Genomic DNA, 57671 nt, shown 5'->3' with positions numbered 1-57671 from the left:
CCGCCGTCCGGCCTATGAGCTCATTGCCAAGTCCAAGCTGTACACGCTGTTCGTTCTGCTGGCACGTACATTTATGCCCACACCGTTCACGGAGAAGTCGGCCGAGCCGTATTTTGCGAATCGGGATCGTTATAAAAAACTCATTCAGCACATCGAGAGCAACATCGGTGAGAAATTGTCGGTAGAGACCGCCGCTGCAGAGGTCGGTTTGAATCCGTTTCATTTTTGTAAAATGTTCAAGCGTTTAACGGGCCGCACGTTCGTGGATTACGTCAACCTGACCCGGATTAATGAAGCGGAGAAGCTGCTCCGTGAACGGTCGTTGACCATCACGGAGATTGCCGGCATCGTCGGCTGCAGCAACCCGAATTATTTTACCAAGCTGTACAAACAGTACAAGAGCATGACGCCTTCTCAGGCTAGGCAGTTATAGATCCGGGTTCCAGAACACTCCTCAGCGAACGATCTGCGGCCATGACCTGTACGAAAACGCCAGCTGAATCATAAGCATGGTGACGAATATGCAAAAAAAGACTCCACATACAGCAGCTTTCGCTGAAGTTGAGTCTTTTTGTGAATTCTGGATCGAATCAGCGCCTCTAAGACCTAATATGCCTTAGGCACTTCGACCTTTCTTGTGTTCCCGTCTTCATTGGTGAAATAGATATGAACCCCATGGTCCTGATCGTCCAGAAAATACGAGACGTATTTACTCTCATGTGCCTTCATGGGAACCAGGAGGGTCGCGATGCGATGGCTTGTGGCTGATTTCGTTTCAGCATGCAGATGCCACTGGTTATCCAGCCCTTCAATCTCTTCGGGATCGACGTCAGTGAATTGATTATGCTGATTCAGCGATAGATCGCCTGATGAGCAGTACACGAATCGCCCTTCCATTTCCGCTTTGCTGCCCATCACCCGAAACGTCTGCCCGGACAGCTTCATCCGGTTCAGGGTATGAAACAGCCACTCGATGCTGGCTGGCTTGGCAAGATCCACCGTATCCACGATGACAAAATAAGATTCGTCAAAAAAATAGATCTCGCGCACATACCGCTCCAGATAAGGGACATTCTCCCGATAGGCCTGCGTAGCGTTCATACGGGCGTACCCATAACCCGATGACGCAGCTGCTTGCTCGACCTTTCCGCTGGCTTGGATGCAAAGCACCTTATCTTTTCCCGCATACTGACCATGGCCATCAATGAGAATATTGTTCGTGGAACGCGTCTGCCTGCGCCAATTCATATGCATCGTGCTCCCAAAAGCGATGTAATATCCACTTTCAATTGCGAGAGGTTCACCATACGCGTGCAGCAGGAATCCGTTCTGGTCACCGTGACTGTGGCTCATGGAGCCGTAACGGCTGCTCTTTGCAAGCAGCATAATGTGCTCATCCGGATCATCCATGCGGTGATGCATCGCCACCCAGTCAATATCGCGGAACCATTTGACGGATTGGATGGTTCCATCCTTTGGTTCCGAGACGTTATCTAAAGAAAACGGAACGGTAAGTGAAGGAGAAACAGCTTCCACCTGAGGGTAATCATGCCGATACAGCATATCGTCAAAACGGAAATCCCACCAGCCGTAATTGTAGAACTTGGAGTCGGCGTCCGTATCCGCCTTGGCTACTTGTTCATAATACCACTGATATAATCCATTCCCTGTAATGCCTGCAAACTGGCGAATATTAAAAGCCGTCTTCAGACTGACGGGTTCGCCGAGATAGGACTGGTCCCCGAAGCTGGCCCGGATCGTATCCGGACTGCTGCAGTAGAGTGGGAAATCGCCCGTGCGCCCAAAGAACGGCCGTCGAAAGAAATCGATGGCTACGTAGTTGCGAATGAGATTGAGCGCATCGATCACAAATGCCATGCCCGTTGTCCAGTAGAGCGGCCCTTCGGCCCAGCCTCCATCTTCTCCGCCCCAAGGCGAATAGAGGCAGGCGTAGTATTCCAAGGTGTAATCCAGCCATGTCTGTGCCTCACCCTCTTCATGAAGCATGGCAATACAGGCCGGAACAAGAACGGAGGACAACGAACGAACAGCATGGCTGTCATAAGGGACATGATGGATTTTCGAGCGCTCCATCACATGGAAGGCCACCTGCTCCGTACGTCGCAGAAGAGCTCCCCTGACGAGATGAATCTCCTCTGCGCTGAGGTAATCGTGGAGCCAGTCATATCCCCATGCAAGTGCACCCACCATCCGAAATGCGGCTTCATCGTTATAATCTCTGGACGTTGTACCTTCCGTATCCCACCGGGCCGCGTGGAGCAGCCACGTCTTCGCTTTGGCTATCAAAACATCATCCTGCAAAATGACCCCTGCCACGCTTAAGTGCCGGATAACATACAGCGTTTCTTGGCAATCCATGTACATTTTTCTCCACAGCTTGGCGACACGCTTATTGCCAGGATAACGTTCCGGTTCCGGAATTAACGGCTTATCCAGCCACGGAAGGACCGATTTCTCGTAAAAAGCGCGCCAGCCGCAGTAATCATCATCCTTTCGGAGACATTCCCGGAACGCTTCAATTCCCTCTTCGTCCAGCCATAACCGCGGATGACCGGTATGCGTGCTTTCGTACCGCTCCCCTCTGCCAGGCAGGGGAGTTTCGGGCAGCCCCTCCGGGACATGAAACATCCGGGATTGGCTCCATGAAGAACGGTTATGGTCCAAGTCTGGCGTATCCTCCACTGGCTCCCCGGTCAGCAAGGCATATCGCCAATAATAAGTACCCGGCTCCAGCGGTTGCTCCGGCGTGTATAAGTTATAGGGAATCGGCGATATCGTCGTTGTCGCTTCCGTTTCATACGAGGGCGAGGTCGAAATTTGCAGCATATAACGATCGTTCTCCAGCTGTCCCGGCATCCAGGTGAAACGGGGAGGATTCTCAAGCAGCTTACTCTCTTCATCCGGTTGATATGGCACGGACAACAATCCGCTTTTCGGTTCAAACAAGGTTTTCATCGAGTACCCCTCTCCTTCAACCCGTTGTTGGTCATCGTGAAGCTTCTCGCGGTCCTTCCATCGGACAGGCTGAGCCAATCCCCATCCTCTGAGCACGTCCATCCCATGGTGATCGGCTCATCGCCGGCACGATAGACGGCAATGAAGCGGGCTTTCGAATCTAATCGGTGAAGCCGGATTCCTTCCATGAGGTGGCTGGGATCGTCAGCAAGCCCAGGTGACTCTACCTGTGAGCATTCCATCCCCTCGAAGGCGATAAATGAGATTACCGCCAGCGGCCCTAATGCATTGGCAATGTGGAGATTGAATTGCAAGCCATCCTGGGACAAGACGCAGGTGCACCTCTCTTTTACATATGCGTATCCGTCTTCGTTTCCAAGATCCGTTTTAACGTGGCCTTGATCAGTATTTGGAAGTCCGCTCAGCTGCCCCATGCCAACGTAATGGAACCACCAATCCACGGCTTCCGGTTCATCCAATTCCACTTCAAACCAATCCAGCAGCCAATCTTCCGTCAATATCAAATGCCGGTCCAGATTGGCTTGATCGTAGGCCTCATCGGCCCGAACCCAAATATAGGAACGGTTTGAAGCGGATTCATACCGCATGCATTTGCCTTCTGCCGGATTCTGGGAACGGCCTCCTACCGAGACGGTATTGTGGCAGGCTGTATGGGGATACCACTCCTTCTTCAGGATCGAACCGTACGGTACGGTTCCACGGTCTGGTGAAAGAGGCTGGTTCCCGACATGAATCATCAAATTCATTTTATCGAAGTGACCATGTGATCCTCCATGAGGGCCAAAATCGACCAACGCATGAAGCCCATTCGAATGGTACGACTTTAACAGGGCGAATCCACTGTGAGGAAGAAAGACGGAAGGACTACACAGTTCGGGCAAGTCGTTCTCGTTTCTGCCTTCGATGTGCCATGCTTCATTACCATCATGTTCATAACCTGCTTGTTTTGCATGTTCTGCATCGCCTGCTGCCTGGACTTCTCGTGTAATTCGGACTTCGATGATGTCCCCTACTTCCCATACTCCTCCCGCTGTCTCCCTATGAGAACCTTTCGACTTAGAAGAAGCCACTCCGGATCTTCCATCCCAATGGCCCGTTCCGTATAACAGAGCTTCCAGCATGCCAACGCGGCCGGCTTCTCCATTCAGTTCACGATACACATTGTCTAGCAGTCGTTGATAGCTCTTGTTCCCATATACAGATAAACCGATTTCCGCTATTTCGGCAATTTCTCGCGCATACGGAGCCCTGCAATAAGGACCGTCGTGAAGTGCAGGCAGAAATCCGTTCTGGTCTGACAATCGAACCAGTACCTCCAGCATTCCCTGCATGGATTGGCCTTGCTCTCCTCTCAGGGAAAAAAGCTCTTCACCAACTCTGGCCCCCATTTCCGCAGCAATCAGGTAAGCACGGAGTACAAATACGTGGTAATACACGCTGCCTTCAAATTCAAGCTGATCCGGCCTGATGGCAATGCTGAGATGATGCCGCAGGCCGCCTTCCTTCACGACCAGCTGCCGCAGCTTCACCGTTTCGCCTTGTACCGCATAGATGCTGAACAGCGCGGCAATCAGCCAGGCGGTATAGTTGTTCTCTGGATTTCCACGCTCCCGGGTCAAAATATGATGATACTCCGTCATGCTGCTCTCCAGCATATACAGAAATTGATGAATCTTCCGGCGGTCAGCCTCGTCGAACGACACTTGCGCATCCTCCAGCAGCAGGTAGCCGCGAAGCAATGTCGTTGCCCAGATGGCCTCGGTCAAAGCCTGATGGAATGCGCGACCTTTCAGCATCCAGGGCTGGGCATCGGGATGTACAGGGTATAGCGGAAATTGCTCCGCATAGCGGACGATCAGCCTTTTTCCAAGATCGGCGTAGGCCTCCTCCCCCGTGCCTGCATAGACGGCGGCAGATTGCAGAACATATCGGGCCATGGCCTGATGCTTGAAAACCAGCCATGCTCCCCGATACGGTTCTCCTTCCCATTCGCAGCCATGCGGACAACGAAAGCGGCTGCAGTCAACTTCCAGCGGATCAAACACCAGTTCCGTATGATGTTCGGGACACACATATTGGTGCCACCAGCCGCCTGGGTCAACTGGAACATCCAGCCGCCGGTCGATGACTTGATCAAGCTCGGCCTTCAGGATATCGATTGTGCGTTCGCTCCAAGGATAGAATTTCGACTTCGCGTTGACCTTCATCCAATCCCTCATCGCATGAACATACCACCGTTAATTTCGATCGTCTCCCCCGTTAGATAAGAAGACAGCTCCGAGACGAGGAACAGAACGGAGCCAGCGACATCGTCCGGGGTACCCTCTCGGCCGAGCGGAATGCCCTTGATCGTTGCTTTTCGCGCGTCATCCGGGGTAAAGGTGGCGTGAAACGCTGTTTGTCCGATAAAGCCTGGCGATACGGCGTTCACATTAATACCGCTTGCAGCAAGCTCCTTCGCCAGCCCCTTGGTAAAGCTCAGGACGGCAGCTTTGCTGGCTGCATAAATGCTTGCGCCCGGTCCGCCGCCGTTATGTGCCGCTACGGAGGTCATATTGACAATGCGACCTTGACCTGCGGCTTTCATACCCGGAATGACGGCTTTGCTCACGAATACCGTGCTTTTCATATTTACATCCATAACCTTGTTGTATAGCTCCTCGGTCATTTCCGCATTCGCCAGACGCTCAACCAAATGCCCAGCATTATTAACCAGAATCGTAACCGGGCCGCCGAATGCCTTCTCTACTTCGGCTGCGAGTGCCTCTGCCTGCTCCACATGCGTGACGTCTGCTTGAAATGCATAAGCCTCGCCGCCTAAACTTCGAATCTCCGCTACGGCTTCTTCGGCAGCTTCCCTGCTGTTTAGATAGTTCAGGGCAACCTTGGCCCCGCTTCTTGCCAGCCTCAATGCTACCGCACGACCGATCCCTCCACTCGAACCTGTGACTAAAGCGATGTTACCCGATAAGTTAATATGCATGTTGATCCCTCCTGATTAGGTTTGCAGCTGTTTCAGTCTGCTTTCTTGTTCACGCACTCTTTCCATTCGCGGCATCGTCATGACGATGCTTGTGCCTTGATCCGGCGAACTATGAACCGTTATCCCGTACTCTTCGCCGTAAACCATCTGAATTCGCCGATGGACATTCACGATGCCGATGCCACCCCTGCGCCGCGCATGCATCCCCTCTTCATCATCGACCAGGCGGTTTTCCTCGAGCCTTTTGCGCAGTTTATAAAGCTTATGGTCCGCTATGCCTGCCCCGTTGTCCTCGACGATAACCAGCAAGTTGTCTTGTTCGATTCTCGTGTCGATCCGAATGTAATGCCATGCTTCGATCCCTTCCGGAAAAGCATGCTGAAAAATATTTTCGACAATCGGCTGTAAGGAGAGCCTGACCATCTTCTCCAATAGGAGCTCGGGCGGCGTCGCCACCTCGATCTCGAAATCGCGCCCGATCCGATGCTTTAAGATCATCATGTAATGCCGCACATGGTTCAGCTCGTTGGCAATGGTGATTTCCTCCAGGTTGGTCTGAATGGAATATCGAAGCATGAAAGCCATGGCCTCCACCATGTCCGAGATCTCGTCGGAATCCTGAACGATCGCGTAACAATTGATCGTTTCCAGCGTGTTGTACAGAAAATGCGGATTGATCTGTAATTGGAGCGCCTGGAACTCTGCCCGCTGGCGCTCCAGCTGGATGTCCTGCAGCTCCAGCTGCGTTTTCTGATTGTGGAGCTCCGTGTCGTACACCTGCTCGATCATATCGGACAAGCGGCTGACCATGAGATTGTAGCTATGGATCAATCCGCCGATCTCGTCCTCCCGCGGCTTCACATCGGTGATATGCGTCCAGTTTCCCTTCTCCGTCTGCCTCATCCCGTTCTTCAGATTGCGGATCGGGTTCACGATCGATTTGCCGAATCTATAGGCAAGAATGAGCGCTATGATCAGCGTAACGAAGCCTACGATAATGGTGGTGGACCGAATCCCCGAAATCGGTGCCCGAAGCTCATCCAGCGGCATCATAATGACGAGGCTCCAGCCTGAATACTCGGACTGGCGCGAGATGATCATCGCTTTCTCGCCTAACACCGGTTCAATGAAGCGATGATCGCCTTTGGCGATAATGCGCTCCGGCAGGTCGGTTGAACTAATTCCGTCCATATCCACGTGCTCAGGGGCATAGACCACTTCACCTTCGCGATCCAGGATGAAGAAGAAGCCCTGCTCCCCGAGATCGACGCCATTCCATAAACCCGACAGCTGATCTTCATTGAACTCAACCGCAAGCACGCCTTTCACGTCGTACGAGTTCATTCCCCGGATTTTGCGGGCAACCGTAATGACGTTGTCCCGATCCTGTTCCAGCAGGCTGGTCTTCAAAATGACAATCTCCCCGTTCCCCGGCGTCTTCTCCCTCAGTTCACGAAGACGGTCCGACGGATCGATCGACATGGCGGAGAAATTCTGATTCTGATCAAAAATCGACCGGCCATGAAACCCAAGAATGTACATCATATGGGTCTGGGTAGGGTATTGAATGAAGATCTTCTGAAAGACATCCTTTCGGATGAGATTGGTGAACCGGTAATGCTCATAGCTGTCGCTTGGGTCCATATCCAAAAATCGCTTCACCGAATCCTGGAGCAAAATCGTATTGCTGATTCGCTCAAACATCTTCAGCTGATTATCCGTTTGCCTTGCGGCGTTCGTGATGACGGTGGTCATATACTTCTCGACCTGTTCATCAATCGCTTCGGATGATTTGAGATAGAAGAATACGCCGACCGTAGATAGCGAGAACAATATGACGATAAAGAAGTACAAAAAGATTTGACGAGACAGGCTCTTGCGCATCATTCGATCCCCAGCAGCTCCCGGTATTCGGAAGGGGTATAGCCGGTGACCTTCTTAAAGGTTTTGGTAAAATGGGGATGATCCGCATACCCCACTTCGAACGAAATATCCGTTATTTTATAATGCGGAATGGCAAGGAGCTTCTTTGCCTTCTCCATTCGTTTCTTGATCCGATAATGGACAAAGGTCTCGTCCGTCATCTGTTTGAACAACTGACTGAAATACGACGGGTTGAGTCCGAGCATATCCGCAACCTCATCCAGCGAGAGATCGCGGGACAAGTTGCGCTCGATATAGGCTTTCGCTTCCTCTACAGGCTCCTTCGCATTTCCTTTTCTCTTCTCGCGTATGAGCTTTACCGTCTGATCCACGGCTTGACGAAATCTCTCGAAATAATGATGGTTTCCTCCGGGTTCCGACCCCGAAATGCCTGTCATACGCTCAAATGAATACACATCCCGACCGTTTAACTGCTTGATCAGTTTCGCGTACAGCTCATCCAGCAATTCCTGAAGCTGAATCGATTCGAGCCTGCGCTCGTTGCAGTAATCCTCGATTTCTTGCAGCTTGTTCTGGATATCGTTCATTTGTAAATGCCATACGGCCAGTTCCAGCTGCTCGAGCCAATCCTCCAGCTTGGAGAGCGGAAAATAAAACCGCTGCTTCTCCTGCATGGACTTTCGATCCGCCATCAATTTATTCATGGTGTTATGTACCACTGATTTGGTCACAGGCTTGAGCAGATATTCCTTAACCCCATACGACATGCATTTCTGGGCGTATTCGAAATCGCCGTAACCGGAGATGACAACAACCGTGATATCGCCGTATGTTTCATAAAGCTGCTTGCTTAGCTCCAAGCCGTCCATCTTGGGCATTTTAATATCTGTAAAGATGAAATCCGGTCGTGTTGTCTGGATCGCTTCCAATGCTTCCATGCCGTTTCCGGCCGTTGCCGCTTGAATCATAGCCGGATCCGTCTGCGTGATCAGTTTCGCCAAGCCCATCCTTATCATAGGTTCATCATCAACGACCAGAATGCGGTACATCACCCATTCCCCTTTCAAGACAGCGAGAGTAGTTTAGCTTTAGCAAGATACTCCTCTGCCAGACAAGCAGAGGAGTCATTCTTCAACACTATACTAAAACATGCTCCGCTTATTCGAAAGCGTTTTCTTTTTCGTTATATCGTTTCGTAGCTTCCTCAATAATCTCGCTCCCGCCTTTGGACAGATATTCCTCGAGCACCTTGCCGTAGTTATCGATAGGCTCCCTGCCGTATACCATGCGGAGCACATGCTCCAGAATCAGCGGCGGCAGTTCATCCGATTTCGGATTCAGCTCCGGATATTTCACCATCGCCTCCAGACGCGGATCGAATTCAATGCCGCGGCGGCCCTCTTTCGTAAGCATGTTATCAAAAGCATCAATCAGCTCTTTGCCGGAATCGGACAACTCGGATACGCGTTTGTTGTAGGTCGTGTCCTGCACCAGCCACAGCCAGTAGTTCAAATAACGCATCTTATCCGCACCTGCCGTGTCCGTTGGAACCTCGAAGACCGGCTTGCCGTCGGTTACCTGATAATCCTCGCCCTCAATGCCGAAGCTGAAGAACAATTCCGCATCTTCACTGACCATCCAGTTGAAGAACTTCACGATATCCTCCGCTTTATCCTTCGCCTTTGCGTTGATGAAGAAGGAACGCGTGACCGGATTGTAATGGGCATATCCCCCTTTACCGTCTGGTCCTACAGGGGAAGGAATCAGCGCTACTTTCGCGTCCGGCACATTCTCCTTCAGTTGGGTGCCCCAGATCGGAAGCTCATTCGCGTTCATGGACCACATGCCCGCTTTGCCGCTCGTGACAATGGATTTGAAATCCGCGCTTTCAATCGTCGCGAATTCCTTGCTGATCAATCCTTCCTCGTGCATCGTCTTATAGATCTGAATCGCTTGCTTCATGTTTTCTTCATCAAAGAAGGTTGGCTTTACCTTCCCGTCCGGGAATACCTTGAATTGGTTCAGGTAACCCAGCACGTCATAGGCACCGAAGAAGGTATCCGCATATTTGAAATTCTGACGTCCGGCATAAGGCTGCTCCACCCCGGCTTCCTTGAACGCGCGCAGAACATCCATCGTCTCTTCCACCGTTGTCGGGATCTCCTTGCCTACCTTCTCCAGGAGGTCGGTCCGAATCCATGTGGCCCGTCTGGACGGATTGGACAAGATTTCGGGAATTCCGTAGATATTGCCCGTCTTGGAATCCGTCATCCGCTTCCAGGCTTCCTCGGGGATGAACTTGAGCAGATCCTGCCCATGCTCCTGGAGGAGGTCGTTCAGCGGAAGAAAGACTCCGTTCTCTACGGCACCCGCCAGCTCGGGACCGCTGATTCCGCCAGTGCCCTGCACCACATCAGGAATGTCATTCGTTGCGAACATTTGCACCATTTTATCCTGATATTCGTTATGCGGAATCAGACGGATATCCAGGTCCGTATTCGTCATTTTCTCTAGCTCCAGCACGTACTTATCCTTGTTGATATCCGGATTTTTCTCAACGTAGGATACGTTAAGCGTCCGCATCGACATGGAAAATTTCGTGGCTCCCGCTTCATTCCCGCTTTGGCCGTCGCCGCTCGCATTGGCTCCTCCGCCTCCGCCATTGTTACCCGAACAGCCAACAAGCATGGCCAGTACGAGACCTGATGTAAGCGCACGTGTCCAGCTTTTTCTCATGAATACCCCTCATTTCAAGCTAATATAGTCGCTTATAATAGCGCTTTCAAACTTAATATCAGTATAGTGAGCCGTCTGGGCGGGAACAAGGAATGTCTTTGGCTCGGTTTGTCGTTTTTTTAGGGTTATTCTTTGATCGACCCGATCATCATCCCATGAATGAAGAAGCGCTGCAGAAACGGATACAAGAGAATGATGGGCAGCGTGGCTACCAGAATCACCGCCATCTGAATGCCTTGAACGGATTGGGAGCTTGCTTCAAATGCCATGTTGCCCGTATCGGTCAGGCCCTCGTTCACCAGAAGCTCCCTCAATTTTACCTGGAGCGGATACTTGGCCCGATCATTGATATAGTAAAGGGCGTCCATATATTTGTTCCAATTGGTCACGGAGTAGAATATCCCTACCGTCGCCAGCGCCGGTTTCGATAACGGAAGCACGATGCTCCACAGGGTACGAACCTCGCTGCATCCGTCGATTCGGGACGAATCGATCAGTTCGCTCGGAATTTGGGTGAAGAAGGTTCGAAGCACAAACAGATTGAATGCGCTGATCGCGGATGGCAGCATCAAAGACCACAGCGTGTTGACGAGATTCAGCTCGCGCATCAAAATGAATTGCGGAATCAGCGGTGCCGTGAATATCATGGTCATCAGGATGATAATCATGATTGTTTTTCGACCGACGTATTCCGGCCTGGAGAGCGGATACGCCAGCGAAGCGGTTGCCGCCAGATTAATGAAGGTTCCGAATAGCGTAATATAGACGCTGATCCCGAAGGCCCTCCAGATGGAGACATCGTTGAATACATGCTGATAGTAGGCAAAGGTGAACTCCACCGGCCAAAACATCACTTCTCCGCGATCGATAGCGCCCGGGCTGCTGAACGACTGGGCAATGACATTGAGAAAAGGGAGCAGCATGGTGAGGGCAAGAAAGGTAAGGAGGATATAGTTCAATACAAGAAACAGTTTTCTGCCTGCACTGTCATATTTCACGTTGGTTGTCACTCCCCTCTAATACAGCGACTCGCCGGTCGCTTTCTTGCTGATGGTGTTTGCAATGGAAATCAGGAACAAGCCAACAACGGATTTGAACACCCCGATGGCAGTGGCATAGCTGTACTGAAGCTGCTGCAAGCCCGCTTTGTAAATGTACGTGTCCAAGATTTCGCTGGACTGGATGTTAAGCGGGTTCTGAAACACGAATACGCGTTCAAACCCATAATCCATGAAGTCCCCGATCTTGAGCAGGAACAGGATCGTTATTACGGGAAGCAGCGCTGGCAGGGTAATGCTGAGGGTCTGGCGCCATCTTCCCGCTCCATCAATTTCGGAGGCTTCGTAGAGATCCGGATTTATGCCTGCGAGCGCCGCCAGATAGATGATGGTCCCCCATCCGACATCTCTCCATAATCCAGAGCCCACCAATACCGTTCGAATATAGGAATCTTCGCCAAGGAAATAGATCGGCTCTATGCCGAACCAGCCGAGTATCACGTTCACGATCCCCGATGATGGGGACAGGATTCCCACAAAGATACCGCTTACAATAACCCATGACAGAAAATGCGGCGCATAGAATATCGTCTGGACTATTTTCTTGTAAACGACCTGACGAACCTCATTGAGCAATAAAGCCAGAACAATGGGGGCGGTAAAAGCAAACAGAATGTCATATGTACCCAGCAGAAGCGTATTACGCAGAATTTTCAAAAAATCATAGTGCTGGAACATTCGCCCAAAGTGCTCAAGGCCCACCCAGGGACTTCCCGTTACGCCCGCAAACAGATTGTAGTTCTGAAATGCGATCACGGAGCCCATTAATGGAACATATTTGAATAATCCGAAGAACAGCAGTCCCGGCAGCGATATGAAGTACAGCGCCCTGTATTTCCACATGAAGCCAAGTAATCTTCTCCGTTTATCGAGCTTTCCCTCCAGAATCGGGCTTACCCCTGCTTTGCTTGGCTCGGCCATCTGTCATCACCTCTTGTTTCTCAAATTGGCCGGTGCGTTGTCATCTATCGGAATTTCGTCAAACCGGATGCTGATAAATTCAGGCTCCCGGTCAATGATCCGTGACAGCTCCTTTGTAAAAACATCAACGATTTCGTTCTTCTGCTCATCCGTGCGTCCTTCATACATTTTAATCGTAATTTGCGGCATCGGCTTTCGCCTCCTTAGGAAATGGATGTGATGAATATCCTTATCCTATAAGTTTTCATGACCGGGCAGCAATGGAAGAAGATCGGTTCCTTTGTGTTTTTTTTAGGTGGATCGGCGGCTTGTGTTTTTTTAAGATCGGCTTGTTATTTCAATAGTTCTTAAGCGGTATATGTAGAATTTGGCAGCGTTCTATGGAACAATGGATCAAAGCAGTTGCGATAATTAGCCAAACGATGACATCAGTTTTGGGAGGTTAGCGATGAACGGACAACATCAGGAAACGATAATGCCCTATTCGTTATTATGGGGACAATTGGATAAGAAACTGTCGCGCATGACGGGACAGCTCCAAGGCAAAGTTCCTCATGCAACAACGAACGGAATCTATGATTCCACCCGGATCGACTGGTGGACCTCCGGTTTTTGGCCGGGAATGCTCTGGATCATGTATGATATGACCAAGGAGCCGCAGTATAAGGAATGGGCTTGGGAATGGGATGTTCGACTTGAACAAGCCCTTATCGGGGACAGTAATTTTCATCACGATGTCGGCTTTCAATTTCTGCCGACAGCCGTCATCAAATATAAACTGACCGGCGATCCGGATGCCAGGCGGAGAGGATTGTTGGCGGCTACCCTGCTGGCCGGGAGGTATAACCCGGTCGGCAGATTTATTCGTGCTTGGAATCAAGTGAAACCAACCTCATGGAATCATGGGAATGAAGGCTGGTCCATTATCGACTCCACCATGAACCTCTCCCTCCTATTCTGGGCTTCCGAGGAGAGTGGTGACCCGAGATTCGCTCATATCGCCAGAGAGCAAGCCAATACGGTTGCCGAGCATTTCATAAGACCGGACGGCTCCGTTCGGCACATCTGCCGATTTGATCCATTAACGGGAGAATTCATCGAAGCGCTGGGAGGACAAGGCTATGGTCCGGAGTCTGCGTGGAGTCGTGGAGCGGCCTGGGCATTGCATGGCATGGCTAATACCTATCGTTATACCCGCGATATACGGTATCTTGAAGCCGCCAAGCGAGTTGCCCATTTTTTCATAGCTTCCCTTGAGGAGGATTCCATACCCCGCTGGGATTTCCGCGCGGAGCGCAAGGAGATGCGAACATCCGATCGTGAAGAGACGGAATCATCCCCGATCACTTCCGAACCACGGGATACGTCAGCAGCATCCTGCGCTGCTTCCGGTCTGCTTGAAATCGCGGACCTGGTGCCTTTAACCGACAGCCCTCTGTACCGCGAAAGTGCCTTGCGTATCATCGACTCCTTGACGGCCCATTACGCCGAATGGGATGACCCCGCTTATGAAGGCATACTGAAGGAAGCCACGGGGCATCTGCCTGCCGGACAAAATATAAACGTCTCGCTGATCTATGGGGATTACTATTATGTTGAGACCGCTGCCAAGTTAATGGGATGGAAAAACCGGATCTTCTGATCCGGTTTTTTGCATGTCCATTCAACTATTCTTCTTTAGGAATCCGGATATAGAAGCAGCTGCCGCCGGCATGCTTCTCTCCGCTCTCAGCCCATACCTGACCGCCATGTGCAGATACCAGCTGCTTGACGATGGCCAGCCCCATCCCGCTTCCGCCACTTAACCGATTCCTTGACTTATCACCCCGATACAGCCTTTCGAAAATATACGGCAGATCGGAGGAAGAGATCCCCTGCCCTGAATCTTTGATTCGAATTAGGGCGTTTGCCCCTTCGTCCACGAGTTCGGCTTGTACCGTTCCGCCAGCTGGCGTGTAGTGTAAGGCATTACTTAACATATTGATGAGAACCTGGAGCATCCGGTCGGCATCCACCTCGGCTAGGATCGGCGAACCGCTGACATATTGCAGGTCCACCTTTTTTTCATGATACATTGCTGCCGCCAAGGTGATGGCCCTCTCCATGATGTGACCAAGCTCCTGCTTGGATCGGGATAGTTGAAACTCCGGCGATTCCATATCATGCAAATCCTCGAGCTCCGTGACGAGCTGAATCAATCGATCAATCTCTTCCAGGCACGTTTGAAACCGCTCTGCAGTCGGCTCCCATATGCAATCCGCTAGTGCACGGGTGTGACTCTTTAATGTGGTTAACGGCGTTCGCAGTTCATGTGCGATATCTTGGGTCATATTCCTGCGAAGCAACGCCTGCTTCTGTAGCTGCACAGCCAGCTCGTTCAGCGAAGAGCCAAGTCCTGCGATTTCATCGTACCCTTTGGTTGCCACACGAATGTCCCAATTCCCCTGCGCCATCATTTCAGCCGCTCGTTTCATCTGGACGAGGGGAGTCGATATTCTCCTTGCAACATACATGCCTATTACGGAAGCAATCGCAATGGATAGGAGACATGTCAAAATGATGGATTGCATCTGCGCCTGCTCCAAATGATAATTCAGCTCAGCCATTCCATGATGTACGGATGATTGCTGCTGGAACATGGCTATATGATAATGGTTAGTCACAATATTGATCACGGTAAACATGATCAGAATCCCTGCCGTGATACTGATAATGATGGCGGCAAGCCTCAGGTCCAGCCGATGCTTCAAGGCCCATCACCTCCAAAGCGGTATCCGAATCCGTAAACGGTGATGATATACTGGGGCTGCCTTGGGTCGGGTTCAATCTTTTGCCTAAGATTCTTGATATGCTGATCAATGATTCGGATATCGCCGATAAAGTCATAGCCTAACACACGATCGACCAGTTCTTCGCGCGAGAAATTGCGCTGGGGGTACTTAGCCAATAGAAGCAGCAGTTTGTATTCGCTTGGCGTCAAATTTACGACCTGTCCATGGCAGGTAACTTCGTGTTTCATCGAATGAATGGCCAGCGCGCCTTGGTGATATACAATAACGTCCGCCAGCAGCTTGCTGTCATCTCCCCGCCTCAAGACGGCCTTGACTCTTGCCACAACTTCCCGAGGGTCGAACGGCTTCACGATATAATCATCCGCTCCGATGGCAAACCCGCCAATCCGGCTGCTCTGGGCCACCTTAGCCGTTAACATCATGATAGGCACCGCGCTGAACGTACGAATTTCCTGGCATATCCGCTCACCATCCATATCAGGAAGCATGAGGTCCAGTATGACAAGATCGACGGATTCCTCTCGTAAGAAATCGAACGCTTCGGCACCGTTGGCCGCCTCCAGCGTCAGATAATGTTCTTTGTTCAGGTAAGATACAAGAACTTCTCGAATATTCGGTTCATCATCCACGATTAATATCGTCTTCATTCTGGGTTTCTCCTTATTGAATCCTTCGTCAGTACAAGTCAACTTTAACATAAGACCCCATTGTAACTGAAACTTGTGAAGATTCGATGAGGATGAACCAAGAAGCCCATACCATTCATAGGTACTGCTGTTATTGCGCTGAGGGTCGTGTCATAACATGGCCTCTGTGATTTGAGACTTCAGATAAGAGACGCTTTGCGGCACCTGACGTTCATGCAGGCCATGAAGGATCAGCGGACCCTTGAAATGATAAGCGTGCAGCAATTTCATGTAAGCTTTATAATCCAGTTCACCGGTTCCTGCAGCCGTATAATGGAGTCCGTCTACGGTCGAATAATCCTTGGCATGCGCAATAATGACATGTTCGCTGAGCAGTGACAGCGCTTGACCGATAACTTCTGCCAGGGGCCTCCTCTCAGTCGGACTGAACAAGTTCGCTGCATCCAGAACGACCTTTAACCGGGGAGAATCCATCGTATCCAGAAGCCGTCTGGCTTTGACAGCATCGCTGATCACATTGGCAGGCTCAGGTTCAATAGCCAGTTCCAGCTCGAACTCCTCTGCCATATTCACTACTTCATGCAAAGTCGTTAACAGGTCATCCCACGCTTCCGGTGAATCGTTATCCGGATGCTCCCTCCACATATTGTCCTTATCCCTTGTGCCGGTGCACAGGGTAATGACCGACGTCCCCATCGAATGGCACATGGCTGCCAATTGACGAAATCGTCGAATGTCACCTCGCAATCTCTGCCGGTCCGGGTGAATCATATTGAAGGTTCCGGATACGGCGGCTATTTGAAGATGCCGTTTCACACATTCTTCTCTTATATACACCGCGGTTTCCAGATCGATCTCGTGCGGCAGTGATGGGAGACCCGCGCAGGAAAGATTAAATTGGATCACACTCAGTCCGGTTGCTTTCACTGCGTCCAAATTTTCCTCCAATGTAGGTCGTTCAAACGTCTTGGAGAAAATGCCCAGCCTCATGCCTCATACACCTCCCGTTACATTAGCCAGCTTCACCGTATCCTCGCTCTCCACCGATCGTGCGATCGCCGCCATGGCACGCATAGCAGCCACTCCATCCTCCAGATTGGCACCTCGCATGGGTGCCTGCTCCAGAATCGTATCCGCAAAGCCTTCAACCTGCAGCTTGAAGAAATGCGCATCTTCGCCAAGCGGACGATGATAACAACCATCCCGTGCCGAGAATACCTCGACGTCGCTGGACTTAAAAAGCCAAGGATTATAGTTCTTGCCAATCACGCTTCCGTGTTCGCCGTAGATGTGAAAGCCCTCATGCCAGTCCATCCGCACGGCAACCGTTAGATCCAGATGTCCTACAGCGCCCGAGGCATACTGCACCGTGACAAACCAGTTATACGCCCCGAACTTTTGCGTGTTCCAGGCTGTAACGCTATCTATCTCTCCACCTAAAAAGCGAGCCGTATCCACCAGATGACTGCCATGCGTCAGCATGTAATAACGCAGCTTATCCAGCTTCGGATTCCCTTCCGGCCTTAACGCATTCGGACTTAACTGTACCATGGGCTGCACGTTCTCGGTGACCGTATACCGGTAGGTTGAGTCGCAGTACCATGCTTTCAACGCCAGCATCTCACCCATTTCTTGATCCATAAACTGCTTAGCATAAGCGATGCCTGGGTCAAAGCGCTTCATATTGCCGATTTGGACAATACATCCGGAATGCCGCGCCTTCCGCTGCAATTCCTCACACTCTTCTACGGTGACGCCAAGAGGCTTCTCCACTAGAACATGTTTCCCTGCTTCAATGGCTTTAAGAGCGGCTTCCACGTGAAATTGATCCGCGATGCCGATGATAACAGCCTCCACCTCGGGATCGGCCAGCATCTTGTCATAACCATTGTAGGTTTGTACCGGCTGATGGATATCGGCCATGCGGTTCATCAAATCCTCCGCGACATCGCATATCGCGTATAGCCTGGCATTGCGCGCTCTCCGGCAAGCCTCGAAATGTCCGTACTGCGATATGGGGCCGCAGCCCAGTACGCCGATATTTAACACCTTCTTCTCCATGATCATGACAGCACCTCCTGTAATGGATGATTATAAGAAAAACGTCTATCGACGTACCTTCTCAGAAGACAGACCGCGGTTAAAGGATGTTTTTCTTGCGATATCAGGAAGGCCCATGCTTCGAAGTTTATACTTCCTGATATCTTAAGAAAAACGTCTATCGACGTACCTTCTCAGAAGACAGACCGCGGTTAAAGGATGTTTTTCTTGCGATATCAGGAAGGCCCATGCTTCGAAGTTTATACTTCCTGATATCTTAAGAAAAACGTCTATCGACGTACCTTCTCAGAAGACAGACCGCGGTTAGAGGATGTTTTTCTTGCGATATCAGGAAGCCCATGCTTCGAAGTTTATACTTTCTGATATCTAAAGAAAAACGTCTATCGACGTACCTTCTCAGAAGACAGACCGCGGTTATAGGATGTTTTTCTTGCGATATCAGGAAGGCCCATGCTTCGAAGTTTATACTTCCTGATATCTAAAGAAAAACGTCTATCGACGTACCTTCTCAGAAGACAGACCGCGGTTATAGGATGTTTTTCTTGCGATATCAGGAAGGCCCAAGCCTCGAAGTTTATACTTCCTGATATCTAAAGAAAAACGTCTATCGACGTACCTTCTCAGAAGACAGACCGCGGTTATAGGATGTTTTCCTTGCGATATCAGGAAGGCCCAAGCCTCGAAGTTTATACTTCCTGATATCTAAAGAAAAACGTCTATCGACGTACTTCCTCGGAAGACAGGTCGCGGTTAAAGGAAGTTTTTCTTGCGATTATTGAATGGTTCAGCTCCGCTGAAAACTAATAAATTCTATAATCTATGGCAAAAGCCACAGGATATACTCCTGCGGCCGCAATCCCTCTTATTTTTTTGCCATGTATTTGCGAATGTCAAATGCGACCGCTGCTACGATAATAAGCCCTTTAATGATCAATTGCCAGTATGGGCTGACGCCGATAAAGGTTAATCCGTAATTGATGACGCCGAAGATAAGAACCCCGGCCATCACGCCCGGCACCGTACCGATGCCTCCCGCAGTGGACACCCCCCCAACCACGCATGCGGCAATCGCATCCAGTTCATACATATTGCCGTAGTTATTCGTCGCGCCCCCGGTTCTCGCAGCCTCCAGTACGCCGGCGATGCCGTACAACGCACCGGAAATAGCGTAGATCGCTATAAGATTACGGGCTACATTGATCCCCGAAACATGCGCCGCTTGCACGTTGCCGCCGATGGCATACATATTTTTGCCGAGCCGGGTTTTGTTGAATATCACCCAGCAGATGAACGCAACGAAGACGGCGATAATGACGATGTAAGGGAGTGAATATCCGCCGCCGAAGTCAATGTAGCCGCTGCCCCACACGGTAAAGTCCGGTCTCAAGCCGCCAATCGGCTGGGATTGGTTCGGCTCCATATCAAAATAGATGGAATTGATGCCGTAAATGCCGACCATCGTACCGAGCGTGGCTATGAATGGCGGCACATGCAGTTTAGCTACAATGAAACCATTGATTAACCCAACGATAAGCCCCGCTAATATACCGATAAGAATCGGCAATACAACCGATACTTGGGGCAGGTCCGGGAAGAAGCGGTTTGCGTATACATCCGTTTGCAGCATGGAAGCCGATACAACCGCCGTTAACCCGACAACGCGTCCTGCGGAGAGGTCAACCCCGCCGGTGATCAGAATGAACGCCGCGCCAAGGGCGATAATTAATCGGGTGGAGGATTGCTGTAAAATATCCCGCAGCGTGGAGAAGGCCAGAAAATTGGGATCTGCGACTGCAATCCCGACAACAAGTAATATCAATACTACAAATATGGCGCGCTGCGCCAAATAATCTTTCACCTTACCGATGGTTTGCGTATTCATCGACTTCCCCTCCCGAATCAGCTGACCGCTGTGCGGCAAGCCTCATGATTTCCTCTTCGCTTGCTTCCTGCCCTGCGAGAATTCCCGTCAGCCGCCCTTCGCTCATCACCATGATTCGGTCGGACATTCCGAGCAGCTCGGGCATTTCGGAGGAAATCATAATAATGCTCTTTCCTTGCTTGGCTAACTGCGTAATGATCGAATAAATCTCGAACTTGGCGCCGACATCAATTCCACGGGTCGGTTCATCCAGCAGAAGGATTTCAGGCTCAGTCAGAAGCCACCTCGCCAGCAGTACCTTCTGCTGGTTGCCACCCGACAGGTTCCGTATCTGGGTATGGACCGAGGGAGTTTTGGTTCTCAGCTGCTCCACGTTCGTTCGCGCATCCTCGATTCCTCTGCGTTCATTTAACAGGAACGCCCAATTCTGATACCTTCGAAGATTGGCAATGACGGTATTCTCATAGACCGAGAGAACCGGAAATATGCCGGTAACTCTGCGCTCTTCCGTCAGCAGCGCCATATTATTTTTCTTGGCATCCGAGGGTGATTTGATCTTTACTGGCTTCCCGTTTATCGATATGGTTCCGGAAGCCACTGGACGAAGCCCGAATATAGCTTCAACCAATTCCGTTCGCTGTGCGCCGACAAGGCCGCCAACGCCCAGAATCTCTCCCCGTCTTAGCTCGAAGGACACATTCTGAAACGATTTCGGATTCGGGGAACTCAATTGGTGGACCTGCATCCGGGTTTCGCCGGGAACGTTCATCCGTTCCGGATAGCGCTCCGTCAAGTCCCGCCCCACCATGCGGGTGATAATCAAATCGGTTGTCAGCTCGCCGGCTTGCCAGGTGCCCACATACTTCCCATCGCGCATGATCGTCACATCATCGGATATGCGCAAAATCTCTTCCATTTTGTGCGAGATGTAGACGATGGACACGCCTTGCGAACGCAGCCTGTTCATCATGCTGAACAGATGCTCCACTTCATTGCCTGTCAGCGATGAGGTTGGTTCGTCCATGACAATGACCTTGGAGCGATAGGATACCGCTTTGACGATTTCCAGCGATTGGATTTTGGATACAGAGAGCGCACCTGTTCTTGCCCTGGGATCCATATCGATATCGAGCTCGCGGAACAGACGGAGCGTATCTTCTGCCATCTGTTTCTCATTCACGAATTTCAAAGGCCAGAAGCCCGTCACCGGAAATCTTCCCAGCCATATATTCTCCATCACGTTGCGGTGCGGCACGGGATGAAGTTCCTGATGGATCATGGAAATTCCGTGATTCAGTGCATCCTTGGAGCTGTTGATGGTTACCTTGCTGCCGTTCAAATAAATATCGCCTTCATCAGGCTTGTATATGCCGAACAAACATTTCATCAACGTTGATTTACCTGCCCCGTTCTCTCCCATAAGAGCATGCACGGTGCCTGGTCTTACCTTAAATGTTACGTCGCTTAGGGCCTGAACACCGGGAAACGCCTTCGATATATTCCGCATCTCCAGCACATACGGTTCCGTCACGTTGGGGTTACCTCCTTCGCTGGCCGGGTCGAAAAGAGCCGAATATAAAGGGACAACGCTACGAATAGCCGCTGCCCCTTCCTATAACCCTGCTATTATTTCGCGTCGGCGATATTGTCCTTCGTTATTTTTTTGTAAGCGATCCATACGTATTTGCCGTCGGTAATATCAAATCCGGTGTTGTCCTTGTTCGGCGTTTCTCCTTTGGATAGTGCTGCGGCAATCGCGACGGAAGCTTTGCCCTGGCTCTTGGCATCATTAAGCACGGTGCCGAGAAGCGTGCCGTCTTCCAGTGCCTGAATGGCCGGAGCTGTCGCATCTACGCCCACAACCGGCATATATTTGTCGCCGCTGAAGTACCCCGCTGCTTTCAATGCTTCAATGGCACCGAGCGCCATATCGTCATTGTTGGCCAGAACCGCTTCAATCTTGTCGCCATGGGATGCAAGGAAGGCCTGCATCTTCTCCTGTCCCTTCACGCGATCCCACATGGCGGTATCCACCGCAAGCGCTTCGACCTCGATCCCGGCATCTTGAATCGCCTGCACGGAGAATTTGGTCCGCAGCTCGGCATCCTGATGCCCCGGCTCGCCCTGCAGCAATACATACTGCAGCTTGCCATCCCCGTTCTTATCCGCCTTCGGATTGGCCTTCCAATAATCAACGATAAGCTGGCCCGAAATCGTTCCGGATTCCTCGGCTTTCGCCCCTACGTAATACACCTTATCCCATTTGTTCATGTCTTCCGCGATCGGCTCCCGGTTCAAGAAGACCACCGGCGTATTCGAAGTTTTAGCCTTATCGATAATGACGCCGGCGGCCGTCCGATCCACCGGGTTGATGATCATGGAGCTGTATTTCTTCGAAATAAACAGATCGATTTTCTCATTTTGGGTGGGCTGTGCATTTTGACTATCCACGATATCCAGTTTGGCTACGCCATTCGCTGCATCGGACATCGCGTTCCGAACGCCCGTCATGAACGTATCGTCGAACTTGTAAATCGCCACCCCGACTTGAGGTGTGCTGCCGCTCGCCGCTTCACCTTCTTTGCTTTCGCTGCCGGTTGAACTGCTCCCGCCGTTATTGCATGCCGCCGTGGTCAGCATCATGCCGGCCATAAGGATTAACAGCCATTTTTTCTTCACCTGGGTTGACCTCCCTGTTTCATTCGAATTTTCAGTGACGGGTTCGGCAATTTATATGCCATATCTCACTGTCTACCGCCATTATGCCGCAATGCTTCTGACATTCGAATTCAAAATCCTCATGCTTTCTAGCAAAATTCTCATCACTTTGCCTCTAAGGATCGGGACTTCGTTACTTCACAAATGGAAACAGCACCTTCTGATTATCCATCCAGAACATATTGTCAGCATCAATCACCTTGGTCTCAAGCACAATCGGCTTGTCATATTTCGAACCATCCAAGACCTTCACGGCCTGTTCTACTCCCAGATAACCCGTGCTGAACCCGTTCTGCACAACGAGCTTGTGAAGGATGCCATCCTGCAGAAGCTGAAGCTGCTCCAGATCGCTACCAAAGGTGACAATCTTGATCTTCCCCTGAACTTTCCTTCTCGCGACTTCTTTGGCCGCTCCCAAGGAGGCCTGAATATCGAGTGCCAGAATCCCGTCGACGGATCCCCGGTCCAGCAGCTGCTTGGCCGCCTGCCAGCATGCATCTTCGCGTTTGCCGCACGCAGCTCCGTCCGCTATTTGTATCCCGCTCATTTCCGACAATACGCTTTTGGCGCCCTCTTCGCGGGCCATTAGGTCGGGATCCTCCCTGTCGGATCGAAGTATGGCGACAACACCCCGACCTTCAAGCAACTCGGCCAGCTGCTCCCCCGCCTTGCGTCCGGCCACCTCATTATTGATGGCAATGGCGGAGAGGACGCCTGTCGTCATTCGCTGATCATTCAAAGCAATGACGGGCACCTCAGCTGCTGATGCTTGATCACCTAATTTCTGCAGTACAGCTTCGGATGCCGGATCGATCAAAATCGCGGAGGAGCCTTTCTCCAGCACCTTCAATGCTGCTTGCAGCTGCTCCGCTTCATCGTCACTTGGCTCCAGGGAGATATAATCAAGCGCCAATCCGTATTCCTTGGCAGCTGCCTCGGCGCCTAATCGGATGGCATCACCCTGCTCTTCGGCGTGTATGGGCGCTACGAGGGAAATATGCCGAAGGTCGGGCTCATTCTCATCCTTGGTTGCGCCCGAAGAACACGAGGTTAAGAGGATCAAGGATAGGATAAGTACAACGAGATAGCCCTTGGGTACAGCCGGTATCCGTACCACACGATGAATTTTAATCATTCTCCAGCCCCTCCTCTATGTGGTGAATGACCGGAATCCGTATGCGAACGGTCGTGCCCACTTCAAGCTCACTCTCAAACTCCAGACCGAAACGATGCCCATAATACAATTGAATGCGGTCATGAACATTTCGAACGGCCACGCCGGAGCCTGCCGTATTGATAAATGGAGCCGGATTATGACGCAGCGCTTCAACCTCTAATATCCGCTCAACCATCGCGGGAGACATCCCGACGCCATTGTCCGTCACCGTCATCTCCAATAAGTCGCCATTGATAGCAGCCGTTATGTGAATATGTCCCTGATCCACCATATACTCAATGCCATGTACGATGGCATTCTCGATTAAGGGCTGCAGCACCAGCTTTAGCGTGTAACAAGACTGCGCCGCTTCATCCGCTTCGATCATAAAATCGAATTTCTGTTTATACCTCATCTGTTGGATGGTCAAATAATGCCTTGCATGTTCCAGCTCTTCACGGACGCTTATGGATGTCTTCCCTTTGCTCAAGCTCAAACGAAACAGCTTGGACAAGGAAGTAATCATCGTAATGACCTCCTCCTTCTTGCTCATGCCCACCATACGGACAACCGAATTCAACGTGTTATATAAAAAATGCGGGTTGATCTGAGCCTGCAAAGCTTCCAGCTCGTATCTACGCTTCGATTCCTGCTCTTTCACAATCTGTTTCATGAGCTGCCTGATCTTATCCAGCATCAGATTGAACCGGCTGGACAGCTGTACTACTTCCAGTGGCCCCCGCATCGGGAGCTTCACATTAAAATCGCCACGTTCCACCGCCTTCATCGTTCTGCCCATCCGGCGGATGGGGCGGGTGAGCATGGCCGAGAGAATCAGGGAAACCACGATGGCAAGCACCAGTACAATCGCCACGACCTGAATCAGATAACGATTGACCTCTTCTCTTGTCGTCATGATTTCATCCAAATAAGAAACCCCAACGATTTTCCATCCTATGTTGACGACCGATTTCACCGTATTCAGCCGCTTGACTCCATCCGATTCATCAATGTAGCTGTCCGAGGAAGTGAGCGCCCGCTCTACGCTCTCATTCCGTAGTCCCATGTAAATTAACTGCTGCTGGGGATGGTATACGATGTTTCCCGCTCCTTCATCGATGATGTACGCATACCCCCGCTTACCCAGGCTAATACGGCTGCTTAGCTCATCGATTTTCTTGAAGTTGATATCCACCAGCAAAATGACATAGGTCGGCTCCCCGTTATGAACAACCGTAATTCCTTTGCTCATCGTAACCACCCATTCAAATGTATGGTCGTACAAATTCTGCACATGCGGCAGCGAGAAGCTCAGATGGTTGGAGACTCTCATGGCCGAGTGAAACCAGCTCTGCTCCGTCACCCGGGCGCTGGGTTTAACCGGAATGGCCGGGTGGTTCCTCAGCATATCGCCTTGTTCATTAAATAAAGCGATGGAGACGATGTCATCCCGACTTCGCATGATGGTGTTCAGCTGTTGAGTGACCTGATCATCGTCCCATTGCCCGTCCGCGAGCATGTTTTCCTCAATGGCCCGATACAGCTGTGCCATGCCGTCCACATAATCCTCGAGATTATAGCTTACCTGATCTACAATTTGCTGGGCATTCAGAAATACGCTCTGCTCAGCCGATCGCGAGAATTTATTGAACAACAGAACAGCTACCACGATCACGATAAGCAGAATAAATGCCGAGAAGGACCACATGATGATCGATTGAATGCTGTGTGCGCGTACTCGCCTAACCCATCGCTGAATGGTTGGTTTGATCGAGTCCCGCTTGGCATACGTGATTTTCAACCGTTCTACCCCCTTGCTTGTGTCCGGTATTCCTTGGGTGAGATGCCTACCTGCTTCTTGAAGCAGAAGCTGAAATAATTCGGATCAGCAAATCCGACACGCTCCGCGATTTCGAAAGCTTTAAGATCCGATGATCGAAGAAGCTCTTTGGCCGTTTCCATCCGAAGCTGCATCAAATACTGCACGTAAGTCATTTTAACTTCTCTTTTGAACACAGCGCTAAAATAACCTGTACTGATATGAAGCTGCATACACAGCTTCTGCAGCGATAGCTCCGAATCTCCGTAATGCTCCCGGGTATATTGGAGTGCCTTCTCCACGATGTCTTTGTACGCATGCTGCCTGGAGCTGGCGATATGCTTGCGTATAGTCAAACTAATGTCCAGAAGCCAAGCTTTAGCCTCCTGCAATCCGGAAAACTTGAAGATCTCCGCATGCAGCTGAAATCCTGCGCCGAACAAAGCCTCTATCTCAATCCCGGATTCTTTGGCCGATCGCAATACAGCCGTTACAACCTCCAGAAGGTATACCTGAACGTCCTGAATGGTACAGGAGGCACCGATGAGTTCATCAAATATGTGCGAGATTGCTTCAGTCACTTCCTCTTCGGTTCCGAGCTTTAGACTGCGGATCAGCGCCTGCTCCTTTAGTTCATCCAGACGAACCCCTTCCGGTCTCGGACGCTCGACATCATCAATGAAGATGACTTTCTCGGCACCAAGAATCAATCGGTAGTCGAGCGCCAGCAGCGCACCCTGATAGGAAAGCTTAAGGTCGGACAGATTCCACACCATGGAGCCCACGCCAATCGTAACCGGCAGCTTCAAATAATGAAGAATGCTTTTTAACAAGCGCTCAAGTGTCATCTGCAGCTCGCTAAACCACGCTTCATCCTCGCTCTCGTCATTCGTAATTAACAGCACAATGCTGTCCTGATACATGAATGCGCTTACAAATAAAATGGGGTCCAGAAGCTCCTTCGCAATGTTCAGCATGGCATGCAGCATTAAATCCAAGTCTCCCGAATGGCGGAGGGAAGTTGAAGACGTATGCTCCTTATCCTTATCTACAGAAGCGGGATATAATGCCATAACAGCAGCCAGATAACTCCCCCCATTCAAAGACAAACCGTAATTTCGAGTCTTCTCCTCAATGATCGAGCGGGGCAATTTCCGGGTTAGCAGGGATGCAAGAAAGGATTCCCGAAGCAAAGGCAGACTCGTGCGGTAATGCTCCTTCAACTGGCGTACATCCTCTCGCTCCGCAACCTCCATATCAATCTTGTCCTTGATCTTCCCCAATAGCTCCATGAAGCTTTCGGCAGAGAATGGCTTAAGCAAATACTCGTCCACGCTAAGCGTAATCGCTTGACGGGCATAATCAAATTCATCGTATCCGGTTAAGATCACGATTTTGCACAGCGGCTGAAACTCTCTAAGCCAAGAGGCCAGCTGGAGCCCATCCTGAAACGGCATACTGATATCGGTAATGACAACATCCGGCTCCAATCGCTCCGCAAGCTCCACGGCCTCTCTCCCGTTCTCCGCCGTTCCCTCGATCTTGAATCCACAGGCTCCCCACTGGATTTCCTGCACGAGTCCCTCCCTTACGTCGGCTTCGTCGTCCACTAACAGCACTTTATACAAGGCAACCCCTCCTGTTCTATTCTGTCAAATTAGTTAAAAGAATCTAATGTGATCTTACCGCGGCGCATCCAAATTTGGAATGCATCATTTTCACGCTTTTTAAAAGCAAAAAAAAGAACGAATGCACGGCTCTTGAGCAACAGAGTGATTTCTGTTCTTTAAGTCATGATTCGTTCTGTATTCGATTGTGTAAAGTCCTTACGCCTGAACCGGTATGGAGACGGGTTTAGCAGGCGTGCTTAATCTTTTAATGCTCAGGGAGTAGGCAATACCGAGCGGAATGACGGCTCCGAGCCAAGCCAAGGGATTCGCCAGGCTTGCGCCGAGGAACCCGATCTGCGCGGTCAGGAAGATGGCAGCCAATACCCGCATGATCAGTTCCATGATGCCGGCTACGGTTGGGATAAAGCTCTGTCCCAGCCCCTGCAGCGTGAAGCGGTAGATGAACAACAGCGACAGAAGCAAATAGGTGCTGCCGTTCGATAAGAAATACAGCTTGCTAAGGGACAGCAATTCTTCTTGTCCTTGACCGACGAAGAGGCTGACGGCTGCAGGACCCGCGAATATAACCAGCAAGCCCACGGCGATGCTGAAAGATCCCGAGACCCAAATGCATTGTTTAACTCCGAGCTTAATTCGGTCTATGCGATTCGCTCCGAAGTTCTGGGCGGCAAAAGTCGCCATCGTAATGCCAAAGGAACTCATGGGCTGCGTAGCGAGCATGTCAATCTTCTGAGCCGCAGTATATGCGGCTACGGCTGTTGCCCCGAGACCGTTAAGCGTAATCTGTAAGATGATGGCTCCGATCGCAATAATGGAGGCTTGGAAGCCCATCGGGAAACCGACCCACATATGCTGGCGTATAAATTTCCAATCGATGGACCAATCGGCATTCTTGAACTGCAGAAGCGGAACCTTTTTATGAATGTATAATAAGCAGAGAAGGCAGGAGAACAGCTGCGAGACCACCGTGGCCAGCCCTGCCCCGGCTACGCCCATCTTGAATACAAGAATAAACAACAGATCGAGAACGATGTTCAGAATGCTTGCGACCACCAAGAAGAGAAGCGGCGTCCGACTATCCCCGAGCGCTCTGAGCAGGTTAGCCAGCAAGTTGAACAGAACGGCTGCGCCAACGCCCCAGTTAATGACGATTAAATACGAATAAGCATCATCCAAAATTTCTGCCGGCGTATTCATCATGACGAGGACGGGCTTCGTAAATATGACACTCACAATGGTGAGGAAAACCGTGAATACAAGACTAATCCATATACTCGTTCCCACGCTTTTGCGAACGCCCGCGATATCCTTGGCGCCAAAGCGCTGCGCCGTTATGATGGACAAACCTGCCGTCAAGCCTTGGGCAAAGCCAATGACAAAAAACAAAATACTGCCTGTCGAGCCAACGGCCGCAAGAGCGTTCACACCAATGGTCCGTCCCACGATCAGGGTATCAGCCATATTATAAAATTGTTGAAAAATATTTCCGATCAAAAGCGGGATCGTAAACATAATGATCAGCCTGATCGGACTTCCTTGCGTCATGTCTCTCATGTAGATTCTCCTATGCCGTCATAAACGTTCCTCTATATATTTATTGGGTATGATCATGCTTTAAACCGTGCCTATAAAGCATCGCATTGAAAACATTATAATGGGTGAGGGTCGTTTGTATTCTTGTGTATCTTATCACGAAAGAACATAAATTTCTGCATATTTATCATCAAAACCTAAACGAAAACAAGACATGATGATCAGGACGGTTCATACCCGTTCTAATCCACGAAATAACGTCAATGAAAAAAGATCAACCGGTTAATCGGTTGATCTTTTTTTATATGATCATGGAAGCACCATCCTAAGAATCAAGAACGATTATGCTTCTTCAACAGCAAGCTTATCCAAAGCCTGCTTCGCACGCGAACGCGCTTCTTCCACTGCGCCGGCGGTTGACAACGCTACTGCGACCCGTCTTCCGACCTTGGTCACCGGTTTCCCAAAAATGCGCAGCTGCGTATTCGGAACAGCCAGTGCTTGCTCGGCGCCGGTAATTGTGTAACTCTCCAGCTCTCGCGCCGCTTTCAGCGGACGGCTGGCTCCCGGCGTTATCAATTCGATCTCCGGGATCGGAAACCCTAGAATGGCGCGGACGTGAAGCGCGAATTCTGATAAATTTTGCGTGACCAGCGTAACCAATCCGGTATCATGCGGTCGCGGAGATACCTCGCTAAAATACACTTTATCCTCGGCCAGGAACAATTCAACACCAAACAATCCATAACCGCCAAGCTCGTCGGTAATCGTCCTTGCAATATATTTAGCTTCCTCGATCTGCTCTTCGGACATGTCGTGCGGCTGCCAGGATTCGATATAGTCCCCGCTCTCCTGAATATGCCCGATTGGCGCACAGAAGTTTGTTCCATTGACGGAGCGGACGGTCAGAAGCGTGATCTCCGATTGGAACGTAATGAATTCTTCAATGATCACTCTTCCGTTCTGTACACGACCGCCTTCCATGGCGATGTTCCAGCAGGGCTCAATATCCCCTTCGGAGCGACATACACTCTGGCCTTTGCCAGAGGAACTCATCAGAGGTTTAATCACGCACGGGAACCCCATGTCCAGGACAGCCTGTTTAAATTCCTCATACGTATCGGCAAATCGGTAGTCTGCAGTAGGAAGTCCCAACGCCTCTGAAGCTAACCGGCGAATCCCTTCACGGTCCATCGTAAGCTTCGCAGCTCTGGCAGTAGGTATAACCCGATACCCCTCTACCTCCAGCTTAACCAGCTCCGAGGTAGCCAGTGCCTCGATTTCGGGCACGATCAAGTCCGGTTTCTCCTGCTCGATAATTGCGCGCAATCTCTCCCCATCCAGCATATCGATGACATAGCTATGATCGGCAACATGCATGGCAGGAGCGTCGGCATAACGATCGACGGCTACGGTTTCAACCCCCAATCTCTGGGCCTCAATGATGACTTCTTTCCCCAGTTCTCCCGAACCTAGCAGCAGTATTTTCTTCGTTTTTAACATCGTGGTTTTATCCCCTTTTCGTAGTTTCAGAGACTTATAAAAGCAGAAGATAATAAAGAGGTAAGGGAAATAAACTCCCTTACCTCTGCCCAGGCGTACGGCCGTCGTCATCTATGTGCTCCCTCATGGTCCCCCATGCTACGCCAGTCACACATAAACCTATACATTGTTATTTAAATCATACTGAATCTTCCCGCTAATTGCAATATCACCCGAGGCGACATTAGGATTTAGACTTCAGCATATCGATTGCATCCTTCAGCGATTGTGAAAGCCACTTCTTGGGGTGAATGACCAGCTGAATATCCAAACGAATGTCAGAATGCGCAAAGGGAAGAATCGCAAGCTCACCACGCTTGATTTCCTCCTCTGCTACCATCCTCGGCAATAATGAGATACCCGTACCGGACATCACATATCTCTTGATTGCCTCGGGATTGCCCAATTCCAGCCCTATTCGCATTGGAACTCCGCTGGCACGCAGCACCTTTTCCAACATCATGCGGTAATTACAACTACCCTCGGGCATAATCCATTCGGCATCAGCCAGATGTTCTAGCTCTATGACCGGTTCAACATGAAGCGGATGATCCGGATGGGCAATCAGCAGGAGGGGCTCTTCCCGAACGGGGATCCAATTCAAGGAGGAATCCTCCGGTTTTTCATCCAAAATAAGACCGAGATCGTACTCGCCTTCTCTCACCTTACTGATGATGTTATCTTCACGATCCGGTTGTAAACGGATGACAAGATCCTCATGCCTTAGTTTCAGTTGGTGAATGACGGACGGAAGAAAATAAGCGGCCAACGAGTCTATCGTTCCGATCGATAAGGTGCCTCCACCTTGCTTGGTCAGCTTTTCCTTCGACTGCTGAAACAGATCCAGCATTTGAACGGCATACTTGAACAGCTCCTCACCCGACTTCGTCAGGCGCAAGCCTCTGCCATACCGCTCAAACAGCTTGACGCCGTATTCCTTCTCCAGCTTCTGAATTTGGGTGGTTACGCTGGATTGGGCATAACCCAACTCATCCGCGGCTTTTGTAAAGCTCTGGCGAATCGCAACCTCCCTGAAGGTTTGCAGGTAGATAAGTTCCATCACTCTCTCCTTATCAATAATATTGATAATAACTATCTATTATTATAGATAACGCCGATCTTAATTCCCATGATAAAGTATAGCCATCATCCATGAATTGGAGGAAAGATTATGCTGACTCAGCAAGAACTGCATGGCATTTATGTTCCTGTGATCACTCCCTTTTCACAGGAGTACGAACTGGATCGTCCGTCTTATCATCGTTATTTAAAGAATTTGTTATCCTATGATATTCAGGGATTGGTCATCAACGGAACGACCGGTGAAGCGCCGACCGTAGCTTGGGAGGAAGTCGTGCAGGTTGTGGAGGAAACGCGTGAGAGTCTGGACGGACGGCTATTGCCCCTTATCATAGGTACCGGTACAAATGATACGGTGTCCAGTATGAAACGAACGGAACTGGCAGGTCATATCGGTGCTGATGCGGTATTGGTGGTCACGCCGTATTACAGTCGCCCTTCGATCGATGGTATCCTGCAGCATTTCCGAAAGGTGGCCGAGGTCGGGATCCCGGTCATTCTGTACGAGGTTCCTTCGCGTACAGGAATCCGGTTACCGGTTGATGCCGTAAGAAGAATCATGGAGATCCCCGGGGTGATCGGGGTGAAAGACAGCACCGAGAGTACGGAGCTTACGAGAAGTTTATCCCAATACGATACAAAGCCCGTTCTATGCGGCAACGATGTCCTCTTTCATGAGATGCTGTGTCATGGAGCTTCTGGCGGAATTCTGGCATCGGCTAATGTGAATACCGAGGCTTTCATTCGGGTGTTTCAATTAGCTGCCCGGGGAGATTATTCTCGATCCGAAATGGAGTTTGAAGTCCTGCTCCCCTACATTCATAAGCTGTTCGAAGAATCCAATCCCGCTCCGCTAAAATGGCTGCTTGCCCAGCAAGGCCTGATCTCATCGGATATCCTTCGTCTGCCTATGGGGCCCATTACGGAAAAGCTTAAGCTATCTTTAGATCACGCAATTCAACAACTGACAAACACCGACTTCTCGGTGTAACCTGCTTTCTCCTCGAGAACGGCTAGGCGTACTCGCTGCCTTGCCATTCTTAAGCTGAAAGATTCATGTTATGGGGCATGCACACTTTCAATTCAGGACAAATGTGATGGATGATGCAGATTTTTATGCGAAAGTATGAAATTCCTGCTTAGATCTATCGCTTTAAAGGATTGATGAATGATTTCGACCCACTTATAATATGGGTACATTCAATCCTCCCAGAATTTTGAAAGGAGACTTGCAGTGCTGCCCTATTCCAGCCCTAATCATGATTTTGCCTTTGAACAATCTGTAATCGGAATGGCAATGGTATCGCTTGATGGAACGATTCTCAAGGTCAATTCGGCACTATGTGATCTATTGGGATACACACAGCAGGAGTTAACTGCCGGGGCGCCGCAAGAAGAAAACAGCTTCCGCGAGTTACTGAATCGAGTGGTTCAGAACGCAAGAGCTGCGCATGGCCTTCAGCAATCCGTAACCCCGTTTGAATATGCTTATCGCCATCCGTCCGATCGCGAGTTATACCTTCATGCACGTTGCAGCATTGAGCAGGATCCGGAGCAGGGTCCCAAGGGATATTTGGTACAATTCGAGGATCGAACGCTGCTGAGACAGCTCATGAACCAGCTGGAGCAGAAGGAACAGAAGCTCAACGAGAAGGAACATTCTTTTCTGCAGCTGCTTGAAGGACTGCCCCTCTCCGTACTCATCACAAAAAAGGGCATTGTCCACTATGTTAATCCTGCCGGGCTCAGACTTGTTAACGCTACGCATCCCCGTGACGTCCTTGGAATTTCAACCGACGTGATCGTTGACGCATCGTACCATAACGCATTGATGAAACGCAGGGCAAAATATGCGGAGAGCGGAGAGATCGGAAGCGTCGATTATTTGATACGCTGTCTGGACGGGCAAGAGAAAATGGTCAACGGGTTCACGTTCATCATCAATTATGATGGCGAGAAAGCTGCGGTCGGGATCTTCAGAGATATCACAGAACAGCAGATAGAAGAGGATCGCGTGATGCAATCCGAGAAGCTGACCACCGCCGGTCAGTTGGCCGCCGGCATTGCCCATGAAATTCGGAATCCATTAACTTCGATTAATGGATTCGTGAAGTTGCTGCGATCAGCGGAACGCAGCAACGAGCTCTATTTTGAAATCATTGAATCGGAGCTCAAACGCATCGAGCTCATTGTCAATGAACTCCTGGTACTTTCGAAACCGCAGGGCGTTCACGTGAGCGGACCCATCGACGTGTATGCCATTATGGAACAGATCATTACGCTTATGAAGGTTCAAGCAGCCCTCAAAAATATCGAGATCATCCCTCATTATCCGAGGGTACCGGTCTTCGTCCAGGGTGAAGTCAACCAGCTCAAGCAAGTATTCATCAATCTGCTGAAAAATGCCATGGAAGCGATGAATCAAGGCGGCACCATTACCCTGGACATCCTGCACAACGCTCAAGAGGTCCAAATTATCGTGCAGGATGAAGGGGTTGGAATGACGCAGGAGCAAATCCAATCCCTGGGACAGCCTTTTGTTACGACCAAAGACACCGGGACGGGACTCGGACTGATGATTACCAAGAACATTATTCATAATCATGGCGGAACGATGAACGTAGAGAGCATACCTGATCATGGGACAACCTTTACGATCCATTTACCGGCTTTATAACGCATACATATTATCGGAGGAAAAGGCATGGACAATCAGGAACCCAAAACACATAAACAATTTGCGATGGAATGCTTCAATCAAGTATGGGATATCTTGGAGAACGCACAGCGTACGCCGGAAGACGAGGAAAACATGATTCACATATGTCACAGCTCGTTTTGGCACTGGACACGAGTTGAAGATCATACACAGCGCAACCTTTCCATTGGATATTGGCAGCTCTCCAGAGTGTATGCGGTAGTAGGGCAAGGCGATCAAGCGCTGCGTTATGCCCAGCGCTGCATCATTGTCGGATCATCGGCAAGCCTCGAGCCATTCTATATAGGTTACGGGTATGAAGCGGAAGCCCGAGCCTATTTGGTCCTAGGAAACAAGGAGCAAGCTATGGCATCCAAAAAAAACGCGACAAGGTATCTCGATAAGGTAATCGACCAGGATAGCCATCAGATGCTTGCGAACGACCTCAAGAATCTGTAATCGGACACGGCCTTCCTCTGGGCAGACCCTTTAGCGGAATGGCGCAACCAATTGATAACCGATGTAATAAAAGACTTCTCTGATTAAAAAAGGGACTTTGCTTCTTAGGCTCTGGTACGCGCTCCGAGATGCGGGAGAAGGATTGGCTTCAAGCCCCATATCTTCTGCCATCATCATGGCCCGCTTCATATGCAGCGGGTCACTTACGATGAGATAGGAGGACAGCCCTGCTATACCTCCTATTTCATTGGCATAATACAGATTCTGCTCGGTGATCGTCGAAGCCGTCTCGACAAGAATATCGCTCTCTGGAACACCGTGCTCGATGGCATACTGCCTGGCAACTTCCGATTCGGCGAGATCATCCCCCGAACTACGTCCCCCTGTAAATATCAGCTTATCTACGTACTGACGGTCATACAGCCATAGTGCATGATCGATGCGTCCCTGAAAAACAGGCGAAGGCTCCCCCTCCCATACAGCAGCCCCCAGCACTATGGCTGCATCAGACGGGATATTTACTGTTCTTTGCGCGTAGTTCCAAATGGCGCTGCCCACATAAATCGTATAAATCAGCAGGATGCCAATTAGCCCCAGCCAAACTTGATTCACGGTACGCATTTTTCTGCCTTCAGCTTCCCTTGCCGGCATATTTCGCGTCATGTTGCACCTCCACAGCCCAATCTTAAATCTGCTTTGCGCATCCATTCTATCATTTTCAGCAAAGAAAGCCTGCTGCTCCCTTATTGAGCGTCAGGCTTTCTTTGCTGTCAACCACCGTTATTCATTCTGGTGCTTCCGATGGCAGCGTAAATTCGAATCCACCGTTTAATCCGCATCATATCCATACAGCGTGACTCTGTTCTTCCCTTTGCTCTTGGCAATATGCATCGCTTTCTCCGTCTCAGCGATCAAATCCGTAAGCTTTAACATGGATGCTGGTGTAAGGCAGGCCGCTCCCACGCTTACCGTCATAAACCCATCCTCTGCCGAGCGATCCTTGGGAATGCTGAGTGCAAGCACGCCCTGGCGGATCTTCTCGGCCAATTCATAGGTACGTTCGGGAGTTTCATTTCTCAGCTTCAGGATGAAGGTCCCGCCACCATAACGTGATATGGACGCTCCATAGTGCTCACCAATAATTTTCAGTGCATCGGCTATCCATTGCAAGCATAAATCACCGCCATATAATCCGTGAAGGGTATTATATACTCGGAAATCGTCAATATCGACCATCATCAAGGCCAAGGGAAGCTGGTTCTGAATACACTCCTCCCAGTCCACCGACAGTTCTTTTTCAAATGTCAGCGGATTGGGCAGCTCTGTTAGCGGGTCTGTTGTCACGTAATTCTGAAGCTGATCCAGCACATCGGAGTATACCCGATCCGGTTCATGATCCGCGGTGCCTTCTCTCAGAATCACCATAATGGAGGATTTGCGCCCTTGATGAATAGCCGCCAGCATAAATTCAAGCTCGATCTCGTTGCCCTCCAGCGTAACAAACCTGCCGCTGCCGGATACTAATTGGGTTTGATTCTGCTCCATCCGTTTGATTTGCTCTCTCAGATCAACCCGCGAATCTTCTCTAGCCAATTTGTATATCTCAAGCTGAAGCAGCTCCTCGGGCTTCTTTGCACCGAACAGCGATTCGGCCTGTGGATTGCAATACATAATGGCACCTGCGGTTGTCAGTGACAAGAAGGCGACGGGCGACAGGCCCATGAGCTGCAGATACCGTTCTTCGTTCTCCCTGAATATCCTCGCATTCTGTATGGCCTGTTCTTTTGCTTGCCTTAATTGATCATCCGTCTGCTTGCGGACAATCGATTTCAATTGAGGGAGAACGCTTAACTCTTGTGACTTCCAAGAATATGAGGTTCCCTCAACCACCTGTCTCCACTTTTCGAACGATTTACGGGGCGATAAACGGACCTTATCATCCTCTTGTATAACGGCTTTGGCCGGATCGCCAGCCCAATCCACAATTTGCACAACCTCGGGCCGAAACCACATAACATAATTTTGTTGGCCTGGTGACAGCGCGAGATATAGTACACCTGAAGCCACATCCTTATAAGCTTTTGCGGGTTCAAACTCGGCACTGAGTTTAGAACTATGGTACGTATAATCTTCGGCCTGGGCCGATAACCATCCGGCAAGCTCCATGACTTGCTTCGAGGTAGGCGTCGTACCGTACAGCATCATATTGTCTTGATAATAAACGACAGCACCGGTAGCGCTCATTAAATCGAGTAAAATCTGCTCCTCGTTGTCCAGCTGTTCAATAACATGATATAAATCGGTATGGCGCATGAAGATTTCGGTAAAGCGGGCGGATAAAGTTCTGAGCCTTAACTCGGTTTGATAATCGTCGAGCTGCTGTCGTTGATAAAGCTCGTTCGAGAAAAAGGATCCCAAAAAATTGCACAGGTTGCGGGTCCGGTGGGATACGTATTTTCTGCTAGTGTGATGACAAGTAATTAACCCCCATAATTGGTTGTCATGGATCAGAGAGATCGTGGTTGTCGCGCCAACCCCCATATTATGAAGGTACTCAATATGAAGCGGAGATACACTCCGCAGCACAGATAAACTGAGATTCAATGGTTTGCCGGTCAAAGGCTGTACCGTAGGGATAATCTCAACCGGCGTATAACTCACATCAACAATCGTCCGCAGCCAATTTCGAAGATACAGTTCCCGGGCTTGCCTAGGAATATCCGATGCCGGATAATGGTGCCCCAAAAAGGGCTCCAGCTCCTGTTCTTTAGCTTCGGCAACCACTTTTCCGTTCCAGTGATCATCGAATTCATAGAGCATGACTCGGTCATAGCCCAGAATGTCCTTCACGAGCTCGCAAGCGACTTGACTTGCTTCCGTACGATTCTCGGTCCGTTTCATACGACTGAAGAACGTCTGTATCCTTTCAAAATCATCCGTGAAGGGTACTATATCTTCCGATACCAGCTCCAATTCAAGCAGTATTAATCCTTCACTTTCGTGGACAATTCCGAAAAACTCATTAGGCTTATCCGCGACCGGAATCGTTAAATTAATATACTGTAAATCGGGCGTGACGATCGCCTGGAGATCACGATGAATCATCTGCTCAAACTGGAGATTTCCAATAAGCGCTTCCAAACGCTGTCCCAGAAGGGCTTCTGCGCTAATGCCTAGGAGCTGATCGGTATTCCGGCTGCATTGTGCGATCCTGTAGTCATCGATTGGATTAATGGCAAGCAGTACGCCATGGGGCTGAATATATCCTGGAATGTGAATAGGTTCTTTCTCGCAATTCGTCAGGTCGATCGGTTCATCCGTTATGTAATCGCCCTCCGTCAGCAGCTCTCGATTCAGTGGATCCTGTTCAGTCATTGCTTATCAACTTCCCTTATTCACAGATTTCAGAAAAAATAAAACCCAATGCACCTCATTGTTATGAGAGATACATTGGGCACAGCATATTATAACAACAAAACTATGAAATTGTACGCCATTCAGACTTCAGCATAGCATAGAAATACTCATCCCACCAAATATCTCCACGAGGGATACACTGTTGGAAATAGCCTTCTCTCCTCATGCCCAGCTTCTCCATCACCCGGTACGAAGGTGCATTCTCAGGCTGGCATGTCGCAATGATCCGATGCAACCCTAATACCTCGAATCCGTGCTGAAGCAAAGCTCTGGCGGCTTCCGTGGCGTACCCCCTACGGTGATACGTCGAATTAAACACCCAGCCGATTTCATACGTATGTTCGCCGAACCATGGATGAAACACCATGTGACCAATTACATGCTGTTCTGCCTGCAGCATAACCGCAAAGTGATGGGCTGCATCCCCCTTGTTCTGCGCAAGAAATTGTTTTACGGTTTCTTCCGTATACACAGGTTCGGGCATGTAATGCATCACCTTAGGATCGGATGTATATTGAAGAACATCATGCCAATCACCTGGTTGAAACTCACGAATCATTAATCTTTCCGTAACGATATCCATTTGCCTGACTCCTCTTCAAGTTGTATTCAAGTGTTCTCTTCACGCCGCACACTTCAATACAGAGGCAAATGCGATTCGCCGTATATACAGATCTAACTTGATAACGCCGGGTCACCCTCTTTCACTTTACAGCCTACTCCGAATATATTCGCCATAACGTATGAGAGTCCTTCATAATATGTCAAATTTCTGGATATTTTGGCTGAGAATCGATTTCATTTTATCAAAATGCATGCCTTCATGATATAAGCAAAAGCTTAAGAATTCTTCAACCCGGGTTAGCTTTAAACCTTTAGAAGTTGTATAGGGAGACAAGACCGTATCGTGCAGATGCGCCCTGTACCTGTGTTCGATTCGATGGACCTGACCCTCAAGCAGTCCGAGAAGCTCGTGCATGGATGGCCATGCTGCGCTAATCTCCCTTGGCTTTGAACCCGATCGGAACAGCTCGGTATAATGACCGGGAAGGTTCATGGTTTCTCCATTCACGCCGAACGCAAACCGTTCCATTGTGAATAAGACATGTCCCATATTCCACTTTACGTGGTTATTCATTCCACGAGGAATCATCTCCGCTATATCATCCGGGACATCCCTTACAAGATTCAAGGTTTGTGTACGCACAAATTCCAAATGTTCAAACAGGTATGCTCTCATGTAGCCCACTCCTTCTCAACTTTATTCAGCGTCTGCTTGAACCGAGTGTACTCCAAATGCTGATAAATAAATAATACGGTTTTCACTTCGTTTCATAAAAAAAATGGATGAATCAAAGGCAAGCCTTCATCATCCATGGATATACTGGTTTTTTTCGCGGATATCCGCTTGAATATAGGAAATAAAAGTATGGACTTGCGCGAGTCCCGCTTCTTGTCTTTTGGTGCATATCCAAATAGGGTGCGGGAAAGTTACGCCTGTCACTTCAACCTTGCCAAGATCGCCCGAAGCCAGTTCTTTCTTAATAGAAAGCGCAGGAACTAGTGCAGCTCCGTATCCCGCTTTAACCGCTTCAATGGATTCCTTCAACCCCTCTATCGTTATGGAACAGCGAGGCTCGCGTGCATCCGTGGCCTCAATTAGCGACGATAACTGTTTCCGCGTATAACTTCCTTCTTCCCTCAGTACAAAGGGCTCCTCCATAAGCTCGAGAAAAGTCACTTCTCTGTTGGCTAGTCGATGTAGGGCAGGTACGGCAAAAATTAATTCATCTTCCATAATCGTAAAAGACTCAATATCTTCCGCTTCGATCGGCCAGCTGCCGCATACGATGGAGATATGCACCGAATTGTCCTGTAACCGCTGCAGTGCGGTTCGGGAATTTCCTTTAAACAACTGCACATCCATCCTTGGATGCCGCTGCTTATATCCAACCAGCCACCCGGGCAGCAAAGTGCTCTCCGGCAGCTCCGTCGCACATATGCGCAAACTTCCCTGCTGACCGGATTTGATGGCCTCCATCATCTCTTCCATCTCGGCTTCCATTGCAAATAACCGCTGGGAATGCCTGGCCAACGCTATACCAGCTTCCGTCAATTGAATATTGCGTCCGTTAGCCTCAATCAATTTCATGCCGAGCTCCCGCTCCAGATTGCGGATTTGGGCCGTAACGGCTGGTTGACTTAACAGCAGATTGCCCGCGGATCTCGTAATGCTCCCTGTCTTGGACACATCATTAAAAATGCGTAGTGCATGAAGATTCATAGGTCATCCCTCAATTCTTGAACTATTCACGCTGGATGAAGTTGTTGACATCATTTAGATCGTTTATATCCTAAATGAAGCTCATTTGTAAACCGCAGAATCTAATTTATTACACATTAATGTAATGATGGAATGTTTATCGTTGATTCAATTCGTCCAATAGCTGAAGCAGCGTTTCTTCTTCACAGGATCCGTCTTCATGATTTTTCATGGTGCTGCAACCTTTTATCCTATCTCCCGTCTATAGTGGTGCAGCAAGTACATTTTACCAATTCATCATACGGCTTGGCTGTATCCTGGCGTTCTAGGATAATTTACAATTGGAGGATACCTACCATGAAAAAAATCTACAAAGTACTAGCAACCGCTACGGTTCTCGCGATGGCGGCACTGCCGATAGCAGCGAATGCACAGGACGTCCCTCCTGCTTCAGCCCATACGGGACAGAACAACATCATGAACCAGGTGAAGAAGAGCGTACCTGGGACCATGGGTTACATAACGGACTTCGTAAATGACAAAACAGGCAAATGGATTACCGTAACCGGCCGTGGTTTAGCGGCAACCGATCAACAAGAAATCAAGCTCTCCATATCCAAAGATACTAAAATTATCGATGCCAAAGGGAACCAAGTCCAGCTGCAAACGATCGTAGATAAACACAAAGCGATAAAGGCTTTCTACAGCCCAAACATAACGAAGAGCCTACCCGCTCAAGGTTCGGCGCTTACGATCATCGTTCAGGATAACGACCTTGCCGGTATGGATGGAACCATCGCTGAGGTAACCAAACAAGGCATTCTGGTGGAGGGAACCAATCTGTACAACGACAGTGAAGAGACCATTCTGCTTCATCTGGATCCAAAAGCGATAATCATCGATCAAAACGGCAGCACGCTGAAAGCAAGTGACCTGGAAGCCGGCATGAGCATTCGTGCTTTCTATGGACCTTATGTGGCGTTGAGCATGCCGCCTCAATCCTCAACGAATTATATACGTGTCAACACGAATACCGAGAATAACGATCAGGAGCAGGTATCCGGCATTGACGGCATCCTTACAGAAATGAAGGATGGAAGAATTACGATTTCCGGTAAACCAGCTAAAGCAGGTGACCTCGAATACGTCGTGCTCGCTGTTGATGGCGACACAAAGATTGTAGATGCTGGAGGCAAATCATTAACAGCCGAAGCCTTGAAATCAGGCCTGCGAATCGAAGCTGAATACGTGTCCGTGATTTACCCTGCCCTGCCGCATGCAGATAAGATTGTGGTCTCCGACACCTCAGCGCCCAAAGTCGAAGGTACGATAACTGCATCCGAGCGCACGTCCAAGGATCAACTGTATATCAATGTAGGTTCAGATCAATCCACGGACAACGACATCATCATCAACATCTCCAAGGATACACAAGTGATTGGACTGAATCCCGACGAGAAGCTGGAACCCGGCATGAAAATCGTGGTCTTCCACTCCCCGATCATGACCATGTCCATACCAGCATTCACTTCTGCCGAAGTGATTATGGTTCATGCCGACAAATAAGCTGCTTTTCCTGGTCGTTTGCTTGAGCTAAAATAAATGGCTAAAAACAAAAACCATCGTACTCAGAATTCCTGAATACGATGGTTTTTTAATGAATTAAGATATCAATCGTTACGGACTATTCCTCAAATTCCACGTTGTGATACACCTGCTGAACATCCTCGAGGTCTTCCAGTGCATCGATCAGCTTCTCGAACTGTACCTGTCCGTCTTCCGGTAAGGAGACAAAATTCTGTGCCAGCATGGTAAGCTCGGCAACGGTAAACTCCGTAATTCCAGCAGCCTTGAATGCTTCCTGAACCGCATGGAACTGATCGGGTTCAGCATAGACGATCACAGCTTCTTCCTCTTCCAGAATGTCACGTACATCCAGGTCGGCTTCAAGCAGCAGATCCATGACTTCCTCAGCCGACTTGCCTTCGACGCCGATTACTGCGGTAGGATCAAACATATAAGATACCGAACCGCTGACGCCCATATTGCCGCCGTTCTTATTAAAGGCAGAACGTACAGCAGGCGCCGTACGATTGACGTTGTTGGTTAAAGCGTCAACAATGATCATCGAACCATTCGGACCAAAACCTTCATAGCGCAGCTCTTCATAATTTTCATCCCCGCTGCCCTTGGCTTTATCCAAGGCGCGGTCAATAATGGCTTTCGGCACGTTGTATGTTTTGGCACGCTCAAGAACAACCTTCAGCGCACGGTTGGACTCGGGATCCGGCTCGCCTTTTTTGGCAGCAACATAGATTTCCACACCGAATTTCGCGTATACGCGACTTGTATTAGCATCCTTGGATGCTTTCTTTTCCTTAATATTATTCCATTTACGGCCCATACGTTTCCGCTCTCTTTCATCATTGAATCTGTAGCCGGTATTCAATAAATACCCCTGTCCATTATATCTCTATTAAGTCCCTTGAACAAGGTTAAGAGCGTAGATCCGGAAAATAGACACATGCCCTTCCTTAAAAATCAATCAGAGCTGATCACCGACTAGTAAGATCACCTTTCCCCTGCCATGACCTGTTTCAATAAGGCGATGCGCTTCCGGCGCCTCGTGCAGCGGAGATACCTCTCGAATATGAATTCGAATGTAACCCTTCATATACAACCCACCAGCTCCTTCTTTTTCGCGAGAATAAACTAGACAAAATAAAAAAAGAGTTGATATTTTATAGACAAAATAATATTATGTCTATGTAATAAACAACGGAATGCGCATTCGCTTGTTTTGTACGATATCCGATCTGTTACGTACAGATCCCGAAAGGAGACACCTTATTTTGCTTAACAATCCCTATGTTCGAACGATTGTCTTGTCACGCGTTCTCTTGAATCTTGGCATTTGGGTTCGTAACTTTGCCATTCTGCTATACGTTACCGACATGACAGGCAACAACCCTGTGTATGTGTCCCTCATATCCGTAGTCGAATTTGCACCCATTTTCTTGTTTGCCTTCATCGGCGGTACTTTCGCGGACCGCTGGCGACCTAAGCGTACGATGATTAGTTCTGATGCATTGTCTGGGGTATCGGTATTTCTCGTATTGATCGCCGTTCATAACGGGTCGTGGCAGGCATTGCTGGTACTCACATTTTTCTCAGCTGTTATGTCACAATTCTCTCAGCCCTCTGCGATGAAGCTGTTCAAACAGCATGTACCCGCTGATCAGCTGCAATCCGTGATGGCCATGTTTCAGTCTATGGTTGCCTTCTTTACGGTCATCGGCCCGATCGCAGGTGCGTTTGTATATCAAAAGTTCGGCATTGAAACATCGCTGATCGCAACAGGCGTGTTATTCCTGGGTTCTGGATTGATTCTGACTTTGCTGCCCCGTGATTTGCAGAAAGAGACACAAGCCAAGCAGCAGAATCTGAAACAAGAGCTTACCGAAGGCCTTCGCTATGTATGGAATAATCAAGCGCTCCGAACCCTTGGCGCGACCTTCGCCGCAGCTGGCTTGGCAGCGGGACTTATTCAGCCGCTCGCGATATTTGTGACGATTGAGAACCTTGGTCAGGATAAGTCATTCTTGCAATGGCTGTTAACGGTCAATGGTGCGGCGATGCTCGTCGGAGGAGGCTTCGTCATGGCATTTGCCAAGAAAATACCCCCACAAACCTTGCTAGCTCTCGGTCTGACCGTTAGTGCTATCGGGAACCTCGGTATCGGCTGGTCGACCAGCATCATGTTTACGCTGCTGCTTCTAGTGCTTAACGGATTCTTTTATCCCACCATCCACATTGGAATCAACACCCTGATCCTAAACCATACGGAGGGGCCGTACATTGGTCGGGTGGGCGGTACCCTAACCCCGATCTTTATGGGAATGATGGTGCTGGGCATGTCTTTGGGAGGATTGCTCAAAGACCAGCTGTCCCTGTTCGCCGTTTATGCGGTCAGCTCCCTCTTGTTCCTGACAGGTTCGGCGATACTGATCCCATTGTTTAAAAAGAAACCGAACACCGCCGCCGTATTGGAGCAATGAACAACCATAAAAGCCGCCTCCCATTTCAAGAGGCGGCTCTTTTTGTTTGAAATATGGGTTAAGACGGACGAACACCCCAAACGGTTTTAATTGATCTCAATCTAATGTACATAAACAAAACAAACCGGAGCTCTCCTAAAAGAGAAACTCCGGTTTGTTTAGTACTGAGTAGTACCATTATGCGTGAAATTGTTGTCCGTCCAATACTTCCTTCACGTAGCCGGCGCGAATGACAAAGTCACCGAAATGCTCGCCTTGCTCGCGTTCTTGTGCGTATTGCTTCATGATCGGACGAAGGGAATCCAAAATCTCGGCCTCACCGATGTTTTCCTTATAAAGCTTGTTTAGCCGGTGACCGGAGAAGCCTCCACCCAGGTACATATTATATTTGCCAGGCGCCTTTCCGATAAATGCGATTTCGGCCAGCATCGGTCTGGCACATCCATTCGGGCATCCGGTCATTCGAATGACGATATCCTCTTCGCGAAGTCCGTTCTCTTCCAGAATGACATCGATTTTATCCAATAACGTCGGCAGATATCGCTCGGATTCTGCCATCGCCAATCCACAGGTCGGTAGGGCTACACATGCCATGGAATTTCTTCTCAGGGCAGAATAATGATTACCGTCCGTAAGCCCGTAACGCTTGATGAGTTCTTCAATCTTTTTCTTCTTGTGGCTGCTGACATTGGCAACGATCAGATTCTGATTGCCCGTCAGACGGAAATCTCCATTATGGACTTGAGCGATTTCGCGCAGACCTGTCATCAGCAGGTAATCGGCTTCGTCTTTCACACGCCCGTTCTGGATGAACAGTGTAAAATGCCATTTGCCGTTGCTCCCTTTTACCCAGCCGTACCGATCGCCGTTATGGTCGAAATGGAACGGCTTTGCCTCCTCCAGCTTCCATCCCAGACGGCTGGTGAGCTCGTTGACAAACCAGTCAATCCCACGGTCATCAATCGTATATTTGAAACGAGCATGCTTGCGCACCGCACGGTCTCCGTAATCACGTTGAATCATCACCGTCTTCTCGGCCAAATCAACGATCTGCTCGGGTTTGCAGAAACCAATGACTTTCGCCACTTGTGGATAGGTCAACGTATCACCGTGCGTCATCCCCATGCCACCGCCTACAGAGACGTTAAAACCTTTCAACTCGCCGCCCTCAATGATCGCAATAAAGCCAAGATCTTGGGAAAATACATCAATATCATTGGAAGGCGGCACGGCCATCCCAATCTTGAATTTCCGCGGCAGGTACACCGGACCGTAGATCGGCTCCTGTTCCTCCGCATCCTGCAGGCTGTCTACGATCTTCTCGCCGTCCAGCCAAATCTCATGATACGCACGCGTCCGCGGATCGAGATGACTGCTAAGCATGCGTGCCCATTCGTATACCTCCGAATGAATTTCCGATTGATAAGGGTTCGGATTGCACATCACGTTACGATTCACGTCGCCGCAAGCAGCCAATGTGCTAAGCATGGCTTCATTGACTTCCTGAATGGTGCTCTTCATATTCCACTTCAATACACCGTGAAGCTGGAAAGACTGACGCGTTGTCAATCGAATCGTCCCGTTTGCATACTTCTGGGCTACGCGGTCCATCATCAGCCATTGCTCCGGCGTCACGACCCCGCCCGCGGCCCGAACACGAAGCATGAACTGGTAAGCAGGCTCCAGCTTTTGCTTGTGTCGTTCGTTACGCAAATCCCGGTCATCCTGCATATAACTGCCGTGGAATTTCATCAGCCGGTTATCGTCTTCGGGAATCGATGCCGTAATGCGATCCTCTAACGTCTCTACAAGACTGCCCCGCAGATAATTGCTTCGACGCTTGATGTCCTCGACATCGCTATGCGGCGCACTGTTTGGTGATACAAGGTTATTATCAGACATGTTTCTTTTCTCCTCTCGAAAACCACAGGGATGATCTTAATACACATCCCGCTGATAACGTTTCTGTTGCTGCATGAGCGTCAGATATTCCGCAGCTTCTTCCGGACTCATGCCGCCCTCTTGCTCGAGAATGGACCCGAGCGCGGAATGCACGTCATGAGCCATCCTCTTCTCATCGCCGCAGACATATACGCAAGCCCCTTCTTGGAGCCACTGGTATAGATCCTTGCTCTTCTCCAGCATGCGGTGCTGTACGTACACTTTTTTGTCCGTATCCCGAGAGAAAGCAACATCCATGCGCGTCAGTACTCCATCCTTCAACCAACGCTGCCATTCAATCTGGTAGAGGAAGTCCGTCGAGAAATGCTGATCTCCGTAGAACAACCATGATTTCCCTTCTGCCCCAGTCTCTTCCCGTTCCCCCAGAAAGGCTCTGAAAGGTGCCACGCCTGTACCAGGTCCGATCATAATGATCGGGGTATCCGGATTCTCGGGCAGCTTAAAGTTCGGGTTGTGCTGAACGTATACCGGCAGCGAATCGCCAGCTTCCAGACGCTCTGCCAATTGTACGGAGCAGACGCCATAGCGGTGGCGGCCATGTGCTTCATAACGGACCGTCCGAACGGTAACATGGACTTCATCGGGGAAGGCTTTGGAGCTGCTGGCAATCGAGTACAGCCTGGCAGGAATTTTGCGCAGTATGGATACAAATTCGCTTGCCGGCACTTGCTGCAGACCATAATCCTGTACCAGGTCGAGCAAATCCCTTTCTTCGATATAGGTACGCAATTCCTGCTCATGACCTGGCTCCAGCAATGTTCGAAGTCCTTCATTCCCTGAGACCTTAACCACTTGCTCGATCAGAGGTTTCGTGAGAACCGTAATTTCGTAGTGACGGAGCAAGGCATCCCGAAGCGCTCGCGCTTCACCATGTTTATTAATGACGACCACTTCATCAGCATTCCATCCCATAGCAGCGATAAGATCATCCACAAGCTGCGGATGATTTTCCGGATAGATTCCTAAGCTATCGCCCGGCTCATACTGCAAATTCGATCCTTCAAGAGAAATTTCGATATGACGTGTTTCACGGTCGGATCCTCTTCCGTTCAAATTCAAATTCTCGAGGATTTCCGCTTGAAATGGATTGCTTCTTGAAAATTCCGATTCCGTACTATCGCTCAGGGCTACCGCACTCCCATTTTCAACAACGAGTGATCCCGTTCCAGCCTCATTCAACGATAGAAGAACCTGGTTCATCCATTCAGCAGCCGACTCATCAAAGTCTACATCGCAGTCAACTCTTGGCGTCAGCCGCTTACCGCCCAATTCCTCAAGCCGCTTGTCGAAATCTTTACCCGTTTGGCAGAAAAATTCATACGAGGTATCCCCCAGCGCCAGTACGGAATATTGAAGATGGTCTACCTGAGGTGCCCGCTTGCTGTGCAGAAATTCATAGAATGGTATGGCGTTATCCGGCGGTTCGCCCTCTCCATGCGTACTGACGATAATAAGGAGATTCTGTAACTTCTTCAGGTTGTTCGGTTTAAAATCGCTCATAGAAGACATCGTGACCTGAAGGCCAACCTCTTCCAGCTTCTTCGATAACTTTTTCGATAATCCATGACCATTGCCTGTCTGGGATCCGTACAGGACTGTGACTTCTTTAGCAGCCGTCGCCACCGGTGCCGATACAGCGGCTGACGTGTTTGCTTGTGGTGCCGCCGCAACTGCTGCTGCGGCTGCCGTTCCCTGTAATGCAGCGATATATCCGCTGAGCCAGGTCCGCTGGGATTCCGTCAAAGTGGGCAGAAGGCGATTCAGCAGTTCCACCTGTTCCTGATTAAAAGGACTGTTCATTACTTGAAGTTCCAACAATATCCACCTCTCAAAAGCGCACATTATTAATTCCTACTATTACGATACAATTAATTTTATTACTCCTCTGAACCTATCACAGCTTACCTAGACCGGTCAATTACAATGTTCTTATAGCATTTATCAGTTTTACTAATAAATCGATTTTCCGGGTTTAACTATAGGAGAAACCCAGCCTGCTTTAGAGAATATCGATAATACAGAATGGTAATGATACCAATGATAAGGAGGAAGATGTCGGATGCAAAATCAGGATTGCAATTTTACGCCGCTGAAAAACAAATTGAAGGAACAGCTCACGGATATCACGAGACAATTGCAGCATATCATCGTCAATTTGGACCAGGGCAGTTCATGTCTGCTGGGCGAGCTGGATCTTGTCAGAACTAAATTTTTGGAAGCTGAATCGATTTCATCAACGTATTATCTCAATTGTTTTCTCTTCCCCTTCACCAGCAAATATCAAGAAATCGCTAAATCCATATATCATCTCAGTCAAAAAAATCTGGGTGCATTAATTGTGATTCAACGGGAAGACGGCCTGGATTCGTTAATAACGCCCGGCATTCCCTTGTCCGCAGAAATCACAAGCCCCCTGCTTGAATCCATATTCGTTCCAGGCAGCCCGCTTCACGACGGAGCTGTGCTCGTACGCAAAGAGATGATTATTTCCGCTGCGAACGTGCTGCCTTTAACAGCCAAAACCTACGGGGATCGCAAGCTCGGAACCCGTCATCGTGCAGCCATTGGCCTGTCGGAAATCAGCGATGCCCTGGTACTCGTTGTATCGGAGGAGACGGGTAAAACCTCCTTCTGCATGAAGGGCACTCTTTATCCTTTATCTATAAGCAGCCCCTAGTATTTGCTGTTGATTCGTACAGCCTCCTAGATAGCAAATGATGAGAAACCTTCTCAGAAGGCTTATGCTATCGTTGTCCTATAAAGACAAGGAAGGTGATTATCGATGAATTCATTTAAAGAAGGGACCGAAGTGTCATCCCCAAGAAAAGTAATCTATTCCATGATGGTATCGCTTGACGGTTTCATCGAAACCGAGGATCATCTTATCGATTGGTCCACGCCCGATGAGGAGCTGCACCGATACTTTAATGAGGCGGAGAACGAAATCGATATTCATTTATACGGCCGGCGACTCTACACCAATATGGCATCGTATTGGCCAACCGCAGATCTTAGTCCGGAGGCACCCGACTACGAAATTGAATATGCTCGGAAATGGAAGAATCAAAAGAAAATTGTTTTTTCCACGACGCTTGATCATGTGGATTGGAATTCTACTTTAGTCAGGGGTAATATTAAAGAGTTCATGGAGGAGCTGAAGCTCCAGCCTGGCCTGCACATGGATCTCGGGGGAGCCGGAATCGCTGCGTCCTTCATGGAGCAAGACTTAATTGATGAATACCGTCTTTATATCCATCCGATTGTTCTGGGAGGCGGCACGCCGATGTTCCATTCTCTCCGCAACCGGATTCATCTTCAGCTTGTTGAATCTCGAGCCTTTGGTTCGGGGGTTGTCCTCCTTCGATATCAACCGAAACCGACTTAACGAATTAGACCCAAACCATGCAAAAAAGAGCCACAGATCCTGTGGCTCTTCTTCATGGATTCATCCCATGACGGGGAAATTATTCAAATGTATAGGTCCAGAAACGTTCCGTTCCGAAGCGCTGCTCCACTTCCTTGGCTTTCATCTGTTTCTTGCCCAGCAGCTCTGCTGCCTGGAATTGAGAGCGATGGGCTTGAATGGAGTTCAGCTTCTGTACCATAAACATGGATACATCTTGATAAACATCCGGTTTACCCAATTCTTGCTCACAATTGTTGGAGAATGCCAGACATTGAACGACAGGTCTATCACCGGCCGGCATCCGCTGAATCGTCCGGATTACGGCTGCGCCCGTTGCGTCATGGTCAGGGTGAACGCTATATCCAGGGTAGAACGTGAACACCAGCGATGGCTTTATCTCCTGAAGCAGAGAGGCGATCGCGCTATCCAGCTTATTTTGATCCTCGAATTCAATCGTTTTATCATGGAAACCAAGCAATCTCAAATCCTGTATGCCTATCGCTTTGCAGGATTCCTCCAGCTCTGCTTTGCGAATGGTCGGTAATGTGATACGGTTCGCAAACGGAGGAATGCCCATATTGCGGCCCATCTCCCCAAGCGTTAAGCAGGCATAGGTAACATGAGCGCCTTCCATAATATATTTAGCCAATGTCCCGGATAAACCAAATGCTTCATCATCCGGGTGCGGCAATACGACCAGTATGTTTTGCTCCATCAATCCTCGTCTCCTCTCTCTATTAAAAAGGCTCCCGGCTCAGCTGCAAAGCGACAACCAGTTTACCCTGACTGTCATGACCCGCCATGATCAGCCGATCGGTATCCGTCTGTTCGAAATGGGTGAGTCCTTCCGTATACACCCAGCCTTGGCTCATTTTCAATCCAACCCGATAGGGTCCATTGCCGGATATCGAACCGTGGCTGTAACGAATCGTTGCATTTGTAATAAAGTTAGCCGCTGGGTGCTTCGAGCTGTCATAATGGGCAGCGTAAGCGCCTGTCGTCATCTCAAGATGAATATATAAATCCTGATCCTTCAATTTATCAATCATTTGTTGTACTTCAGTTTGATTTATGAGTTCCATAATTCCCTCCAATATAAAGAATCACAACATGTAAGCAGTCGATATGATAATTCTATCATAATTATAGTGCAGGACGAAATTACACGAACCCGATGAGCATATTAACTCACAGCAAAAAGAGAGGCGTATTCCGGCTGTGCTGCATAGGTTCTAAGGTCGTGTTCCGAAATAACCGTATAACCTTCCCTGCGCAGCAGAGCCGTAGTCACGCCATAACCGGCTATCTTCTCATTGGCAAATTCTCCGTTATAAATCATGGCACTGCCGCAGGAAGGACTGCTCTCTTTCAGTACGATCAGCAATGCTCCGAGCTCTTGTGCCACTCGAAGCGCTTGGTGGGCACCTTTTAAATACATCTCGGTCACGTCTTTCCCGGATAACTCAACAACTCTAGCATTCCCTGCCAGTACGTCATCGCCGTTTCCTCCAACGATCTCCGCAGGCTCCCGTGGAGTTGAGAATCCGCCAAGCAGTTCGGGACATACGGTCACAGCTTTCTTCGCTTCAACCAGCTGCTGAATATTCGCATCCAAGCTGTCCGTAGCGTTATAACGAACCTTCAAACCGGCTAAACATGAGCTTACAACAATCACAGGGGCCACCTCAAATCTCTCGTTCTTACTTACATACTGCATACTACTACCCTAAGCCGTTCGCCCTCATTCAAGTATCAGGAATCGGAACCCAAATGTCAACGAAATGCAATGAAGAGTTGCAAGGTGTGCGGTCCCCTTCAATGCCAAAAATGTATCAATATACGAACCGATCCTCTCCATGGCTCAACGCAGCATGGGAGCAACCCTCTTGAGGAAGTGATTCATTAATAATGGCAGAGAAATCAGAATCGGCGGATCATCCAGCCGGGGAACATGCAGGGTTACATGAAGATGCGGGGTCTTAGCATTTGGGGTAACGATAATGGGTTCCTTCGAACGAGTACGCAGCGTGGTCGACTTAGGAAGCAAGAAATCAACCGCCTGCATACCCCATGGGACCGAGGTAGCCATCAGATAATATGTTCCGGGTCTGACGTCTCCGAACCGGAACGAGCCGACGGAAGATAACAAAGTTCCGTATAATGGAAGCCCTTCGGGAATCGGCTTGGCGAACAGCCCGATCAAGATGACGCCCTGAAAGGGAGCCATTGCCTCTACCGTGCCCTCAACTGTCAGATTGGGATTCTCTACCGGTATGGAGTCACGCCAGCTGTTCAGTTTCTGCAGGGAGGACAGATGCTCGTCCGCCTCATCCTTCGAATTCCGAAACTGGGAAGGGGTCACTCCTACTCTTTCCGTGAAGCGTGTCGTAAATGTGCCCAGACTCTGCTGACCGATCTCCATGGCGATATCCCGGATACTCAGATGGGTATGTAATAGCAAGTCCTTCGCCTTCTCCAAACGAAGCGAGGACACGTAATATAATGGTGGCAGTCCGATTCGATCTTTAAATATACGCGAAAAATGATATGGGCTGTATCCTATGTAATCCGCCAGTGTCGATAACGGAAGAGGCTCATAAATATTTTTGTGAATATACGCGATTACCTCATCGATTTCAGCATATCGATCAGTCATCAGGTCTGCACCATCCTTCATTCCGGATATTATGTATGGGTCCGATCCAACTCTCCCGAGGAACAATTGTTCGCATTCATACTATCATATCCATCTAAAAAATGGAAGCTTTTATATGTTAAAAATATCACCATGCAAGTATCATAAAGCACATAAAAAAGCCGCGCTGCAAGCGCGGCTTTTTTACCATTAATCCAAGTCCGGAATATGAATCTCAACCTCTTTTTTGCTTTGGGAAGACCGCAAAATGCCGTCCAGAATCGCTTGATTCCGAAGCACCTGCTCGCCCGGGATCGGCGCCGGCTTGCCTTCGCGCACAGCGCTTACGAAATCCTTGATTTTCTCCTCAAATACGTTAAGCTCATGGCTGATCAGCGGTATGGCGCTTTCGGTATGATGACCTTGGATATCGTGGAACAAGGAGATCGATCCTACCTTCCCGTCCCACACACCGCTCCAAGGGCCTGAGCCTGCAGGTGTAATCTTCATGCCCGCATCCGTTCCAAGGAACATGGTCGCCCCCAGGGTATCCATATGCATAGCCCATGAAGTCTTAAAGTTAAGCACAAGATCTCCTTCGAATCGAATCATCGCTACGCCGAAATCCTCAACATTGAACGCTCCGGATTCGGAGTGGTATTTGGGGTTCGTTCCAAAATAATTCGATGTATACGCGGTGACCGTCAACGGCTTGGGATAACCCAGCGCGTTCAGGGCCATGTCCAAGGAATAACAGCCAATGTCCGCCATGGCGCCTGCCCCTGAAATCTCCTGCCGGACAAACGTGCCGCCCGGCATTCCACGGCGGCGACCGCCCCCGGTTTCCACATAATACACTTTTCCAAGCTCGCCGTTTTGAATCAGATTCTTAATGATGCCCATGTTCGGATCATAACGCGGCTGGAAACCCACATTGAGCATGTTCCCGGTTTTCTTCGAGATCTGGACCATCTCGATAGCTTCATCCAAAGTGACCGACATCGGTTTTTCGAGCATTACGTGTTTGCCCGCTGACAGCGCATCGACCGTGGTGCTGTAATGAGCGACGTTGGGCGTACAAATGCTTACGCCATCCAGGTCGAGATCTAACAATCTGCGGTGATCATCAAATCCGATTGCCCCCTGCAGTCCCCAGCGCTCAATAAATTGATCGGCTCTGCCGGGTAAAATATCAGCTACGGCGACAATCTGTACATCGTCGATTCGTTTATAATATTTTGCATGCTCCCCCGCAATGCCGCCGCTTCCAATAATTCCAATTCGAATGGTTTTGCCCATGGCTGATACTCCCCCTACAATTTCACATTCATTGCTCGATATGTTGATGGCGTATATCCATATCTCTTTCGAAACACGGTATGCAAATAACTTCCGCTTGAGAAGCCTTCGTGGATGGCGATTTTATCAATCGACCAATTGGTATCAATTAGCTTCCTGCATACGGCTTCAAGGCGGACGTGTTCCAGTATTTCGCTGAAGGACTGCCCTTCCGCCTGCTCCTTGAATATTCGCTGCAGCTGCCTCGAACTGATATGCAGCTTCTCCGCCACGTCATCCAGTACAACCTCTCCCGAAGAGTTCGCATGTATATACTCCAGCGCCAATTGATAGCGGTAAGCCTTCATATCCCGTGAAGGCAGCTCCGCTTCCGATGGCTCGGATTCATATGCACGTACAGCGCGCAGCAATATTTGAATAATGCACTGCTTAATCGTTGTATACAGACCCGAATACTTCTCCTGCGAAGCCTGATAAGCCTCAAGGAAATAAGGCATCGCACGATGGATATCCATCGTTGGCTTCAGCGGTAATCCCCTCAGCTTCTCCATACAGTCATCGGCTTCCGCCATTTCCCATGGATCCGAAACAGGCAGGGCCGGGCTCTCATGATCGGATACCTCATCGCGTGAAATAATGTCCACGTGCAGACATAATTCGTCCATTGGCTCTGCTGTATCCGCCTCCTGATAATGAAGCACATTCGGACCCGTTAAATAAAACATGCCTTCCCGCAGCGGATAAGGCTCCTCTTCCATAATAACGGTCCCCTTGCCGCGGGGTATGAAATGAAACTCATACTCCGCATGCTTGTGGAAGGAGACAATCTTTCCTGGCGGAAAGGTGGTGAGATGGAACCGAAGAACCCGGATCTCATAACGTCCCCAATAAACTCTCAGATCAAGCCGCTCCAAGGCATCCTGCCGATCTTTCATCAATTCGTATGGAAAATGGTTATTCATCCTGATGCATCATCCCTGTATCTTATGCTTGCAGTTCATCCAAACGAATGGCTCGATGCTCTTTGGCCGAACGGTTGGATGCTTCCATCAGTTTGGTTAGTTCAACCGCATATGCGATATTTTCCTCTGCAATGGTATCTTCTTGAATGTGGGAAATCCATTGTTCAAATGCACTTGCACGATTCGCCGGTACCGGCAGCTCAACCCAAGCATCCTTGTACTCTTCTTTTTTCGTTGAACGAATCAGAAGTTTGCTATCCGGCGTACCGTACAGGATCGTACCATCCGTACCATGAATTTCAATCGTAAATGGTGAGAAGCTGTTAACAAATCCGGCTTCTACGACACCGACAGCCCCCGTAGCCGTAGAGAGGGTAGCAACGGCGTTGTCTTCCACCTCTTTACCCGTGATGTATCCGAAATTCGCATGGACATCAACCGCTTCTTCACCGAGGAACAAGCGTGTCAAATACATCGGATGGCAGCCCAGATCGATCAGGGCGCCTCCGCGGCACTCCTCCAGGCTGTAGAAATGCTCAGGCAGCCAACCGGCAGTCGCGCCATTATGAGATAAGCGAACGCGAACGAGTGTTACGGTGCCGAGCAGCTCCTGCTGCAATACCTCACGGATCGCCAAGGTGTAGCCGTCATTCAGTCGCGGTAGCGATACCGTGAATTTGATTTGGTTCTCATTCACGGCTTTGATAATATCGTTGACCTCTTGAAGGGTGGCGGCAATTACTTTTTCCGTGAAAATGTGTTTGCCTGCTGCCGCTGCTTTCAACATTACTTCTCTATGCATGGATGTCGGAGCATCCACGATCACGGCATCGATCTCGTCACTTTGCAGCATGTCATCCAGGGACTCATAAAAAGATACGCCTTGCTTCTCCGCAGCTTCTCTTCCGCGCTCCGGGTTCTCATCCCATACCGCTACGATTTGAGCATCCGGATGCTCCTGTGCTTGTTTCGTATAATCCCAAGCGTGCACATGCCAATAACTAATTTTTCCGATTCTAATCATTCTCGTCACCTCAGTATCTAATATTAAGACATCATGCCATTAATCTATCACACGAACCGCCCGATTCACAGTGTAAAATTGCGACAATCAAGTTAGATATCACGACATGGTGACACATAAAAAACTCCGCCTGGTGACGGAGTAGGATGTGTAGCAACTACAATTTCAATCGTTCTCTTGCCGATGTGATATGTGCAGTATGGTGCTTCCCATGCCAGGCGTACATGCCCGTGGCGTATTCCAGGCTGGTTTTTTGCTGGTTCTCGGGATGATAGAACGTTCTGAGATAGTCTTCGTTACTCATGATGTCTAATAAAGCGGCCCATCTGGCGTGTATGCCTTCAATCAATACAAGCGATGCGTCAACATCCAGAGTCAATGAATCCTGGAGGGCTGCCCACTTCTGCTCGTCATACGGTTTAATCGTCGGATTGTCTTCCGTTAAAGCAAGTTTGAACCGGATATAGCTGTTCATATGACTGTCTGCCAGATGGTGAACGACCTGTCGGATGCTCCAGCCTCCATCTCGATAAGATAAATTCAGCTGCTCCTGGCTCAGTCCCTGGACTGCCGCCTTCAGTTTCTCCGGCAGGCTCTTAATCTCTTGAATCCAGAGCTCCCTTTGTTCAGGCGTCGATTGCCCTTCCCATTCAAATTGTCCTATCGGGTATCTCAAATCCATGTTCCCTCACTCCTTGACCATCATTTTTTGCATAACTCGTATGTAATGATAGTAGCATTTTACAACGAGCCCAATAATTCTTCAATTTCGTTCATTTGTCCGTTCGATAACGGTCCGAAAAGAGCGGCTCCAGTTAACTCCTCTACTTGCTTCCTCGTTTTAAATCCTGGAATCGGGATCGCCGCGTGGCTTCTTCCCCAAATCCATGCCAGCGCCCCTTGAACCAAAGTCCGATCTTCACTGGTTAGAATCTCCCGGACCGCCTCAAGTTTAGTCAGGAACGACGGTACGGGTTTACCGTCCTTGAAGTAGGAAACCCAATCGTGACCGCTCCCCCTGACATCTTGATCACTGAATCTGGAGTCGTGATTAAACTTCCCGCTCAACAGTCCCATAGCCAAAGGGGTATTATTGATGCTTGCTAAACCATAACGCTCGCAAAGGGCAAGCATTTCCTTGTCGTCACTGAGAACATTCAGCACGTGTTGGATTGCCGCTGCTTCCGATTTTTGAGCGAAAATTTTTGCATTGTCCACATCCCATGTACTCCAACCATACGTACGGATCAGTCCTTCTTGACGAAGACCATTCAAGGTATCAATCACTGATTCTACCTCGCCAAGACTTAATCCGCCTACATGAATTTGATAGACGTCAATATAATCGGTATCCAGGCGTTGAAGTGATCGCTCGCACGCGCTGCGAACATAATCCGCTGATACATTGTGACGAGTGAAAACTTCCTTTGTTGACTCATCATACGTATAACCGAATTTGGTGGCTATCACCGCTTCCTGCCGTCTTCCCTTTAGCGCTTGGCCCAGGACCCGTTCACTATGCCCCGTTCCGTACACATCTGCCGTATCAAAAAAGTTAACGCCTCTTTCCAATGCGGCATGAATTCCCGCCATAGATTCGCGTTCGTCCACCTCTCCCCATCCATCCGCCAAGCCGTCCAATGTAAATTTCCCGCCGATGGCCCAGCAGCCCAGACCGAGCGGACTTACCGATATTTGCGATCTGCCTAACATTCTGTTCATTGTTATTTCCTCCCTTTTCTTATCGCTTCGTCCACCATTATAATAAGGAAAATGGCTCGTGATGAGATCCAATGATTCCTGTTTTGGAGGAACCAATGTTAGAGGAGGGATACGATGTACGGCATTTATATCAACCGTGAATCTAAACTGCCCGTAACCCGTCAGATCTGTCAGCAGCTGCGAAGGATCATCGAAGCGGGACAGCTGACTGCCGGAACACGTCTGCTGCCTACACGCGTTCTGGCAAAAGAATGGGGGATTGCGCGTAATGTCGTCATTGAGGTATACGAGCAGCTGACGGCTGAAGGATATCTGGAAGGACGGAT

The 57671-nt window shown here is 49.5% G+C and carries 50 protein-coding genes and 1 riboswitch (2 of these 51 only partly in view); of the genes, 10 read left to right on the top strand and 40 right to left on the bottom strand.

What is annotated here, in order from left to right; genetic code table 11:
• Nucleotides 1-433, top strand: the 3' portion of a protein-coding gene (locus ACETK5_RS09205) for a helix-turn-helix transcriptional regulator (RefSeq protein ID WP_394055213.1). Its footprint begins 455 nt before the window's first position; 433 of the gene's 888 nt are visible here — the last part of the coding sequence; the start codon falls outside the window, past its left edge; it ends in the stop codon at nt 431-433.
• A 173-nt stretch (nt 434-606) separates the two neighbouring features.
• On the opposite strand, the gene ACETK5_RS09200 is transcribed toward ACETK5_RS09205, so the two are convergent.
• The 9 genes from ACETK5_RS09200 to ACETK5_RS09160 all read right to left on the bottom strand — a co-directional run bounded on the left by ACETK5_RS09200 (nt 607) and on the right by ACETK5_RS09160 (nt 12768).
• Nucleotides 607-2976, bottom strand: a complete 2370-nt coding sequence (locus ACETK5_RS09200) for a DUF4962 domain-containing protein (RefSeq protein ID WP_394057371.1) — start codon at nt 2974-2976, stop codon at nt 607-609.
• On the bottom strand, nt 2973-5216 hold the full coding sequence (locus ACETK5_RS09195) for a heparinase II/III domain-containing protein (protein WP_394055211.1): 2244 nt from the start codon (nt 5214-5216) through the stop codon (nt 2973-2975). Before ACETK5_RS09195 ends, ACETK5_RS09200 begins: the two co-directional genes overlap by 4 nt.
• Nucleotides 5213-5980 carry an SDR family NAD(P)-dependent oxidoreductase gene (locus ACETK5_RS09190; RefSeq protein WP_100537663.1) on the bottom strand — a complete coding sequence of 256 codons (768 nt, stop codon included), beginning with the start codon at nt 5978-5980 and terminating at the stop codon, nt 5213-5215. Before ACETK5_RS09190 ends, ACETK5_RS09195 begins: the two co-directional genes overlap by 4 nt.
• A gap of 15 nt (nt 5981-5995) precedes the next feature.
• Nucleotides 5996-7867, bottom strand: coding sequence for a cache domain-containing sensor histidine kinase (locus ACETK5_RS09185; RefSeq protein ID WP_394055208.1), 1872 nt, complete (start codon nt 7865-7867; stop codon nt 5996-5998).
• Nucleotides 7864-8931, bottom strand: coding sequence for a response regulator transcription factor (locus tag ACETK5_RS09180; RefSeq protein ID WP_394055206.1), 1068 nt, complete (start codon nt 8929-8931; stop codon nt 7864-7866). Before ACETK5_RS09180 ends, ACETK5_RS09185 begins: the two co-directional genes overlap by 4 nt.
• A gap of 91 nt (nt 8932-9022) precedes the next feature.
• A complete protein-coding gene (locus tag ACETK5_RS09175) occupies nt 9023-10600 on the bottom strand; it encodes an extracellular solute-binding protein (protein ID WP_326118325.1) in 1578 nt (525 codons plus the stop codon).
• A 125-nt stretch (nt 10601-10725) separates the two neighbouring features.
• Nucleotides 10726-11598 (bottom strand): carbohydrate ABC transporter permease, encoded by an 873-nt coding sequence (locus tag ACETK5_RS09170; RefSeq protein ID WP_326113735.1) that lies wholly within the window; start codon nt 11596-11598, stop codon nt 10726-10728.
• 18 nt (nt 11599-11616) lie between these two features.
• A complete protein-coding gene (locus ACETK5_RS09165) occupies nt 11617-12579 on the bottom strand; it encodes an ABC transporter permease (protein ID WP_100537668.1) in 963 nt (320 codons plus the stop codon).
• Between the two features lie 6 nt (nt 12580-12585).
• Entirely contained in the window at nt 12586-12768 is a 183-nt protein-coding gene (locus ACETK5_RS09160; protein WP_076321763.1) for a tautomerase family protein, read from the bottom strand.
• A gap of 259 nt (nt 12769-13027) precedes the next feature.
• On the opposite strand from ACETK5_RS09160, the gene ACETK5_RS09155 reads away from it, so the two are divergent.
• The gene (locus ACETK5_RS09155; RefSeq protein ID WP_394055203.1) at nt 13028-14221 is read left to right on the top strand and encodes a glycoside hydrolase family 88 protein; all 1194 of its coding nucleotides are present in this window, start codon (nt 13028-13030) and stop codon (nt 14219-14221) included.
• 25 nt (nt 14222-14246) lie between these two features.
• On the opposite strand, the gene ACETK5_RS09150 is transcribed toward ACETK5_RS09155, so the two are convergent.
• The 13 genes from ACETK5_RS09150 to ACETK5_RS09090 form a co-directional block, all read right to left on the bottom strand.
• Nucleotides 14247-15329, bottom strand: a complete 1083-nt coding sequence (locus tag ACETK5_RS09150; protein WP_394055201.1) for a sensor histidine kinase — start codon at nt 15327-15329, stop codon at nt 14247-14249.
• Nucleotides 15326-16018 carry a response regulator transcription factor gene (locus ACETK5_RS09145; protein ID WP_394055199.1) on the bottom strand — a complete coding sequence of 231 codons (693 nt, stop codon included), beginning with the start codon at nt 16016-16018 and terminating at the stop codon, nt 15326-15328. Before ACETK5_RS09145 ends, ACETK5_RS09150 begins: the two co-directional genes overlap by 4 nt.
• 150 nt (nt 16019-16168) lie before the next feature.
• Complete coding sequence (locus ACETK5_RS09140; protein WP_394055197.1) at nt 16169-17008, bottom strand: sugar phosphate isomerase/epimerase family protein; 840 nt, start codon at nt 17006-17008, stop codon at nt 16169-16171.
• A 3-nt stretch (nt 17009-17011) separates the two neighbouring features.
• Nucleotides 17012-18085: a Gfo/Idh/MocA family protein gene (locus ACETK5_RS09135; protein ID WP_394055195.1), complete on the bottom strand. Its 1074-nt coding sequence runs from the start codon at nt 18083-18085 to the stop codon at nt 17012-17014.
• A gap of 856 nt (nt 18086-18941) precedes the next feature.
• Nucleotides 18942-19961: a galactose/methyl galactoside ABC transporter permease MglC gene (mglC, locus tag ACETK5_RS09130; protein ID WP_100537674.1), complete on the bottom strand. Its 1020-nt coding sequence runs from the start codon at nt 19959-19961 to the stop codon at nt 18942-18944.
• The gene (locus ACETK5_RS09125; RefSeq protein ID WP_394057369.1) at nt 19939-21468 is read right to left on the bottom strand and encodes a sugar ABC transporter ATP-binding protein; all 1530 of its coding nucleotides are present in this window, start codon (nt 21466-21468) and stop codon (nt 19939-19941) included. The genes mglC and ACETK5_RS09125 overlap by 23 nt, the downstream gene beginning before the upstream one ends.
• A gap of 119 nt (nt 21469-21587) precedes the next feature.
• On the bottom strand, nt 21588-22613 hold the full coding sequence (locus ACETK5_RS09120; RefSeq protein WP_394057367.1) for a galactose ABC transporter substrate-binding protein: 1026 nt from the start codon (nt 22611-22613) through the stop codon (nt 21588-21590).
• Between the two features lie 199 nt (nt 22614-22812).
• Complete coding sequence (locus tag ACETK5_RS09115) at nt 22813-23814, bottom strand: substrate-binding domain-containing protein (RefSeq protein ID WP_100537677.1); 1002 nt, start codon at nt 23812-23814, stop codon at nt 22813-22815.
• Nucleotides 23807-25636: a cache domain-containing sensor histidine kinase gene (locus ACETK5_RS09110; protein ID WP_326113269.1), complete on the bottom strand. Its 1830-nt coding sequence runs from the start codon at nt 25634-25636 to the stop codon at nt 23807-23809. The genes ACETK5_RS09115 and ACETK5_RS09110 overlap by 8 nt, the downstream gene beginning before the upstream one ends.
• Nucleotides 25637-25641: 5 nt before the next feature.
• Nucleotides 25642-27282, bottom strand: a complete 1641-nt coding sequence (locus tag ACETK5_RS09105) for a response regulator (protein WP_394055192.1) — start codon at nt 27280-27282, stop codon at nt 25642-25644.
• Nucleotides 27283-27480: 198 nt separating this feature from the next.
• Nucleotides 27481-28839, bottom strand: a complete 1359-nt coding sequence (locus ACETK5_RS09100) for an MATE family efflux transporter (RefSeq protein ID WP_100537680.1) — start codon at nt 28837-28839, stop codon at nt 27481-27483.
• A 321-nt stretch (nt 28840-29160) separates the two neighbouring features.
• Nucleotides 29161-30321: a phosphoribosylglycinamide formyltransferase 2 gene (gene purT, locus ACETK5_RS09095; protein WP_326113267.1), complete on the bottom strand. Its 1161-nt coding sequence runs from the start codon at nt 30319-30321 to the stop codon at nt 29161-29163.
• A gap of 80 nt (nt 30322-30401) precedes the next feature.
• Nucleotides 30402-30482: riboswitch (ZMP/ZTP riboswitch) on the bottom strand.
• 62 nt (nt 30483-30544) lie between these two features.
• Nucleotides 30545-31420, bottom strand: coding sequence for a LysR family transcriptional regulator (locus ACETK5_RS09090; RefSeq protein WP_326113266.1), 876 nt, complete (start codon nt 31418-31420; stop codon nt 30545-30547).
• 111 nt (nt 31421-31531) lie between these two features.
• On the opposite strand from ACETK5_RS09090, the gene dapA reads away from it, so the two are divergent.
• The 3 genes from dapA to ACETK5_RS09075 all read left to right on the top strand — a co-directional run bounded on the left by dapA (nt 31532) and on the right by ACETK5_RS09075 (nt 34597).
• Nucleotides 31532-32431, top strand: coding sequence for a 4-hydroxy-tetrahydrodipicolinate synthase (gene dapA, locus ACETK5_RS09085; protein ID WP_326113265.1), 900 nt, complete (start codon nt 31532-31534; stop codon nt 32429-32431).
• Between the two features lie 243 nt (nt 32432-32674).
• A complete protein-coding gene (locus tag ACETK5_RS09080; protein WP_100537683.1) occupies nt 32675-34117 on the top strand; it encodes a PAS domain-containing sensor histidine kinase in 1443 nt (480 codons plus the stop codon).
• Nucleotides 34118-34144: 27 nt separating this feature from the next.
• The gene (locus ACETK5_RS09075) at nt 34145-34597 is read left to right on the top strand and encodes a hypothetical protein (protein WP_326113264.1); all 453 of its coding nucleotides are present in this window, start codon (nt 34145-34147) and stop codon (nt 34595-34597) included.
• Between the two features lie 30 nt (nt 34598-34627).
• Here ACETK5_RS09075 and ACETK5_RS09070 read toward each other — a convergent pair whose 3' ends face one another.
• The 5 genes from ACETK5_RS09070 to ACETK5_RS09050 all read right to left on the bottom strand — a co-directional run bounded on the left by ACETK5_RS09070 (nt 34628) and on the right by ACETK5_RS09050 (nt 40298).
• Nucleotides 34628-35260: a YdcF family protein gene (locus tag ACETK5_RS09070; protein ID WP_326113263.1), complete on the bottom strand. Its 633-nt coding sequence runs from the start codon at nt 35258-35260 to the stop codon at nt 34628-34630.
• Nucleotides 35261-35425: 165 nt separating this feature from the next.
• Nucleotides 35426-37972: a diguanylate cyclase domain-containing protein gene (locus ACETK5_RS09065; RefSeq protein WP_326113262.1), complete on the bottom strand. Its 2547-nt coding sequence runs from the start codon at nt 37970-37972 to the stop codon at nt 35426-35428.
• Between the two features lie 103 nt (nt 37973-38075).
• Complete coding sequence (locus tag ACETK5_RS09060; RefSeq protein ID WP_326113261.1) at nt 38076-38597, bottom strand: GNAT family N-acetyltransferase; 522 nt, start codon at nt 38595-38597, stop codon at nt 38076-38078.
• Nucleotides 38598-38768: 171 nt separating this feature from the next.
• Complete coding sequence (locus tag ACETK5_RS09055) at nt 38769-39254, bottom strand: DinB family protein (RefSeq protein ID WP_326113260.1); 486 nt, start codon at nt 39252-39254, stop codon at nt 38769-38771.
• Between the two features lie 129 nt (nt 39255-39383).
• Nucleotides 39384-40298 carry a LysR family transcriptional regulator gene (locus ACETK5_RS09050; protein WP_394055188.1) on the bottom strand — a complete coding sequence of 305 codons (915 nt, stop codon included), beginning with the start codon at nt 40296-40298 and terminating at the stop codon, nt 39384-39386.
• A gap of 336 nt (nt 40299-40634) precedes the next feature.
• Between ACETK5_RS09050 and ACETK5_RS09045 the strand changes: the two genes are divergently transcribed.
• Nucleotides 40635-41843 (top strand): peptidase, encoded by a 1209-nt coding sequence (locus ACETK5_RS09045; RefSeq protein WP_394055186.1) that lies wholly within the window; start codon nt 40635-40637, stop codon nt 41841-41843.
• 118 nt (nt 41844-41961) lie between these two features.
• On the opposite strand, the gene ACETK5_RS09040 is transcribed toward ACETK5_RS09045, so the two are convergent.
• Nucleotides 41962-42681 (bottom strand): YebC/PmpR family DNA-binding transcriptional regulator, encoded by a 720-nt coding sequence (locus tag ACETK5_RS09040; protein WP_100539426.1) that lies wholly within the window; start codon nt 42679-42681, stop codon nt 41962-41964.
• A 141-nt stretch (nt 42682-42822) separates the two neighbouring features.
• Nucleotides 42823-43017 carry a zinc-binding dehydrogenase gene (locus ACETK5_RS09035; RefSeq protein ID WP_394057365.1) on the bottom strand — a complete coding sequence of 65 codons (195 nt, stop codon included), beginning with the start codon at nt 43015-43017 and terminating at the stop codon, nt 42823-42825.
• Between the two features lie 112 nt (nt 43018-43129).
• Here ACETK5_RS09035 and ACETK5_RS09030 point away from each other — a divergent pair, with 112 nt between their 5' ends.
• Nucleotides 43130-44335, top strand: a complete 1206-nt coding sequence (locus ACETK5_RS09030) for an MFS transporter (RefSeq protein ID WP_394055184.1) — start codon at nt 43130-43132, stop codon at nt 44333-44335.
• 177 nt (nt 44336-44512) lie between these two features.
• Here ACETK5_RS09030 and cysI read toward each other — a convergent pair whose 3' ends face one another.
• Both cysI and ACETK5_RS09020 read right to left on the bottom strand, forming a co-directional pair.
• Entirely contained in the window at nt 44513-46237 is a 1725-nt protein-coding gene (gene cysI / locus ACETK5_RS09025; RefSeq protein ID WP_394055182.1) for an assimilatory sulfite reductase (NADPH) hemoprotein subunit, read from the bottom strand.
• Between the two features lie 36 nt (nt 46238-46273).
• Complete coding sequence (locus ACETK5_RS09020; protein WP_100537692.1) at nt 46274-48112, bottom strand: assimilatory sulfite reductase (NADPH) flavoprotein subunit; 1839 nt, start codon at nt 48110-48112, stop codon at nt 46274-46276.
• Nucleotides 48113-48356: 244 nt separating this feature from the next.
• Between ACETK5_RS09020 and cdaS the strand changes: the two genes are divergently transcribed.
• Together cdaS and ACETK5_RS09010 are read left to right on the top strand one after the other, a co-directional pair.
• Nucleotides 48357-48974, top strand: a complete 618-nt coding sequence (gene cdaS, locus ACETK5_RS09015; RefSeq protein WP_394055180.1) for a sporulation-specific diadenylate cyclase CdaS — start codon at nt 48357-48359, stop codon at nt 48972-48974.
• Nucleotides 48975-49079: 105 nt separating this feature from the next.
• Entirely contained in the window at nt 49080-49682 is a 603-nt protein-coding gene (locus tag ACETK5_RS09010; RefSeq protein WP_100537694.1) for a dihydrofolate reductase family protein, read from the top strand.
• 79 nt (nt 49683-49761) lie between these two features.
• Here the strand turns inward: ACETK5_RS09010 and bshB2 are convergent, their stop codons facing one another.
• The 9 genes from bshB2 to ACETK5_RS08965 all read right to left on the bottom strand — a co-directional run bounded on the left by bshB2 (nt 49762) and on the right by ACETK5_RS08965 (nt 57345).
• Nucleotides 49762-50418: a bacillithiol biosynthesis deacetylase BshB2 gene (gene bshB2, locus ACETK5_RS09005; protein WP_100537695.1), complete on the bottom strand. Its 657-nt coding sequence runs from the start codon at nt 50416-50418 to the stop codon at nt 49762-49764.
• Between the two features lie 22 nt (nt 50419-50440).
• Nucleotides 50441-50785, bottom strand: a complete 345-nt coding sequence (locus ACETK5_RS09000) for a YojF family protein (protein ID WP_100537696.1) — start codon at nt 50783-50785, stop codon at nt 50441-50443.
• Nucleotides 50786-50886: 101 nt separating this feature from the next.
• Nucleotides 50887-51378, bottom strand: coding sequence for a 2-thiouracil desulfurase family protein (locus tag ACETK5_RS08995; protein ID WP_100539429.1), 492 nt, complete (start codon nt 51376-51378; stop codon nt 50887-50889).
• Between the two features lie 186 nt (nt 51379-51564).
• Complete coding sequence (locus tag ACETK5_RS08990) at nt 51565-52359, bottom strand: helix-turn-helix transcriptional regulator (protein WP_100539430.1); 795 nt, start codon at nt 52357-52359, stop codon at nt 51565-51567.
• Nucleotides 52360-52548: 189 nt separating this feature from the next.
• Nucleotides 52549-53637 carry a Gfo/Idh/MocA family protein gene (locus tag ACETK5_RS08985; protein WP_326113254.1) on the bottom strand — a complete coding sequence of 363 codons (1089 nt, stop codon included), beginning with the start codon at nt 53635-53637 and terminating at the stop codon, nt 52549-52551.
• 14 nt (nt 53638-53651) lie between these two features.
• Nucleotides 53652-54599 (bottom strand): AraC family transcriptional regulator, encoded by a 948-nt coding sequence (locus ACETK5_RS08980; protein WP_100537698.1) that lies wholly within the window; start codon nt 54597-54599, stop codon nt 53652-53654.
• Nucleotides 54600-54621: 22 nt separating this feature from the next.
• Nucleotides 54622-55623: a Gfo/Idh/MocA family protein gene (locus ACETK5_RS08975; protein ID WP_394055176.1), complete on the bottom strand. Its 1002-nt coding sequence runs from the start codon at nt 55621-55623 to the stop codon at nt 54622-54624.
• A gap of 157 nt (nt 55624-55780) precedes the next feature.
• The gene (locus ACETK5_RS08970; protein ID WP_326113253.1) at nt 55781-56305 is read right to left on the bottom strand and encodes a YfiT family bacillithiol transferase; all 525 of its coding nucleotides are present in this window, start codon (nt 56303-56305) and stop codon (nt 55781-55783) included.
• Nucleotides 56306-56364: 59 nt separating this feature from the next.
• Nucleotides 56365-57345, bottom strand: a complete 981-nt coding sequence (locus tag ACETK5_RS08965; protein WP_394055175.1) for an aldo/keto reductase — start codon at nt 57343-57345, stop codon at nt 56365-56367.
• Nucleotides 57346-57459: 114 nt separating this feature from the next.
• Here ACETK5_RS08965 and pdxR point away from each other — a divergent pair, with 114 nt between their 5' ends.
• On the top strand, nt 57460-57671 hold the start of the coding sequence (gene pdxR / locus ACETK5_RS08960) for a MocR-like pyridoxine biosynthesis transcription factor PdxR (RefSeq protein ID WP_326113251.1). The gene runs 1216 nt beyond the window's last position; only the first 212 of its 1428 coding nucleotides appear in the window; the start codon lies at nt 57460-57462; its stop codon lies beyond the right edge, outside the window.

The sequence above is a fragment of the Paenibacillus ilasis genome (genome assembly GCF_043195395.1).
In the GTDB taxonomy this organism is placed as follows: Bacteria; Bacillota; Bacilli; order Paenibacillales; family Paenibacillaceae; genus Paenibacillus_AQ; species Paenibacillus_AQ lautus.
Note: the sequence above shows the minus strand (reverse complement) of the source record. Positions and strands in the feature narration are given on the sequence as shown.

Bases quoted from the DNA above. Each gene is read 5' to 3' on its own strand.
- ACETK5_RS09200 (WP_394057371.1), bottom strand. From the start codon at position 2,976: ATGAAAACCTTGTTTGAACCGAAAAGCGGATTGTTGTCCGTGCCATAT.
- ACETK5_RS09195 (WP_394055211.1), bottom strand. From the start codon at position 5,216: ATGAGGGATTGGATGAAGGTCAACGCGAAGTCGAAATTCTATCCTTGG.
- ACETK5_RS09190 (WP_100537663.1), bottom strand. From the start codon at position 5,980: ATGCATATTAACTTATCGGGTAACATCGCTTTAGTCACAGGTTCGAGT.
- ACETK5_RS09185 (WP_394055208.1), bottom strand. From the start codon at position 7,867: ATGATGCGCAAGAGCCTGTCTCGTCAAATCTTTTTGTACTTCTTTATC.
- ACETK5_RS09175 (WP_326118325.1), bottom strand. From the start codon at position 10,600: ATGAGAAAAAGCTGGACACGTGCGCTTACATCAGGTCTCGTACTGGCC.
- ACETK5_RS09165 (WP_100537668.1), bottom strand. From the start codon at position 12,579: ATGGCCGAGCCAAGCAAAGCAGGGGTAAGCCCGATTCTGGAGGGAAAG.
- ACETK5_RS09160 (WP_076321763.1), bottom strand. From the start codon at position 12,768: ATGCCGCAAATTACGATTAAAATGTATGAAGGACGCACGGATGAGCAG.
- ACETK5_RS09155 (WP_394055203.1), top strand. From the start codon at position 13,028: ATGAACGGACAACATCAGGAAACGATAATGCCCTATTCGTTATTATGG.
- ACETK5_RS09145 (WP_394055199.1), bottom strand. From the start codon at position 16,018: ATGAAGACGATATTAATCGTGGATGATGAACCGAATATTCGAGAAGTT.
- ACETK5_RS09140 (WP_394055197.1), bottom strand. From the start codon at position 17,008: ATGAGGCTGGGCATTTTCTCCAAGACGTTTGAACGACCTACATTGGAG.
- ACETK5_RS09135 (WP_394055195.1), bottom strand. From the start codon at position 18,085: ATGATCATGGAGAAGAAGGTGTTAAATATCGGCGTACTGGGCTGCGGC.
- mglC (WP_100537674.1), bottom strand. From the start codon at position 19,961: ATGAATACGCAAACCATCGGTAAGGTGAAAGATTATTTGGCGCAGCGC.
- ACETK5_RS09125 (WP_394057369.1), bottom strand. From the start codon at position 21,468: ATGCGGAATATATCGAAGGCGTTTCCCGGTGTTCAGGCCCTAAGCGAC.
- ACETK5_RS09120 (WP_394057367.1), bottom strand. From the start codon at position 22,613: ATGGCCGGCATGATGCTGACCACGGCGGCATGCAATAACGGCGGGAGC.
- ACETK5_RS09115 (WP_100537677.1), bottom strand. From the start codon at position 23,814: ATGATTAAAATTCATCGTGTGGTACGGATACCGGCTGTACCCAAGGGC.
- ACETK5_RS09100 (WP_100537680.1), bottom strand. From the start codon at position 28,839: ATGAGAGACATGACGCAAGGAAGTCCGATCAGGCTGATCATTATGTTT.
- purT (WP_326113267.1), bottom strand. From the start codon at position 30,321: ATGTTAAAAACGAAGAAAATACTGCTGCTAGGTTCGGGAGAACTGGGG.
- ACETK5_RS09090 (WP_326113266.1), bottom strand. From the start codon at position 31,420: ATGGAACTTATCTACCTGCAAACCTTCAGGGAGGTTGCGATTCGCCAG.
- dapA (WP_326113265.1), top strand. From the start codon at position 31,532: ATGCTGACTCAGCAAGAACTGCATGGCATTTATGTTCCTGTGATCACT.
- ACETK5_RS09075 (WP_326113264.1), top strand. From the start codon at position 34,145: ATGGACAATCAGGAACCCAAAACACATAAACAATTTGCGATGGAATGC.
- ACETK5_RS09070 (WP_326113263.1), bottom strand. From the start codon at position 35,260: ATGACGCGAAATATGCCGGCAAGGGAAGCTGAAGGCAGAAAAATGCGT.
- ACETK5_RS09065 (WP_326113262.1), bottom strand. From the start codon at position 37,972: ATGACTGAACAGGATCCACTGAATCGAGAGCTGCTGACGGAGGGCGAT.
- ACETK5_RS09060 (WP_326113261.1), bottom strand. From the start codon at position 38,597: ATGGATATCGTTACGGAAAGATTAATGATTCGTGAGTTTCAACCAGGT.
- ACETK5_RS09055 (WP_326113260.1), bottom strand. From the start codon at position 39,254: ATGAGAGCATACCTGTTTGAACATTTGGAATTTGTGCGTACACAAACC.
- ACETK5_RS09050 (WP_394055188.1), bottom strand. From the start codon at position 40,298: ATGAATCTTCATGCACTACGCATTTTTAATGATGTGTCCAAGACAGGG.
- ACETK5_RS09045 (WP_394055186.1), top strand. From the start codon at position 40,635: ATGAAAAAAATCTACAAAGTACTAGCAACCGCTACGGTTCTCGCGATG.
- ACETK5_RS09040 (WP_100539426.1), bottom strand. From the start codon at position 42,681: ATGGGCCGTAAATGGAATAATATTAAGGAAAAGAAAGCATCCAAGGAT.
- cysI (WP_394055182.1), bottom strand. From the start codon at position 46,237: ATGTCTGATAATAACCTTGTATCACCAAACAGTGCGCCGCATAGCGAT.
- cdaS (WP_394055180.1), top strand. From the start codon at position 48,357: ATGCAAAATCAGGATTGCAATTTTACGCCGCTGAAAAACAAATTGAAG.
- ACETK5_RS09010 (WP_100537694.1), top strand. From the start codon at position 49,080: ATGAATTCATTTAAAGAAGGGACCGAAGTGTCATCCCCAAGAAAAGTA.
- bshB2 (WP_100537695.1), bottom strand. From the start codon at position 50,418: ATGGAGCAAAACATACTGGTCGTATTGCCGCACCCGGATGATGAAGCA.
- ACETK5_RS09000 (WP_100537696.1), bottom strand. From the start codon at position 50,785: ATGGAACTCATAAATCAAACTGAAGTACAACAAATGATTGATAAATTG.
- ACETK5_RS08990 (WP_100539430.1), bottom strand. From the start codon at position 52,359: ATGACTGATCGATATGCTGAAATCGATGAGGTAATCGCGTATATTCAC.
- ACETK5_RS08985 (WP_326113254.1), bottom strand. From the start codon at position 53,637: ATGGGCAAAACCATTCGAATTGGAATTATTGGAAGCGGCGGCATTGCG.
- ACETK5_RS08980 (WP_100537698.1), bottom strand. From the start codon at position 54,599: ATGAATAACCATTTTCCATACGAATTGATGAAAGATCGGCAGGATGCC.
- ACETK5_RS08975 (WP_394055176.1), bottom strand. From the start codon at position 55,623: ATGATTAGAATCGGAAAAATTAGTTATTGGCATGTGCACGCTTGGGAT.
- ACETK5_RS08970 (WP_326113253.1), bottom strand. From the start codon at position 56,305: ATGGATTTGAGATACCCGATAGGACAATTTGAATGGGAAGGGCAATCG.
- ACETK5_RS08965 (WP_394055175.1), bottom strand. From the start codon at position 57,345: ATGAACAGAATGTTAGGCAGATCGCAAATATCGGTAAGTCCGCTCGGT.